The following is a 56,608-nucleotide window of genomic DNA, read 5'->3' as shown; positions in this document are numbered from 1 at the left end:
TGGCGGACGACCTGTCCGGCACACCGTGGGGCATGCCGCCGTCGGGTGCGCTGCTGTCGGACGGCGGTCGTCGGTGCGACGGGGCCGGCCGCTCCGTCGGGGGTGGACCGGCCGGACCCGGAGTCGCAGTCCGCTGGACCACGTCACAGACGAGACCCTTGCAGCCCCCGACGGGTCACGGCACACCCCGACGGGTGCTCTTGCACGCCGCCTGGTCTGCGGGGGACCTCGGGAGGTACCCCGGTGGTCCGGCACCACCGACCGGTGCGCCGGCCGAACAGGACAAGGCCCCGCCGGCGTCTGTCGGGGGGTCGGCCGGCGGGGCCTCTCGGGTGCATTTGTACCCTTCCGGGCCGTCCGCGAACAGTGAGGAACGACATGTGATTCGTCGCGTTCCGTCACAGTCGTCGAGGGCAGTCGGGGAGCGGTACGACGATCGGCGCAAGGCGATCCCGACTGCTCGGTACGGACGGTGACGATCGCCACCGCCGGCGTCGCGACGGCCGGACAGGTCCGTCGGTCAGGTCCGGCGTGGGCCGTCCCGATCGGGACCCTTCCAGTGCTCCCACTCGGGATGCCGGGCGCACGGGGGCCTGACCCATACCGCGTCGCAGATCCAGCAACGCCACAGTCGATGATGGCTGCCGCTGCAGGTGCACGGCGCCGCCGCGACCAGGAGCACGTCGCGGACCAGGAGGTGTCCGTTCGGGCACTGCTCCGGCCGGATCTCCACCACTCCGCGAGGACCGATCGGCCGGAAGTAACGATCGTCGAGGTCGGCGTCGTCGCCATCGGACGACGCTGTCATACCCACCCGCTACGGTCGAACACATGTTCGATCGTAACCCGCTGGTTCGATTCCTCGCCTGGCTGCGGCTGCTACCCGAGCTGGTCCCGACGCCTGGCCAGGTACGCGACCTCGGCGGTGTTGCCGGCCAGTTCGATCGCCGTGCCGTAGGCGGTGCGCGCGTCGCGGTCGCGGCCGAGCCGTCGCAACAGGTCCGCCCTGGTCGCGTGATAGGCGTGGTACCCGGCGAGGATGTCGCGCAGGCGGTCGAGGATCGCCAGGGCCACCTCCGGACCGTCCAGCTCTGCGACGGCCACGGCCCTGTTGAGCACGACCACGGGGGACGGGTCGAGCCGCACCAGCTGGTCGTACAGCGCGACGATCTGCCACCAGTCGGTCGTGTCCGCCCGAGGCGCCGAGGTGTGCACCGCGTTGATCGCCGCCAGGAGCTGGTAGCGGCCCGCCGGACGGCCGGTCGCCAGCCGCTCCCGCACCAGGGCGTGACCCTCCTCGATCAGCGCGCCGTCCCAGGCGGTGCGGTCCTGGTCGCCCAGAGCGACGAGCTCGCCGCCGGCCGAGACGCGGGCCGCCCGGCGCGCCTCGATGAGCAGCATCAGTGCGAGCAACCCGGCCACCTCGCCGTTGTCGGGCAGCAGGCCCCGGAGCAGTCGGGTCAGCCGGATGGCCTCGGCCGTCAGGTCCTGCCGGACCGGGTCCGTGTCGGGACCGGTGGCCAGGTAGCCCTCGTTGAAGACGAGGAAGAGCACGGCCAGCACGCCGGACACGCGGTCCGGGAGTTCCGCCGCCGACGGCACCCGGTACGGGATGCCGGCCGTCGCGATCTTCGTCTTCGCCCGGGTGATCCGCCGCGCCATGGCGCTGTCCTGGACCAGGAACGCCCGGGCGATCTCGGGGACCGTCAGGCCGCCGACCATCCGCAACGTGAGGGCCACCCGGGCCTCCATCGCCAACGCGGGGTGGCAGCAGGCGAAGACGAGCCGCAGGCGGTCGTCCTGGACGGGTCCGTCGACTCCGGGCGCGCTGTCGTCGCGCAACCGCTCCGCCTCCTCGTGCTTGCTGCCGCGTCGGATGTCACGGCGGATCCGGTCGACCGCCTTGCGGGAGGCGGTCGTGGTGAGCCATGCGCCGGGGCGCGCGGGCACGCCGTCGACGGGCCACCGTTCGACGGCCGCGGCGAAGGCCTCGGCTGCGGCGTCCTCGGCGATGTCGAGATCGCCGAACCGCCTGGCCGTCGTGGCGATCACCCGAGCCCACTCCTCCCGGTGGGCACGGGCGATCGCCGCTGCCACCGGGGTGGCGACGTCGTCCGCGTTCACAGGAACGGGCGGACCTCGATCTTGCGGTTGCAGTGCCGTGACGCCTCGGTGGCCAGCCGGAGTGCGACGTCGAGGTCGGGTGCCTCCAGGACCCAGAAGCCGGCGAGGAACTCCTTGGTCTCGACGAACGGTCCGTCGGTGACGACCGGCCGGCCGTCGCGGTTGTCGACGACCGTGGCGGTGTCCGGGAAGCCCAGCCCACCGGCGAAGACCCAGTGGCCGTCGGCCTGCAGTCGCCGGTTGAACGCGCTCACGGCCACGAGTTCCTCCTCGGTGCCGAGATCGGTGCCCTCGTGGATCACGGACAGCAGGTACTGCATGGCGGTCGCTCCTCTGTGTCGGGTGTCCCCGGACGTCCTGCTGGGCGTCCGTCATCGTCCCGACGAACGGGGTCGGCCCGATCGGACAGCTGCGCGGGGCCGGAGACTGCCGTCCAGTGTCGGCGCGCCCGACCGGCCGGAACAGTCCGGCGGCGCTCGCCGGTCCGTCCGCCGCGCCGGACCGACGTCGGGTGGCGCGGCCGCCGGAGGTCCGGGTCCTACCCTGTCCGGATGCCGGCCACGCGGTGGTACCCCGGAGCCGAGGTCGCGGCCGCCATCGACTTCGCGGGCGTCCGTGCCGACCTGGGCGTCCCTGTCGACTTCCCCCCGGAGGTCGTCGCGGAGGCCGGCCGGGTGGCCGCCCGGCCACCGATGCCGGACCTCGACCGCACCGACATCCCCTTGGTCACGATCGACCCGCCCGGCGCGATGGACCTCGACCAGGCCATGCACCTGGAGCGCGTCGGCGACGGCTACCTGGTCCACTACGCCATCGCGGACGTCGCCTCGTTCGTCGCCCCGGGCGGAGCCATCGATGCGGAGTCGCACCGCCGGGGCCAGACGCTGTACAGCCCCGACATGTCGACGCCGCTGCATCCACGCGAGCTGTCGGAAGGCGCGGCGAGCCTGTTGCCGAACCAGGTCCGACCGTCCGTGCTGTGGACGATCCAGCTCGACGCCGCCGGCGAACCGGTCGCGGTGGAGCTGGGTCGGGCTCGGGTCCGTTCGCAGGCCCGGCTCGACTACGACGGCGCCGACGCCGACGCGGCGGCCGGGGCGCTGCACCCGTCGATCGCGCTGCTGCCCGAGATCGGCGCCCTGCGTCGTCGGTCGGCACGGACGCGGCACGCGGTCGACCTGGATCTTCCCGACGCGGAAGTGGTGCGCGACGACGGGCACTGGACGCTGGCGCTGCGCGCGCGCACGCCGATCGGCGACGCCAACGCCGAGATCAGCCTGCTCACCGGCGTCTGCGCCGCCGCCCTCATGCTGCAGGGCGGTGTCGGGCTGCTGCGGACGCTGCCGCCGCCCGGGGAGCGCGAGGTCCGGGAGTTGCGCCGGTCGGCGTCCGCGCTCGGGTTCCGCTGGCCCGACGGGCAGCCGCCCGGCGACTTCCTCGAGTCGGTCGACGCCGGGGACCCCAAGGGTGCCGCCCTGCTGGAGGACGCGGTGCGGCTGCTGCGCGGCGCGGGATACACACCGTTCACCGGCGCCCCGCCGCCGGAACCCGGACACGCCGGTGTGGGGGCTCCGTACGCGCACGTCACCGCACCGCTGCGGCGGCTGGCCGACCGGTACGCGACGGAGATCTGCCTGGCGTTGCACGCGGGGACGACGGTGCCCGACTGGGTCACCGACGGACTGGACGAGCTGCCGTCGATCATGGCGTCCTCCGACCACCGCGCCAACGAGCTGGAACGGGCCTGCGCCTGGGCGGTCACGGCGTTCCTGCTCGACGGCCGCATCGGTGAGCGGTTCTCCGGCACCGTCGTGCAGCTCGAGAACCCGCGCAAGCGGGCCACCGTGCTGCTCGACCACCCGCCGGTCCGGGCCAGGGCCGACGCCGACGGGTTGGTGGAGGGCAGCGAGGTCGTCGTCGAGCTCACGGAGATCGATGGCGAGGCCAAGGCGCTGCGCGTGGCGCTGCCCGGAGGTCCCGACGGTGCGGCCGGATCAGAAGCTGCCGGTGGGATTCCGGCCGGTGCCGGTGCCGGTGCCGGTGCCGGCGCCGGTGCCGCGGCCACGGGTGGGGCGGAGGCCGGCGGCACGGCACGGACGGTCCGCTCCGGACGACCGGAGCAGGGCGACGGCGCCGCGGCTTCCTGAGGCGGCCAAGGCGTGGGCCGGCCGGCACGGGCAGCGCCCGGAGGCGCGCCGTCCCGCCGGTCGGCCGGATGCCGTGCGGTCTGGCGTCGCGACGCTCCGGTGGGTGGGATGGTCGCGCGGTGCCGGACGCTCGGTGGCACCCTGTTGCGCATGCGCGAGGACGTCGGTCGGAACACCCGCTACTACTTCAACATCCGCACCCACCAGGTGGAGGAGGAGGGCCAGAGCAAGGCCAGCGAGCTGCTCGGCCCCTACCCCGATCCCGAGTCGGCGGCTCGTGCGCTGGAGAGCGTCCGTGAGCGCGAGGATCGCAAGTCCGCCGAGGACCGGGAGTGGCGCGACGGCGACGACGGCTGAGCCCCACCGTCCCGGCAATTCCACGGTCGCGCGGCGGGTCGCCGTCGCCACAGAGGTGGCAGGCCATCGCGTGCGAGGGGTGAGCTCCACCAGCAGGTTCCGCCGGTGCGGCGCGGCCCGCGAACAGAGGTCGGTAGCCGGGTGACAGCCCAGATCAGCACGCCCGGCGTCGGCGCCGCCCGGCCGCCGGAGGCGACGGGTCGGACGGCCGCCCCCGGCGGCGGCGCAGCGGACGGACACAGGCCCGCAGCGCCACCGGCCGGCACGGCGGCGGGAATGCGGTCGATGTCGATGTCGATGTCGATGTCGATGTCGATGCCGATGCCGATGCGGGTGCCGGTGGGCGGTCGCGACGGGCGCCTTCCCGCCGTCCCGCGTGGACGCGCACCCCGCGATCGGGAATGGCAGCACGGTGCGGGACGCTGCAGGCCGAGGTGATCTGATGTCCCGGCCGGCCGGGACGTCGTCCCGCCTCCGCCGGTGTCCGCCGGTCGCTGTCGCCCACGGATGCCGCCGTCCACCGCCGATCGTTCGGAGCCACCGATGACCCTTCCCGTACCGCGACCCCTGTCCCGGGCCCGCGACCTGACCTGGGTGGTCGCGCTGGGTGCCGGGCTGTGGGCGACCGACGCGCTGTTCCGCAAGCTGCTCGTCGGGACCGTCGCCGCCCCGACGCTCGTCTTCGCCGAGCACCTGGTGCTGGTGATCGTCACGCTGCCGTTCCTGCCCCGCGCGCTGCGGACACTGCGCCGGTGCAGCCGGAGCGCCAAGGTCGCCGTCGTGGGCATCGGGGTCGGCGCCTCCGCGGTCGCCACGACGCTCTTCACCTACGCCTTCAACATCTCCGCCAAGAGCTACGACTTCGTGACGCCGGTCGTCGTGCAGCACCTGCAGCCGCTGTTCGCGATCACCGGGGCGATGCTGCTGCTGCGCGAGCGGATCCGGGCCCGGTTCCTGTTCTTCGCCGTCCCGGCCCTGGTCGGCGTCTGGTTGCTGGCCTTCCCGCAGCCGTGGCACGTGACCGTGTCGGGCCTGAGCGTCGCGCTGCTGGCCCTGGCCGCCGCTGCGCTGTGGGCGGCCGGCACCGTCCTGGGCCGGATGGTGGCGCCGCAGATCGACCCGGTGCAGCTGACCACGCTGCGCTTCGCCATCGGCATGCCCACCGCGGGCGTCATCGCGGTGCTGTCCGGCGACCCGCTGTGGGTGCCGAACCTGTCCAGCTCCGGCGCGGTCATCGGGCTCGCGCTGGTGCCGAGCCTGCTCGCGCTGGTCGTCTACTACCTCGGCCTGCGCCGGACCGCCGCGGCCCGTGCCACGCTGGCCGAGCTGGCGTACCCGCTGGTCGGCGCGGTGGTCGGCATCCTGCTCGGCACCCACCTGACGGGCAGCCAGTGGGCAGGGGTGGTCGTGGTGGCCGCGGCCGTCACCGGGCTGTCGTGGCACGAGGCGACCGCCCGCACCCAGGCCGTCGTCGCCCGGCACCCGGAGATCACCACCCGCGAGCACGTCCCGAGCTGACGACAGGCCGGCGCCGGAACCGGGACGCGGCCGGCCGTCCCGGACGACCGCGCGGTCCGACCTACGCACGACTGCAAGGGCACGCCTGCCGCCGATCCCGCCGAGCAGCACCGACCCGGCCCCCGCACCGGCCCGGCCGTGCAGCACCGACCCGGCCGTGCAGCACCGACCTGGCCGCTGAGCACCGACCCGACCGCCGAGCACCGACCCGGCCGCAGCGTCGACCGCCGCACCCCCACGACGGTCCCAGCCCCTGCACAGCTCTCTCCCCGGCAAGCCGGCCCGGGGGTCGTCGAGCCGATGCGATGATCGACAGATGTCCCTTCGCTCCCGCCGCGCGCGTCCGATCCGGCTGACCGCCCTGGCCGTCGCGGTGGCCCTGCTGTCGGCGTGCGGTTCCACGGTCGCCGGCACCGCCGTCGCCGTGTCGTCGCGGGCCTCCACCGACGGTTCCGGCTCCGGCAGCGCGAGCGCGTCGGACCCGTCGGGGCAGATCACCGTCCCGAGCAACGGCGCGGGCGGGTCGAGCACACCGGGCACCGACGGACCGGGCACCTCGACCGGCAGCGGATCGTCGGGGACGTCCACCGAGCCGGCCGGTCCCGTGCCGTCGGGCCTGGGGAAGTACTACGACCAGCAGCTGGCCTGGGGCGGCTGCGCCCAGTACGCCACCACGGACTCGGACCAGCAGTACTACGCGTCGCCGCGGCTGCAGTGCGCGCGGCTGACCGTGCCGCTGTCCTACAGCGACCCGTCGGGCAAGACCATCACCGTCGGCGTGCTGCGCCAGCGGTCCACCGGCTCCGCGGACGAGCGGATCGGGTCGGTGCTGATGAATCCCGGCGGGCCCGGCGAGTCGGGCATGTCGTTCGTCGCCCAGCTGGCGCTCGCCGGGGTGGCGTCCACCCTGAACCAGCGGTTCGACCTGGTGGGCTTCGACCCCCGCGGCATCGGCGCCTCCCAGCCCGCGATCGACTGCCAGACCGACGCCGAGCGGGACGCCACCCGGGCCACCGATGCACGGTCGGACACCCCAGCGCAGGTGGCGGCGACCAACCAGATCGCCAAGACCTTCGTCCAGGACTGCCTGGACCGGGTCGGCAAGCAGCAGGGCATCGACGGCAGGACGTTCCTGGCCAACGTCGGCACCCGGGACGTCGCCCGCGACATGGACGTGCTCCGCGCGGCCGTCGGCGACCGGAAGCTCACCTACGTCGGGTACTCCTACGGCACCCGCATCGGCTACGTCTACGCCGAGGAGTTCGCCGGCAACGTCCGCGCCATGATCCTCGACGGCGCCGTGGCGCCGGACCAGGACCCGGCGACCGAGGCCCTCGGCCAGGCCAAGGGCTTCCAGGACGCCTTCGACGCCTACGCCACCTGGTGCGCGCAGAACCAGCCGTGCGTGCTGGGGACCGACCCGGCCAAGGCGACCGCGGTGTTCCAGTCGCTGACCCGGCCGCTGCTGGGCAAGCCGTTGCAGCTGTCCGACGGCCGCAAGCTCTCCTACGCGGACGCGGTGCTCGGCACCATCACCGCGCTGTACAGCGACAGCGCTCGGCCCACGCTGTCCAAGGCGCTGCTCGACCTGTCCAAGGGCGACGGGAACGGCCTGATGGCGCTGGCCGACTCGTACTACAACCGCGACTCCAGCGGGCACTACTCCAACAGCCAGGACGCCTTCCAGGCGGTGCGCTGCGTGGACGAGCCGCGGATGACCGACCCGGCGGAGATCACCAAGCTGAACACCGAGCTCACCGCGGCCGCACCCTTCGAGGACAGCGGCGACAAGCCGGGCGCCACCGCGGACCTGTGTGCCTTCTGGCCGGTGCCGCCGACGTTGCAGCCGCACAAGCTCGACATCCCCGACCTGCCCAAGGTGCTGGTCATCTCCACCAAGGGCGACCCGGCGACGCCCTACCAGTCCGGCGTCGACCTGGCCGAGCAGCTCAAGGCCGGGCTGCTCACCGTCGAGGGCTCCCGGCACACCGCCTACCTCGCGGCCGGCATCGGCTGCGCCGACGAGGTCGGCAACGCCTACCTGATCGACCTGACGCAGCCCGCGGAGGGCAAGGTCTGCTCCTGACGCCGACCGGGTCCGGGTGCTGCGGGCCGAGCTGGCTCAGCGGTCCGGGCCGGGTCCCGGCTGGCACGACGGGCACCACCAGGTGCGCCGCCGTTCGGGGTCGTCGGGCACCTCCTCGACGACGCGGATCGTCGTGCCGCAGCGCCGGCACGGTTGACCGGCGCGGCCGGACACCCAGTGCTGCTCGCCCGGCCGCGTGTTGCCGGTGGTGACCTGCATCGTCCGGGGACCGGACACCGACTGGCGGAGCGCCCGAGCGGCGAGGGCGACGAGACGCGGGACGTCCACCTCGCCGACCGGCGTCCACGGGCTGTGGCCGCGCAGGAAGCACAGCTCGTTGGTCCACAGATTGCCCAGGCCGGCGAGCACCCGCTGGTCCAGCAGCGCCGCCGCGAGCGGGCGACCGGGGTCCGCCAGGAACCGCCGCTCGGCCTCGGCGGCGTCCCAGTCCGGCCGCAGGGGATCCGGGCCGAGGTGGCCGACCAGCTCGGCCTCCCGGCTGGTCGCGACGAGGTCCACCACCGGCATGTCCAAGCCGTAGGCGGTGGCGCCGCTGTCCACCCCGAGCAGCACCCGGACCTGCGGCATCAGCCGGCCGGGCAGGCGGCGTCCCGGCCCGGTGACGGTCCACGAGCCGCTCATCCGCAGGTGGGTGTGCAGCGTCAGGCCGCCCGACAGCCGGGTCAGCAGGTGCTTGCCGTGGGTGTCGATCGCGTCGACGGTCCGGCCGGCCAGGTTCTCGGTGGCGTGCCGCGGGACCCGCAGTTCCGCTCGCACCAGGCGGCGGCCGACGAGCGGCGGCCGGAGGCGCTGGGCCAGCACGTAGACGGTGTCACCTTCGGGCACCCCGCCATTGTCCGGGCAGTCCACAGGGGCGACCCCCGCACGCCCCTCGGGACCGGCCCGACACGGCCCCGGGACCACCCCCGCACCGCCCCGGGACCGGCCCAGCACGACCCCGGGGACCACCCCGCACGACCCCGCGACCGCCCCCGCACCACCCCAGCCGAGCCGGTGTCGCAGCGCCGGTGCCCCTTGAACAGGGGGCGAAGTCCCGCGCTGGTTGTTGGTAGACCTGCCGCGGGGGATCGATGGACCGGCCTGCAGGCCGTCCTGTCCGGCACGCCCGTCGCACGACACAGGAGCCGCAGATGCCTCCCGCCCGTCCCGGCCGCCGCCTCGCCGGCGCCGCCACCGTCGCCGCCCTCGTCGCGGCGTCGATGTCCGTGGCCACCCCGGCTTCCGCTCATGACACCGGCGGCGTCGCGCTGCAGGTCAGCATGTCCGCGGGACGCAGCCCGTCGTCGTCACTGGGCGGGGCCACCGTGTCCGGGACGGTGTACGCCTTCCTCCCGACGGCGCCGGACATCTCGTCGGTCCGCTTCTGGCTGGACAACCCGTCGATGTCCGGCACCCCGCGGCAGACGGAGCGGGAGGCGCCGTACGACCTGGCCGGCGGCACCGCCGCCGCGGCCAACGGGCTGGACACCCGCACCCTCGCCGAGGGCACGCACACCCTGTCCACGGCCGTCACCTACACCGACGGCGACACCGTCTCCGGCGAGACCATGTTCACCGTCGACAACGTGCCCGACGCCCCCGCGCCGACGCCCGGGCCGGTCCTCCGGGTCAACGCCGGCGGCGGCGCCGTCACCACCGGCGGCGTCACCTGGTCCGCCGAGTCCGGGTTCACCGGCGGCAAGAGCTACCGGAACCCGCAGGTCACCCAGATCGCCGGCACCACCGACGACGCCCTCTACCTGGACGAGCACAGCGCCACCACCGACAAGGGCTCGTTCTCCTACTCGGTCGCGGCCCCGGTGGCGGGCTCCTACACGGTCCGACTGCACTTCGCCGAGATCTACCACGGCGCCACCGGCGGCGGCCCCGGTGGCGCCGGCAAGCGGGTGTTCAGCGTCAACCTGGAGGGCGGCGCCGTCGAGCTGCCGAACTTCGACATCTACGCGGCCGTGGGCGCGATGACCGCCACCACCCGCACCTTCACCGTGCCGGTCACCGACGGCCGGCTGGACATGGCGTTCACCGCGACGGTCGACCAGCCGAGCGTCGCCGCCATCGAGGTGCAGACGCCGGCCGGCACCCCGACCTCCACCGGTGACCCGACCCTGTTCGCCTGGGACACCCGGATGCCGTCCCCGATCGGCCGGTCCGAGGGCCAGGGCGCCGCGGTGAACGGCAAGGTCTACGTCTTCGGCGGCTTCTACACCGGCACCATCACCACCGCCCGCAGCGACGTCTACGACCCGGCCTCGGACAGCTGGTCGCGGCTGCCCGACCTCCCCGAGGAGGTCACCCACACGGCGACGGTGGCCGACGGCACCACCATCTGGATCGTCGGCGGCTACGTCGGCGACCACCCCGGACCCGCCACCCGCAGCGTGTGGCGGTTCGACACGGTGACCCGCACCTACAGCCGTGGACCGTCGCTGCCGGCCCCCCGGGGCGCCGGCGCCGCCGCGATCGTCGGGCGGAAGCTGTACTTCTTCGCCGGGACCAACCGGGTCGCCGGTTCCACCGCCGACCCGGACCAGCCCGACCACTGGGTGCTCGACCTCGACGGCGGCACCACCTGGACCGCCCGGGCGCCGCTGCCGAACCCGCGCAACCACCTCACCGCGGCCGCCGTGGACGGCAAGGTCTACGCCATCGGCGGCCAGTACAACGGCAACGAGAACACCGGTCTGCAGTCCGACGTGCACCGGTACGACCCGGCGACCAACACCTGGACCAAGGTGGCCAGCCTGCCCAAGGCGCGCAGCCACCTGGTCGCCGTCGTGCGCGACGGGCAGATCCTCGCGCTCGGTGGCACCAACTCCGGCAACACCGCCAGCAGTGACGTCACCGCCTACGACCCGGCGAGCAACACCTGGTCCCGGCTGCCGTCCCTGCCCGGCGGGCGCAAGACACCCGTCGCCGCTCTCGTCGGCGACACGGTCTACCTGACCGGTGGCAGCCTCGCGACGGCGACCTACGCCGGGCGGTTCGCGGCCCGCTGGGAGACCGGCCCGGCCATGCCCGTCGCCGCCGGTGAGGTCGCCGGCGGGGTGATCAACGGGACGCTGTACCTGGTGGGGGAGAGCACCAACGCCACGCAGGCGCTCGACCTGGGTACCGGGACCTGGCGCAGCAACCTCGCCGTGCGGCCGTACGTCGGCCACCACCACGCCGCCCAGGTGCTCGGCGGCAAGCTCTACCTGTTCGGCGGCCTCGGCGCCGGCGCCGGCAAGGTGCAGATCTACGACCCGGTGGCCAACAGCTGGTCGCTGGGCCCGGACATGCCGTTCGCCGCCGGATCGAGCGCGTCGGCCCTGATCGGCGGATTGGTGTACGTGGCCGGCGGGATCGTCGGCTCGACCACGACCGACCGGGTCGCCCGGTTCGACCCGGTCGCCCGCACCTGGACCTCGCTGCCGCCCATGCCGCAGGGACGCAACCACGCCGCCGGCGGCACGGACGGCACCCGCTTCTGGGTCGCCGGTGGCCGCGGGGCCGGCAGCGGCGACGGCAACACGGTGGCCAACGGCTTCGACACCCTGCAGGTCTACGACCCGGCGACGAACAGCTGGCGGTCCAGCGCCACGGCCGGCTCCGGACTGGCCCCGCTGCCGCAGGCCCGCGGCGGCATTTGCACCGCGGTCTTCGTCCGCGGCGAGCTGTACGTCCTGGGCGGCGAGACCGCCACCGGCGCCGGAGCCACCAGCCGCGGGGTCTACCAGCGGGTGGACGTCTACAACCCGGCGACCAACGCGTGGCGGGCCGGCACGCCGATGCCGACCGCCCGGCACGGCATCTACCCGGTGGTCGTGGGCAACCGGATCACGGTCGCCGGCGGCGGCGTCCAGTCCGGGTTCTCGTCGTCCAGCGTGGTCGAGACGCTGACCGTCCGGTAGCCGACCGCGGCAGGCGGGCCGGCGCCGCAGCGGCCGATCCGCCGGCTGAACCGTCGGCTCGCCGGCCGGTTCCTCGCCCAGGCCCCGCCCGGCTGGCCGTTCCGGCCACCGGTCCGCCGCCCGGTCGGTCCTCCGCCGTCAGGCGGCCGCCTGGTCGGTGACCCAGAGCCCGAGCAGCCCCCGGAAGTGGGCGACGAACCGGTCGTGCTCGTGCGCCGGGTAGGTCGTCCGCACCGTCTCCACCAGCAGGGCGTCGAAGTCGGCGGAGGCCACCCAGTCCCGGACCAGGTCCGGCAGGCTCGCCAGGGCGTGCGAGCAGAACTCGCGGTACTCGTCGGCCTGGAAGTACCGGTCGGCGAGCAGCGCGTACCGGCCGAGCTTGTCCGACCAGGACAGCTCCGGGTCGTCGGCGACGTCGAACCAGTCCCGCGAACTGGTGTCCACGCGGGGCCGGCGGCCGCTCACCGCGCAGAAGATGGACCACGAAACCAGCTGCGTGATCGCCCACGGGAAGTAGTAGTGCAGCGACGTGATGGCGATGTCGGGGCAGGCGTTGGCGTAGTCGATGGGTCGCACCGAGGTGCCGCTGACCAAGGCCTCGCAGGAGTTGAACTCCCACCGGAAGAAGGCGTTGATCGTCCGGGACAGGGTCAGGATCTCCATGCCCGCCTCCGGCGGCAGGAACGCGTGCGCCACCTCGTACCGGTCGTGCATGGGCAGCTCGGGCCGGAACTTCATGATCTTGGTCTCCGGCCCGATGGTGAGCGACCGCGCGAAGGAGTCGAACGGCGTCACCGCGGCCTGCAGGTGCATCAGCATCTGGCCGGACTGGTCGTAGGCGGCGTGCAGGGCGGCCGGGTCGTCGACCCGGGACACGCCGCGCCAGGCGCCGCCGTCGAACGGCTTCATGTACATCGGGTACCCGACGCGCCCGGCCACCTCGTCCAGGTCGAACGGCAGGTTGTAGGTGGCGGCCGTGTACGCCCACTTCTCGTGGTCCACCGGGTTCTTGTACGGCACCAGCACGGTGTCCGGGATGTCGAAGCCCAGCCGGATCATCGCGCAGTAGGCCGAGTGCTTCTCCATGGCCTGGAAGGTGAACGGGTTGTTCAGCAGGTAGGTGTCGTCGACCAGCGCCGCCTTCTTGAGCCACTCCCTGGGGTGGTAGTACCACCAGGCCAGCCGGTCGATCACCACGTCGTAACGGACCGGATCCCGCAGGTCGAACGGCTCGATGGTGATCCGCTCGGTGCGCAGCTCGTGCTCGGCGCCGCGGTGCGTCACCGCCCCGAGCCGCCGCACCAGGGTCTCGAAGGCCCGGGGCCAGTCGTTCTCCGTGCCCAGCAGCAGGCCGATCAGGCGGGTGGTGTCGTCGCGGCGACCGATCGTCATGGCTGCATCCTCACCACTGGAACGGGACGGGGCAACGACAGGCGCGGCCGTGTCGTGCTCCCCGCGTCCCGGCTCACGGGAAGGCGACCACCGTGCTGGGTACGCCCTGCTGCGCCGAGGTCACCGGTGCCCCAATGCCGTCCACGACCGAGTCGATGCCGCCGCTGCCGTCGAGGAACACGGTGAGCAGGCTGCGCAGCTGCACCCCGGGGGTCCGCGGCACGACGAACGCCGTGCTGGCGTGGATGTCCACACCCTGGTCGAAGTTCGAGTAGCTCCCCATGCCCCAGCCCTGGAAGGTCCGCACGGTGGGCGCCAGCGCGAACGCCGGGTAGCCCAGCCGGCCGGGTCCCTGCTGCCAGGCGGCCTGGCTGGGCGGGTCGTAGGGCAGCTCGTTCTGGAACATCACGACGGTGCCGCGCTGCCCGGACCACACCACCTCGGTGCGCTGGTAGTGCTCGACGAACAGGCCGTAGGCGGTGACGTCGTCACCGGTGACCCGCAGGCCGGTCGCGGCGGTGTTGACGGTCCAGCCGACGCCGGTGCCGTGGTCCGCGCGCCACGACCAGATGTCGTCGAGCACGACGTGCGAGGCCGACACCTGCAGGGCGGTGTCCACGCGGCCCGCGGCCGCGCCGCCGACCCGGAGGAACACGTCGCTCAGGACGGCCGGGTCCGCGGCCCGGCCGCGGCCGCCACCGACGTCCACCAGCACCCGGCTGCGGACCGGACCGGCGTCCACGATGACCCCGGCCAGCCGGAGCCCGGTGGCCGCGTGCACGGACACCGCCGCCGTCCCGCGAGTGGGGACCAGGGTCGGGAAGCCGAGCCCGAGGACGACGGTGTCCCGCCGGGTCACGGTGATCGGCGCGGTCAGCCGGTACACGCCGGGGGTGAGCAAGAGGTTGCGGCCGGTGGCCAGCGCGTGGTTCATCACCCGCACCGGCGTCGCCGGTGTGGCGACCAGGAACCGGCACAGCGACAGCACCCGATCCGCGCCGCTGGCCGAGGTCCAGCCCGGTCCGGCGGAATCACGGCGCACGGCGGGCACGTGGACCACCCACTGCCGGTGGGCGTCGGTCGCCAGGAACGGCCGTTCCGCCGACACCGGTGTGGCGGCCAGCGTGGTGTACGGCTGGGCGCCCGGCTGGCCGAACGACGTCGCCGGGGCACCGGTCGTCCCGGCGAAGACCTGGTTCCAGACGCCGTTGCTCCACCCGGTGAGCGCGCTGTTGCGGACCAGGAACTGTTGCTGCGAGCCGTTGGTCACCGGACCGGTGAAGGCGGAGTCGGCGATGAAGCCGCCACTGGCGTACTGCGGGCCGGCCGTGCAGTAGTCCATCAGCGACGTGTTCCCGCGCACCTGGACGCGGCGCATCGGCGCTGCCTGCGACACCGCCCAGAACTCGGTCGCCGTGCGGCAGCCCTCACCGCCGGCCACGGCGATGGTCAGGTTCGACAGCGACCGCCAGAAATTGTCCAGCGCGATGCAGTTGTCCGGAGCGAGGCACCGGTTGTAGACGTTGACCGTGCCGTTGATCGTGACGTCGGACGGGACCGACCCGAGCCCGGCGACCTCGGTGTAGTAGCCCACCGAGAAGCTGAGCGGGTGGTCGGGGGAGCCGTAGGTCCCCGGACGGAACAGCAGCGCGACCCGGCCCTCGCCGAACTGCGCGTCCGTCTGCGCGGCGGCGACCGCGTCGACGGTCTGCTGGATCACCGCCTGCGGCATCGACGGGTCGAAGACGTACACCCCGCGGCCCAGCGCCGGTTCCGCGGCGGTCGTCGGCACGGCCGGTGCGACGGCCGGTGTGGCGGTCGGTGCGGCGGTCGGTGGGGGCGCGGCCGCCGCGGCCGTGCCGGGAGCGACCAGGGTTGCCACCGCGACGACCAGCGCCACGAGGGCGCCGCCCGCCCGGGCGACGGTGCGGCGGGACGGGACGACGGGTGACCGGAGCGACACGGCGGCGGGCCTCTCTGCAGTTCGATCGGGCGAACCGCTCGACCTTCGCCCCGCACACGCAACCGCGCAACCCGGACACGCCCGGTGGACGCCGGTGGACACCCCGGAGCCCTCCGGGCAGGGGAGGAGTCCGGTCCGGCCGGCGAGCGCCGGGGGATCAGCCCAGGGCCGGCAGGTACAGCGCGGCCTGCGCCTGCCAGCTCGGCCAGTCGTGCGGCCACTCCGGTCCCCACACGTACAGCCGGTGCGGGATGCCCTTGCCGGCCAGCACGCCGGCCAGCGCGCGGGTGGAGGCGTGGGCGCCGGTGGTGTCCTCCCAGCGCCCGCTGCCGACCACCAGCGTCAGGTCGACCGTGCGCCGCAGGAAGTCCAGATGGCCACCGTCGGTGCCGGGCAGGAACTCGAACGGGTCGGTGAGGTACGTGTCGAGGTCGGCGTCGCCCCACGCGTGCCAGCGCCAGGGGTCGTATGCCCCGGAGAAGGCGACGGCCTGCCGGAACACGTGCGCGTGCCGCAGCGCGAACAGCACCGAGTGGAAGGCCCCCATCGACGGGCCGGCCACCGCGATGTCGTCCCGGCCGCCGCACCGGTCCCGGATGAAGGGCACGACGTGCCAGATGATCCAGTCCTCGTACCGGCGATGGGCCCTGGCCCGCTCGCCCTGCGGCAGGGCCCGGTTCGACCACGACGCGTGGTCGTAGGAGGGCACGCAGACCACCGTGATCAGCCCGTCGTCGACGGCGCCGCGGACGGCATCGAGCAGGCCGTGCCGCTCGAAGTCCGTGGACTCGCCGCACTCGGTCGGGAACCACAGCACCGGCCTTCCCCAGTGGCCGTGCACCACGACCGGCCCGGTGCTGCCGAGCTGGGGGGCGTCCAGCCAGTGGTACTCGGTGCGGGTCACCGTCCCGACCCCGCCGCCACCAGGAGATCCAGGCCCGGCGACCAGGTGTCCCGCCAGCCGACGACGGTGTGGGCGTCGCGGACGTAGCGGAAGTCGACGCGGTACCCCTGCCGGGCGAGGACGCCCGCCATCCGCACGTTGTTGCCCAGGTTCTCCTCGACGACGCCGCAGGTCATCAGCACCCGCGGGCCGGCAGCCGCGGTGCCGCCGCCGTCGGCGCGATCGGCGACCGTCCGGACGAAGCCGGTCAGCGCGGCGAACACGGGATGGCCGGACTCCTGCGGATCGGTGTCCGCGGTGAAGAACGACCCGGACTGCAGCGCCAGCGCGGTGAGCGCCCCGGCGTGCCGCCGCTGCACCTGCAGCATCGACACGGCGCCCAGGCTGGTGCCCAGACCGACGACGGCGGACACCGGCACCCGGCGGCGCAGCTCCGGGAGCACCACGGTGGCGACGTGGTCGGCGTAGTCCGCGCCGGCGGCGTACCAGGTGTCGCGCCGCCCGTGCGGCGGGTCCAGCAGCGCCACCCGGACCGGGCCGGGCTGCCGGGCAGCCCACTGCAGCAGGCCGCCGCGTTCGGCGAGGTCGGACCCGTCGTGGGCGACGAGCAGCGGCGCCCGGGTGTCGGGGTCGAGCCCGGGCGGCGACCACAGCCGGACCGGGACGGCCTCCTCGAGCGCGCCCGCCGGGGTGTGCACCGCCTCCTCGGTCGCCCCGTCGGGGACCGTCGCGGACGCCGGGCCGCACCAGCCGGGCTCGTAGTAGTCGGGGAAGCGGACCTCGGACTTGTCGCCGAACGGGTTGGCGACCCGGTCCGGGTTGCCGGGGTCGGTGATCCACTGCTCGCCGCCGCCGGACCGGACGACGAACTGGTACTCGAGCCGGTCCACCGGCGGCCGGTCCAGCCGCAGCGACCAGCCGGTGCGGGTCCGGCGGAAGCGGGTCGGGCCGGGCACCGCGAAATCGAGCGCCAGGACCACCTCGTCGGCGTCGCGGTGTCCGCCGAGCCGGAAGCGCACGCCCTCCGGCGACACCACCGGCCCGGACCGGCGGGACGGCCGGCGGGGCCGAGCGGCTGCGGCGGGGCCGCCGCGGGGCGGGGCGGCCGGTGTCGCTCGTTCCCGCGGCATCGGGTCACCGTACGGCACGGCCCACCGACCAGCGGTGACGTTGCCGTGGCTCGGTCACACCGCGGAAATACGGCGTACATAGGGTGGCCGGATGGACCGCCAACAGCAGTTCGTCCTGCGCACCCTGGAGGAGCGCGACATCCGTTTCGTCCGCCTGTGGTTCACCGACGTGCTGGGCTACCTCAAGTCCGTGGCGGTCGCGCCGGCGGAACTCGAGGGGGCCTTCAGCGAGGGCATCGGGTTCGACGGGTCCTCGGTGGAGGGGTACGCGCGCGTCCACGAGTCGGACATGATCGCCCGCCCGGACCCGTCGACGTTCCAGGTGCTGCCCTGGGAGTCCGACGACGGCAAGGTCTACTCGGCGCGGATGTTCTGCGACATCACCATGCCGGACGGCAGCCCGTCCTGGGCGGACCCGCGGCACGTGCTGCGCCGGGTCATGGGCGAGGCGGCGTCCATGGGGTTCACCTGCTACGTGCACCCGGAGATCGAGTTCTTCCTGCTGCGCAGCCTGCCCAACGACGGGTCGCTGCCCGAGCCGGCCGATCAGGGCGGCTTCTTCGACCAGGCCAGCCACGACGCGGCCCCGCACTTCCGCCGCAGGGTGATCGAGACCCTGGAGAGCATGGGCATCTCGGTCGAGTTCTCGCACCACGAGGGCGCGCCGGGTCAGCAGGAGATCGACCTGCGCTACGCGGACGCGCTGACCATGGCCGACAACATCATGTCGTTCCGCTACGTGGTGAAGGAGGTCGCGATCACCCAGGGCGTGCGCGCCTCGTTCATGCCGAAGCCGTTCGCCGACCAGCCGGGATCGGCGATGCACACCCACTTCTCGCTGTTCGAGGGGGAGACCAACGCCTTCCACGACGCCGACGACCCGTACCAGATGTCGGCGACCGGAAAGGCGTTCCTGGCCGGCGTGCTGCGGCACGCGCCGGAGATCACCGCGGTGTCCTGCCAGTGGGTCAACTCCTACAAGCGGCTGGTGATCGGCGACGAGGCGCCCACCGCGGTGTCCTGGGGGCAGGCGAACCGCTCGGCGCTGGTGCGCATCCCGGCGTACTCGCCGGGCAAGTCGTCGAGCCAGCGGCTGGAGTTCCGGCTCCCGGACTCCGGGTGCAACCCGTACCTGATGTTCGCCGTGGTGATCGCGGCCGGCCTGCGCGGCATCCGCGAGGGGTACGAGCTACCGGCCCCGGCCGAGGACGACGTGGTGTCGATGACCGAGACCGAGCGGCGCGCGCTCGGCTACGTCCGGCTCCCGGCGTCGCTGGAATCGGCGCTGGCCCTGATGGAGCGGTCCGAGTTCGTGCCGGAGGCGTTGGGGGAGCACGTGTTCGACTACTTCCTCCGCAACAAGCGTGCGGAGTTCGAGGCGTACCGGCGTCAGGTGACCCCGTTCGAGCTGCGCCGCTACCTCTCGCTCTGACCCGCCGCGTCCGGTCCCGGCGTCGGAAGGTCCAGGGCGCGCCGGGCGAGCAGGTCCAGCGTCGCGGCCAGCTCCGTGTCGTCCAGGGGTGAGTCGAAGGTGCCGACCGCGTTGAGCATCCCGAAGACGCCGTGGACGGCGGTGCGCACCGACTCCGCCGGCCAGTCCGGGTGGATCCGGGCCACCAGCGCCCGCCAGCGGCGCACCAGGGTGCGCTGCCGGGCGACCAGACCGGCGCGCTCGTCGGGCGGCAGGTGGTGCACCTCGCGCACGAACACCGCCATCAGCCGGCGCCGGACGGCGACCGCCCGCGTGTAGCTCGCGACGAGCTGGCCCAGCTCCGACCCGGCCGCTCCCGCCGGGTCGGGAGGCGGGGTGGCGGTGACGGCGTCGAGGATGCCGTCGAACACGGCGACCAGCACCGCGGACTTGCTGCCGAAGTGCCGGTAGATCGCCGGGCCGGTGATGCCGGCGGCGGCGCCGATGTCGTCCATCCCGACGGCGGCGTACCCGCGGTCGGCGAACAGATCGGCGGCAGCGGCGACGATCTGCCGGCGGCGGCGGTCGCGACGGGCCGTCATGCCGCCGGACGGCCCGTCGCCGGCCGCCCGGGCGCTGGCCGCCGCGCCGGGCACCGAGCTGGTCGCCGATCCGACCGCCGTGCCGACCCCTGTGCCGAGCGCGGTGCCGATTGCGGTGTCGGTCACTGTGCCGACCACTGTGCCGACCGCCGGGTCCACCGGCATGTCAGACGTCGACCGATCCGCCGGAGCGCCAGTACCACCCGTCGGCGCGGTCCAGGAAGCCGTGGTCGACCAGCTCGCGGCGGAGCGAGACGTAGTCGTCGAACAGCGCCCGCAACTCGATGTTCACCTCGGGCTCGGTGTAGCGCACGCCCGGCACGAACCGGGCCGAGATGACGTCGAGCACCGCGAGCCGCCGGGACAGCTTGGCGGGCATGACGGTGAGCCGCCCGCCGTCGTCGAAGAACCGCAGCCAGACGCTCTGGTCGGCGACCGGCTCGGTGGGCCGCGCCACCCGGGCGGGCCGCCGGACCGCGTCCGGCGCGACGGACGTGCCTGTCCCGGACGCGTCCTGCGGGGTCGCGGCCGCCGCGACCGGAGCGTCCACGGCGGGGGTGTCGACGGCAGCCGCCTGCGCCGCGTCGTCCCGGGTCGCCGGATCCGTGGGCGGCGCGGACCCGGCCGGGCCCGCCGTCACCCGGTCCGCCGTCCCGGGGCCTGCGGGCGCCGGGTCCGCCGCGTCGCCGGGCGGCCGTGCTGCGCTCGTCATCGACTCAGGACACGGCCTCGCTGCGGCCGACGCGCGGCCGCGGCACCCGCCAGCGACGGGGCAGGCACGCGCGGTTGAAGGCGTAGAAACCCAGCGCCCGGCCGCGGGTGGACAGCCCCGAGCCGTCGCCCTTGGGGAAGCGCTCAGCCACCTTCCGGCTCAGCTGCCGCGCGAACACCATGGTGTCCAGCACCGCGGCGAGGATGGCGATGAGCAGCACCAGCGGGCCGTAGGCCTGCAGCAGCGGTGACGGGATCAGCAGCACGATGAAGGACAGCAGCGCGATCGGCAGCAGCAGGCCGGCGATGTTCCGTCGCGCGTCGACGAGGTCGCGGACGTAGGCCCGGACGGGACCGCGGTCCCGCGGCAGCAGGTAGGCGTCGTCGCCGCGCATCATCCGCTGGCGGCGCTCGGTGGCCATCGCCCGGCGCTCGTCCTTGGTCAGTGCCTTGCCGGCGGAGCGCGACCGCTGGACCGCCTCGCGCTGCGTCTTCGGCGGTGGCGCCACCGGTCCGCGCCGGCGCTCGGCCTCCCGGCGCTTGGGCGTCGGCCGGCCCTTGCCGACCGTGGGGGCCTCCACCACGGCCGGCGCCACCGGCGGGGCCTCCGGGGCGCTCTTGCGACGGAGAATGCTCACCCTCGCAGCCTAACGAGTCGGGACCGTCCCAGGACCCGCCCGCGCGGGCGCCGGTCGCGGTCGGGGCAGCGGACCCGGCGGGGGTGTCGGACGGTGCCGTCCCGAGGTGCGGACGGGACCCGGGCGGACGGCGGGAATAGCGGCGCCGGCTGCCCGGGTTGGCCTGGGTGGTGGCGCCGTCCCTGCCGGTCGGCGGCCGCGCCGACATCCCGGCCCGCCGGGTGCGGCGTGGCATCATCGACGGGGGCCGCCCGTACGCCGCCACACGGGAGCACCGACGGTCCGGTCCGGACCATCGATCGAGGGAGCAGAGCCTATGACCACCGCAGACGTCCAGCAGGAGACCGTCGCGCCCGCCGCGGCGCACGGAGTGCTGCTCACCGAACCCGCCGCCGCCAAGGCCAAGGCGCTGCTCGACCGGGACGGCACGCCCGGCATGGTCCTGCGGATCGCCGTGCAGCCCGGTGGCTGCTCGGGCCTGCGCTACGAACTGTTCTTCGACGACCGCTCGCTGGACGGCGACGCCCTCGTCGAGTTCGGCGGTGTCGGGCTGGCCGTCGACCGGATGTCCAAGCCGTACCTGGACGGTGCGGTGATCGACTTCGTCGACACCATCGAGAAGCAGGGCTTCACCATCGACAACCCCAACGCGCAGAACTCCTGCGCGTGCGGCGACTCGTTCCACTGAGCGCAGCGGCGCCGGCCCGGCCGGCCCGCAGGTGACGGGCCCCGGCCCGCACCGCCCGACACCGGCCGCCGGTCCACCAGGACCGGCGGCCGTCGTCGTTCCCGGGGCATCCCAGCCCGACACCGCCGGCCGTCCTCGGGTCCGTGCGCTCGGCCGTCGTCGTGCCGGTGGTGGCGCGCGCCGCGCCGGCCCGCGGGTCGCCGGTTCACCCGCCGGTCACCGGACGGCCACACGGTAGGGTCGGGCCGTCCGAGTGCCCACCAGTGCCGATCAGCGCGGTCCAGCACCGCTGGCCTCCGGCCGGGCCCGTCCACGCCCAGCGTCCCCCTGAGCCCGGAACAGGCAGGCAACTCACCGTGTCGATCGTCGTCACCGGCTCCATCGCCACCGACCACCTGATGCACTTCCCGGGCCGGTTCATCGACTCGCTGCTGCCCGACCAGCTGCACCGGGTGTCGCTGTCCTTCCTGGTCGACGACCTGGTGGTGCGGCGCGGCGGGGTGGCCGCCAACATCAGCTTCGGTCTCGGTCTGCTCGGCGTCCGCCCGGTGCTGCTGGACGCGGTCGGCGCCGACTTCGCCGAGTACGCGGGCTGGCTGGAGCGGCACGGCGTCGACTGCTCGCACGTCCGGACGTTCCCGGACGTGCAGACCGCCCGCTTCGTCTGCACGACCGACGAGGACATGAACCAGATCGGCTCCTTCTACGCCGGCGCCATGGCGCGGGCCCGGGAGATCGAGCTGCTGCCCGCGGTGACCGCGATCGGTGGGGCCTCGCTGGTGATGATCAGCGCGGGCGACCCCGACGGCATGCTCCGGCACGCCGACGAGTGCCGGACCCGCGCCTACGACTTCGCCGCGGACCCGTCCCAGCAACTGGCCCGGATGGACGGCGTCGACATCGCCCGGCTGGTCGGCGGGGCGCGGCTGCTGTTTTCCAACGACTACGAGCTCGGGCTGATGCAGTCCAAGACCGGCTGGACCGCCGAGCAGGTGCTGCGCCAGGTCGGCGTCCGGATCACCACCCACGGTTCGCGCGGCGTCGAGATCGTCGCCGCCGACGGCAGCCGCCTCGAGGTGCCGGTCGTCCCGGAGAAGGAGAAGGTCGACCCCACCGGCGTCGGCGACGCCTTCCGCGCCGGGTTCCTGGCCGGCCGGTACCGCTCGCTCGGCATGGAGCGGTCCGCGCAGCTGGGGTCGCTGATGGCCACCCTGGTGCTGGAGACGCACGGTCCGCAGGAGTACCGGCTGGACACCGCCGACGCGCAGCAGCGTCTGGCCGGCAGCTACGGCCCGGACGCAGCCCAGGAGATCGCCGCGGCACTGGGCTGGTGATCCCTGCGGGTTGCCGGACCACGGCGACGCCCCGCGGGCGTCCCCGGACGACGGCGCCGCCCGGGGCCGGCGCGGGTCAGAGGCGGACCGGATAGACCGGCTCGGGCACCTTGGGCGCCAGCGCCCCGGTGACGAAGATGGCGTGCCACAGCTGGAACACCAGCACGGTCCAGATCGGGCGCGACCAGTCGCCGTCGCCGGCGCGGTGGGCGTCCAGCAGCGCCAGCACCGCGTCCCGGTCCAGGTACTCGTCGGTCTGCGCCGAGGTGATGATGTCCCGGGCCCACTCGTACGAGCCCTCGGCCAGGTAGTGCCGGATCGGCACCGGGAAGCCCAGCTTGCGCCGGTGCAGTACGTGCGGCGGCACGATGCCGGCGACCGCCCGGCGCAGCACGACCTTGGTCGCCTGGCCGGATACCTTCTCCCCGGGCGGCACCGTCGAGGCCACCTCGAACACCCTGGGATCCAGGAACGGCACCCGCAGCTCGAGCGAGTTGGCCATGGTCATCTTGTCGGCCTTGACCAGGATGTCGCCGCGCAGCCAGGTGAACAGGTCGACGTGCTGCATCCGCGAGATCGGGTCCGAGCCCAGGGAGCGCGCGTAGACCGGGTCGGTCACGTCGCGGAAGGACCGCTCCGGGTCGTAGGTCCGCAGCACGCCGGCGAGCTGGTCCTCGCGGAAGATCCGGGCGTTGCCGTAGTACCGCGCCTCGAGGTCCAGCGCGCCGCGGCGCAGCAGGTCCTTGCCGCGGAACCCGCGGGGGAGCCGGCGACCGAGGGTGGCCAGCCCGCGGCGGAGCGGGTCGGGGAGCGCGATCAGCGGCGCCAGCGACCTCGGCTCCCGGTAGATGTTGTAGCCGCCGAACAGCTCGTCGGCGCCCTCGCCGGACAGCACCACCTTGACGTGCTTGCGGGCCTCGTTGGCCACGAAGTAGAGCGGCACCAGCGCCGGGTCGGCGACCGGGTCGTCCAGGTACCAGACGATCAACGGCAGCGTGGACGTCAGCTCCTCCTCGGACACCGTCCGGACGACGTGCCGCACCCCGATCGCCTCGGCGGACTCGACGGCCACGTCGACCTCGCTGTAGCCCTGACGCTCGAAACCCGTCGTGAAGGTCATCAGGTCCGGGTTGTAGCGCTTGGCCAGTGCCGCGATCGCGGTCGAGTCGACGCCGCCGGACAGGAAGGAGCCGACCGTGACGTCGGCCCGCATGTGCGCGCGCACCGAGTCGTCCAGCACCTCGGTGATCTCCGCGGTGAGCCGGTCGCGGTCGGCCGCGGAGCGGAGCGGGCGCGGCAGGAACCGCGGGTGGAAGTAGCGCCGGTGCAACGGCGCCTCGCCCGGGCGGACCGTGACGTGCGTGCCGGACTCGACGCGGCGGATGGCGGCGTCCATGGTCGCCGGCTCCGGCACGTACTGCAGCACCAGGTAGTGCTGCAGCGCGACGGTGTCCACAGCGGCCGGCGCCCCGGTCAGCTCGCGCAGGCCCTTGGCCTCCGACGCGAACGCCACACCGTCCGGCAGTTCCGCGGTGAACAGCGGCTTGATCCCGAACGGGTCGCGCGCGACGAACAGCACCCGCTCCTGGGTGTCCCAGATCAGGAACGCGAACATCCCCCGCAGCCGGGAGGCGGCGTCCGGACCCCAGAAGTGGTACGCCGCGACGATCGCCTCGCCGTCGCCCTCGGTCCGGAACTCGGCGCCGTGGTCGGCGGCCAGCTCCGCACGCAGTTCCAGGTAGTTGTAGATCTCGCCGTTGAAGACGAGCGCGTAGCGCTCCGGCGACTCCGCCGGGCCCCAGCGCAGCGGCTGGTGCGAGTGGTCGATGTCGATGATCGACAGCCGGTTGAAGCCGAAGGCCACCTCGGCGTCCTGCCAGGTGCCCGCCTCGTCCGGTCCGCGGTGCCGGGCGCAGCGCATGCCGGCCGCGAGGGCCTCCACCCGGTCACCGGCACCACCGGTCGAGGAGAGGAACCCCATCAGTCCGCACACACGCGCCACCCGTCCGTCGTCACCACCCGGTCCGCGGCCTGCGCCCCGGGTCGCGGACCAGTATCCCGCCGGGCCCGGCCGCCCCGCGGCGACCGCGGCGGCGGGTCGCGGGGCCGGCCGGTCGCCGGCGGACCGACCAGGGTGCATCATGGGTCTTCGACAAGTCGTAGAGAAGTGCGGGGAACAGGGACGGGTCCGGACGAGCGGGCCGGCGTGGGGCCGGCCCTCGGCGGGTACCGCGGTGGCAGGGTCGAGTAGCCTCAGCTCTGATCACCGGCCGGGCCGGCCAGGTGTCACCGGTCCCCGGACCGGGCCCGTGGCTGGCCGGCGCGTCGTGGCGGTGTTTCGGTGCTTCTGGAGGGAGCGGGCGTGGCGGGGTCTCGCACGGTTCGACGGTGGTCGCTGGCGGGGACCCTGGTCGCTGCCGGCGTGCTCGCCAGTGGCTGCTCGGCCACCGACCTGCCCCGGTTCGGCTGGCCGGAGGGCGTCACCGACCAGGCCAAGAGGATGCAGGGCTTCTGGTCCGGCTCGGTCATCGCCGCGCTGGTCGTCGGCGTCATCGTGTGGGGCCTGATGTTCTGGTCCTTCATCGCCTACCGGAAGCGGAAGAACTCGCCGCTGTACCCGAAGCAGACCAAGGAGAACCTGCCGCTCGAGCTGGTCTACACGGCGGCGCCGTTCGTGCTGATCGCGGTGCTGTTCTACTTCACGGTCACCACCGAGAACTTCGTGCTCAAGACCGTCCCGAACCCGGACGTCAACGTCAACGTCACCGCCTTCAAGTGGGGCTGGGACTTCTCCTACGACGGCACCGACATGCCGGCACAGAACACCACCGCGCAGCAGGTGGAGACCGACAACAAGGTCCACACGGTCAGCGAGCCGACCGAGGTGCCGATCCTGGTGCTGCCGGTCAACAAGGTCATCCAGTACACACTGTCCAGCCGGGACGTCATCCACTCGTTCTGGGTGCCGGACTTCCTGTTCAAGCGCGACGTGTTCCCGTACCCGCAGCAGAACAACTCGGTCAACGTCTTCCAGAACACCATCCAGACGACGGGCGCCTTCGTCGGGCGGTGCGCCGAGCTCTGCGGCACCTACCACTCCGCGATGAACTTCGAGGTCCGCTCGGTCCCCGACGACGTCTACCAGGCGTACCTGAAGTACCGGCAGCAGATCGACCCGGCGACGCAGCAGCCGTACACGTTCGGGGCGGCGTTGGCGCAGGTCGGCAAGGACATCCCGAGCTGCGGCCAGCTGTGCTCGCCGCGGTCCTACACGACCTACCCGATCGACCCGAACCGGGCAGCGAAGCAGGCCAGTCAACCGCAGGCAGGTGGCAAGTGACCGTCGACGAGCGACACGACGCGGGTGGTGCCTCCGTCACCTCGCCGTCCCGGGGCATGCGCGTGGAGGCCCTGGTCTTCCTCTGCCTGACCGGCTTCTTCGTGCTGGCGGCCATCATCTACGGCATCTTCGCCGGCAACGAGGAGCCGGTGGGCGTCGTCGCGCTGACCCTCACCGCCGGCCTGTCGCTGATCATCGGCACGTTCCTGCAGTTCGCGTCGCGCCGGCTGGAGAGCGCCCGGCCGGAGGACGACGACGACGCGGACATCGCCGACGGTGCGGGTGAGCTGGGCTTCTTCTCGCCCGGGTCGCTGTGGCCGTTCGGCATGGCGTTCGCCGCGGCGGCCACCGCGGTGGCGATCGCGTTCTTCCTGGTCTGGCTGATGATCATCACCATCACGTTCCTGCTGATGACGATCGTCGGGCTGCTGTTCGAGTACCACCGCCGTCCCGCGACGCACTGACCCTGCCGGACCGGCTCAGCCCGCGCAGCACGGCCAGTGCCGCGTCGCGGTCCCCGACCGGTACCAGCAGGTGGTCGTGGTGGTACCCGGCCACGGTGTTGCAGCTGATCCCGGCGTCGGCCAGCGCCCCGGCGAACGCCGCGGTCAGCCCCACCGCCGCCAGCGACGAGTGGACCTGCAGGGTGATCCAGGCGGCCACGAAGTCGTACGGCAGTCCTCGCGCGTCGGCCACCTCGCGCCGCAGCACCAGGGTCAGGCCTTCGTCCTCGCGGACGAGCGCCTCCGCCGGCAATCCCGGCCCTCCGGGTCCGGCCGGGTCGGGCCCGTCGGAGGCCGGAGGGTCGAGGTGCACCACGAACACGTACTCGCCGTCCCGCAGCACGGGCTCCATGTCCCGCAGCAGGGTGTCCAGGTCGGTCGCGCCGGCCACGGCGCCTCCTCGGGTGGGTCCACGGCCCGGTGTCGGGCGCCCGGCATCCAGTATCCAGTGGGCGGCGTCTCCGGGCGTCGCCGCCGGTCGAGCCGGCCGGACGGGAGCGGCCCGGGCGTCGCGGCCGGTTCGGTGGCGATGACGACGACGGGCGGGGGACAGCGGTGAGCGCGGAGGTGCCCGAGCACCTGGACGTGCTGGTGGTGGGCGCGGGCGTGTCCGGCGTCGGCGCCGCCTGCATGCTGCGGCGGCGCTGCCCCGAGCTGTCGTTCGCCGTGCTGGAGGCTCGCGAGGCGATCGGGGGCACCTGGGACCTGTTCCGTTACCCCGGCGTGCGGTCCGACTCGGACATGTTCACCCTCGGCTACTCGTTCCGGCCGTGGTCCGGCGACCGGGCCATCGCCGACGGCGCGGCCATCCGGGACTACGTGCGCCGCACGGCAGCGGAGTACGGGGTGGACCGGGCCGTGCGGTTCGGGCACCGGGCGGTCGCCGCGGACTGGGACGGCGATCGGGCGCGGTGGACCGTGACCGTGGAGCGCGCCGGGAGCGGTGAGCGTGTGGAGCTGACCTGCCGGTGGCTGTCGGTCTGCACCGGCTACTACCGCTACGACGGGGGCCACCGCCCGGTTCTGCCCGGCGAGGACCGGTTCCGCGGCCGGTGGGTGCACCCGCAGCAGTGGCCGCAGGATCTGGACTGGTCCGGACGGCGCGTGGTGATCGTCGGCAGCGGCGCCACGGCGGTGACGCTGGTCCCGGCGCTCGCCGAGCGTGCCGCCCACGTCACGATGCTCCAGCGGACGCCCACGTACGTCGTCGCGCTGCCGTCGGTCGACCGGGTGGCCGGCCTCCTGGGTCGCGCCCTGCCGGGCCGGGCGGCGCAGGCCGCCGTGCGCTGGAAGAACATCCTGCTGGGCGTCGCGTCGTACCAGTTCGCCCGGCGCCGTCCCCGGGCCATGAAGTGGTTCGTCCGCCGCGGCGTCCTGCGGGCACTGCCGCGCGGATACGACGTGGACACCCACTTCCGCCCGCCGTACGAGCCGTGGGACCAGCGGCTGTGCGTCGCGCCGGACGGCGACCTGTTCCGGGCCGTGGCGTCCGGCGCCGCCGAGGTGGTCACCGACCGGATCGAGACGTTCACCGCGGACGGGATCCGGCTCGCGTCGGGGCGCCACCTGCCGGCCGACATCGTGGTGACCGCCACCGGGTTGCAGGTGCTGCCCGCCGGTGGGATGACGCTCCGCGTCGACGGCCGGCCGGTCGACCTGCCGGCGACCGTGGCCTACAAGGGGATGATGCTGTCCGGTGTCCCCAACTTCAACCTGGTGATCGGGTACACCAACGCGTCGTGGACGCTCAAGGCCGACCTGGTGAACCGCTACGTGACCCGCCTGCTGCGGTACCTGCGCCGGCACGGGTACGACCGCGCCACTCCGCTCGCACCGCGCACCGAGCCGGCCGACCAGCCGTTCCTGGACTTCCAGGCCGGGTACGTGCGACGCAGCATCGACCAGTTGCCGCGTCAGGGTCGCCGTGCCCCGTGGCGGCTGCACCAGAACTACCTGCGGGACGTGGTGCTGATGCGCTGGGGACGGCTCGCCGACGAGGGCATGGCGTTCGGCCGGCCCGCAGCTGGCTCCTGATCCGCCCGTAGCGGTTCGACGGCGGGATGACCCTGGGGGACCGGGGCCGCCGGCAACGTCGTCCCGAGTCGGCGGGCGTCGGCCGGTGCTGACCGGCACCGCCGCCGGTGTGGCGCGCCCTGCCGACGTCGGCGGGTCCGCAGGGGTCGGAGCACCAGCCGACACCCGGCAGTACCGCCGCCACGGGACCCCAGCGGGACCCGGAACGCCCGAGGGCGGCTCCCCGGTGGGGAGCCGCCCCCGTGGTCGGTGCGGCGGTGCCGTCGAGCTCAGTGCCGGCTGGGACCGCTGCCGACCTCGGCGATGGGATCGGTGGCCCCCAGCTCGCTGTGGTGCAGCTGCCCGGAGTCGTCGATCGGCCGGACGAATCCCGGGATCGGGCTGCCGGCGGTGCCCAGCTGGTTCATCCGCTTGGGCACCGGGGCCCCCTGATAGGCCAAGGGCAGTGGGTGGCCGTGGGCGTCGACCGGGCCCAACGGCTGGTGCACCTCGATGAACTCGCCGGACGGCAGCCGCTTGATGATGCCCGTCTCGATGCCGTGCTCGAGCACGTCCCGGTCGGAGTGCTGCAACGCCAGGCAGATCTTGTAGGTGATGACGTAGACGACGATCGGCGCGACGATCACGCCGATGCGACCGATCCAGGTCATGACGTTCAGCGAGATGTCCAGCTTCAACGCGAACAGGTCGTTGGCACCGTTGATCAGGTTGATGATGTAGAAGGACAGGAACGCCGCGCCCAGCGACGTCCGGACCGGGACGTCCCGGGGACGCTGCAGCAGGTTGTGCATGGCTTTGTCCTTGGTGAACTTGGCCTCGATCCACGGGTACGCCGCGATCAGCATCATCAGGACCGTCGCGGACAGGATCGACGGCACGAACACGGCCGGAACCATGTAATGGCCGAACAGGTCGCGGATCTCCCACGCGGGCCAGATGCGCACCAGACCGTCGAGGAAGCCCATGTAGAAGTCGGGCTGGACCCCGGCCGAGACCTGTCCCGGCGTGTACGGCCCGAGGGTCCAGATCGGGTTGATCTGGAAGATGCCCGCGAGCAGCGCAATGATGCCGGTGACGACGGCGAAGAAGCCGCCGCCCTTGGCCGCGAAGGTGGGCAGCACCCGGACGCCCACCACGTTGTTCTCCGTCGCCCGCGGGCCGGGGAACTGGGTGTGCTTCTGGAACCACACCAGCGCGACGTGCACGCCGATCAGGGCCAGCAGCAGGCCCGGGATCAGCAGGATGTGCAGCGAGTAGAACCTCGGGATGATGATGTCGCCGGGGAAGTCGCCGCCGAACACCGCCCAGTGCATCCAGGTCCCGATGACCGGGATCGACAGGATGAACGCCGAGACCGCCCGTAGACCGGTGCCGGACAACAGGTCGTCCGGGAGCGAGTAGCCGAGGAAGCCCTCGGCCATGCTCAGCACCAGCAACAGCACGCCGATGATCCAGTTGGCCTCGCGCGGCTTGCGGAACGCACCCGTGAAGAAGATGCGCATCATGTGCAGCATCATCGACCAGAGGAAGATCAACGCCGCCCAGTGGTGGATCTGCCGGACGAGCAGGCCGCCGCGGACCTCCATCGAGAGGTTGACGGTGCTCTCGTAGGCCATCGACATCCGGATGCCGCGGAGCTTGTCGTAGACGCCGTTGTAGACCGTCTCGGCCATCGACGGGTCGTAGAACAGGGTCAGGTAGACACCCGACAGCAGCAGCACCAGGAACGAGTACAGCGACGCCTCGCCCAGCATGAAGGACCAGTGGGTCGGGAAGACCTTGTTCAGCTGGGTCCGGAGCGGCCGGGCGTTGTGGTACCGCAGGTCGGCCCCGTCGAGGGCGACCTGCGCGAGCCCACCGGCCTTCTTGGTGACCCGCGTGGTGAGGCGGCTCATGTGCTGCTCCCCTTCAGATGCGAACCCCACGGGCGACTACCCTGGTCGGATTCCCAGAAACCGGGTCCCACAGGCTCGATGAAATCACGCTCGGCGACGAAGTAACCCTCGTCGTCCAGCCCGATCGGCAGCTGCGGCAGCGGCCGCGCGGCCGGGCCGAACACCGGCCGGGCGCCGTCGAAGATGTCGAACTGCGACTGGTGGCACGGGCACAGCACCCGGCCGGTCTGCTGCTCGTACAGCGACACCGGGCAGCCGACGTGCGTGCAGATCTTCGAGTAGGCGTAGAAGTCGCCGTACTCGAAGCCGTCCTGGCCGTCCCGGATGCGGACCGGGGTGTTCGGGCGGAGCCGGAACAGCATGACCGGTGCGTCACCGGCCATCACCGAGTCCGGCACCGCTGGGTAGACGGTGACCAGCGCACCGGCGGCGATGTCCTCGGGCCGGACCGGGGTGCCGTCCAGTTGCACGAGCCGGACCTTGTTGCCGTTGACCGGCGCCCACGGCGTGACCCACAGCTCCGACTGCGGACCCGCCGCCCACGGGTTCTTGATGAACCCGCCCAGCAGCGGCACGGCCACCGCGACGCCGAGACCGCCGCCGGCCAGGGCCAGCGACGCCTTGATCATGCCGCGGCGCTTGATCAGCCCCATCTTCTGGCCGGTGTCGGTGATCTCGCCGCCGAGGGTCTGCCGGTCGATCTCGTCGGACATGCCGATGTGCCGTTCCTGGATGGCGAGCTCGTGCGGGGCGATCTTCTTCGCCAGCGCGATGACCCCGATGCCGAAGGCCAGGATGCAGCCGCCGAACGTGATCCCCAGGATCGGTGTGTACAAGGCGTACAGCACCTGCTTGGAGCCGGCGTACGCCGTCTGGTACTGCTGCGGCCACCAGATGAACGCGACGGCCGCCAGCAGTCCCAGCAGACCCGAGAGCAGGAACCAGCGCACCACCTGGCGCTCGGCACGCTTGTCCGCGGGGGAGCCCGGGACGTAGCGTTCGCCGTACTCGACCAGATCCACGCCGTCCAGGGCGGCGCCGAGCCGGGCCTTCTCCTCGCGCGTCATGCGCGCGACTTCCTCCGCAGGGGGGATCCGCATCCCGTGCAGCGGGTGGCTCATGCCTTCGACCCCATCCACAGCGTCAGCGCCACGATGGCGCCCATTCCGACGATGAACGCGGCCAGGCCTTCCGGAGCCGGACCGAAACCGCCCAGGTTGTACCCGCCCGGGTCGATCGTCTGCTTGGTGTTCTGGATGTACGCGATGATCGACTTCTTCTCGTCCGGGGTGAGCTGGCCGTCGCTGAACTTCGGCATCTGCTCGGGGCCGGAGAGCATCGCCGAATAGATCACCTGGTCGGTGGCCTGGTCCAGCGGCGGCGCGTACTTGCCCTGCGAGAGCGCGCCGCCCTGGCCGGTGTAGTTGTGGCAGGACGCGCAGTTCAGCCGGTAGAGGTCGCTGCCCCGGGCCAGGTTCTCCCGGTTCTGCAGGTCACCGGCAGGAACCGCGGGACCGCCGCCGACCGACTCGATGTAGGCCGACAGCTGGTCGACCTCGGTCTCGTCGAAGTACAGGTCCTTGCGCGGCATCTGCGCGCCGTTCTCCACGGCGGGCATGCGGCCGGTCATCACCTGGAAGTAGACGGCCGCCTGGCCGACGCCGATCAGCGACGGTCCGCGGGTCAGCACGCCCTGCAGGTTGGCGCCGTGGCAGGTGATGCACGAGGTGGTGTACAGGCTCTTCCCGGCGGTGATCTTCGCCGGGTCGATGTCGGCGGCCTGGGCGGTCTGCGGAGCCGGGGAGAAGGCCGAGTAGGCCAGGCCCATGGCCACCAGGGCGAACAGCAGGGCCAGTCCGCCGCTGATCCGGCGGGCCAGCTTCGATCGGCGCGCGATCCGGCGGCCGCGCGGCGGACGCGCCGCGGCCTCGGCCCCGGCCGCCCGGTGCTTGCTCTTCATCGCCTGCCCTGCCCGTCGTCGGTGTGCGCGTCCGTGGAGTGGTACCGGTGCGGACGCGTCATCGGATGATGTAGATGGTGGCGAACAGGCCGATCCAGACGACGTCGACGAAGTGCCAGTAGTACGACACCACGATGGCGCTGGTGGCCTGGGCCGGGGTGAACTTGGAGACCTTGGTGCGGCCGATCAGGAGCACGAAGGCGAGCAGGCCGCCGATGACGTGCAGGCCGTGGAAACCGGTCGTCAGGAAGAAGACCGTGCCGTAGGCCGACGACGCGAGCGTCGTGTCGTGGTTCATGACCAGGTTCCGGTACTCGTTCGCCTGGCCGAGCACGAAGATCAGGCCCATCACCAGGGTCAGCAGGTACCAGCGGCGCAGCCCGAACACGTCGCCGCGCTCGGCCGCGAACACTCCGAACTGGCAGGTGAAGGACGAGGCCACCAGGATGATGGTGAACGTCAGGGCGTAGGGGACGTCCAGCTCGGTGGGCGGCGGCGGCCACGGCTTGGCACCGTTGGTCGCGCGGGCCGTGAAGTAGACGCCGAACAGTCCGGCGAAGAACATCAGCTCGCTGGCGAGCCACACGATCGTGCCGACGCTGACCATGTTGGGGCGGTTCAGCGTGTGGATCCGCGCGCTGATCGCGGAGGTGCCGGAGCGCCCGGTCGCAGTCGTCACACGGCGATTATGACCCGGACCCCCGTCAACTGTCGGGGTGGGAGGGGGCTGTGAGCCGTGTCGGAGCCTCCTGGGAGACGTCTGCGCAGGTCAGCGGCGTGAAAAAATCTTCGACAAGCTGTCGAAGTTGACCCCTCCGGCGCGTCCGGTCCGGTGCTCGGGCGACCGCCGGCGCGGTGCCCCTACGATCAGGTCCACGGCTGCCGACACGTCCCGGTCGGACGGCCCCGTGGGGACCGGCGACGGTCCCCACCGGAACCGGGACGCGCACCGGCGGAGGCTGCCCCGCGGCAGGGTTCCGGCGGTGCGACGGCCAGAGCGGCGCCGGTGCGACAACGGAGGTCATCCGAGTCCATGAGCAACCCTGTCGTGCTGGTCTACAGCCACCGCAGCGAGGTCCGTGACGCGATCATCACCGCCGTCGGGCGGCGACCGGCGCCCGACGTCGGACGGGTCGATTTCCTCGAGGCCTCCGGCGTGGCCGACGTCCTCGCCGCGGTCGACGACCGGGCGGCCGACGTCCTGATCCTGGACGGCGAGGCACAGCCGACCGGCGGCATCGGGATCTGCCGGCAGGTCCACCTGGAGGCGGCCGTGGTGCCGCCGGTGATCGTCACCGTCCGGCGCGCCGCGGACCGGTGGCTGGCCACCTGGGCGCGCGCCGACGAGATCCTGGTGCACCCGCTGGACCCGGTCACCACGGCCGAGACCGTGGCGTCCGTGCTGCGCCGGCGGGCGGCCACCCTGCCGGCGGCGACCGCCAGGTGACCTCCGCGGGACCGGGTGACGGCACCGCGGCCACCGGCGTGCCGACCTGGCCGGACCTGCTCGGCAGGCTGGTCGCGGGGGAGGACCTGACCGCGGAGCAGACGGGCTGGGTGATGGACCAGCTGATGAGCGGTGTGGCGACGCCCGCGCAGCTCGCCGGCTTCGCGGTGGCCCTGCGCGCCAAGGGCGAGACCGCGCAGGAGGTGGCCGGGCTTGCCTCGTCCATGCTGGGACACGCGGTCCGGGTGACCGTCCCGGTGCGGGCCGTGGACATCGTCGGGACCGGCGGCGACCGGGCGAACACCGTCAACATCTCGACCATGGCGGCCGTCGTGGCGGCCGCAGCGGGCGCCCCGGTCGTCAAGCACGGCAACCGAGCGGCGTCGAGCCGCTGCGGCGCGGCCGACCTGGTGGAGGCGCTCGGCGTGCCGCTGACCCTGGGCCCGGAGGCCGTCGCCGCCACCGTCCGGACCGCCGGGATCGGCTTCTGCTTCGCCCCGGTGTTCCACCCGTCCTACCGCCATGCCGGCCCGACCCGGCGGGAGCTGGGCATCCCCACCGTCTTCAACTTCCTCGGGCCGCTGACCAACCCGGCGCAGCCCGCGGCCGCCGCCGTCGGGTGCGGGGACGCCCGGATGGCCGGCGTCATGGCCGAGGTGTTCGCCGGTCGCGACGCCGACGTGCTGCTCTTCCGCGGCGACGACGGGCTCGACGAGCTGACCACCACGACGACGTCCACGGTGTGGCAGGTGCGGGGCGGGCAGGTGGACCGGGTGACCGTCGATCCGGCCGCGCTGGGCATCCCGGCGGCCGCGCCCCGGGACCTGCGCGGCGGCGACGTCCAGCGAAACGTCGAGGTGGCCCGGGACCTCTTCGCCGGGCGGACCGGCCCGGTCGCCGACGCCGTGGCCCTCAACGCCGGCGCGGCGCTGGCCGCGCACGCCGGGCTCACCGGAGACCTGGTCGCCGACCTGTCGGCCGGGCTCGCTCGCGCCCGGGCCGCGCTCGCCGACGGCTCCGCCGCGACGCTCGTCGACCGGTGGGTCGCCGCCGCAACCTGAGCCCTGAGCCCTGAGCCCTGAGCCGGGCCGGGCCGCGACGTCGGGCGCACGCGGCGCGCGCCCGGGCCGGGCGGCCCGTGTGGCCGGGCGCCTCACATCCCGATCGAGAAGGCGTCCTCGGTGTCCCGCCGGGAGTAGCTGCGGAACGCGATGTGGGTGACCGTGCGCTGCACGCCGGGCACCTTCGAGATGTGGTTGGGCACCAGGTCGGCGATCGCCTCGTGGTCCGCGACGGTGGTGACGGCCACCAGGTCGACGTCACCCGCGCAGGAGTAGACCTGGTCCACCCCGGGCAGGTCGGCGATGGTCTGCGCCGCCTGCGTGATCAGGTCCGGGTCCACATCGATCAGCACGATCGCCGTCACCATTCCGGATCCGCCCTTCCGTCGTGGCCGCGCGGGGGCGGCGGCCCGCTGGCGATGCTAGACGGGGCCGGTCACCGCCACCCGTGCGCCGCCAGGTCGCCCCTGGCCAGGCCCGCCGCCGTCATGAACGGGCGCCACCGGCCCGCGGCCCGCGCCGGCGTGCTCCACGGCGCGGTGACCGACACCAGGCGGGTGCCGGCCCGCTCGACCCAGGTGAGCAACGTCGACGTCTCCTCGGCGGACGAGCCCGGCAGCGGTCCCGGTGCGGGCGTCACCGTCTCGGCCGACCGCACCAGCAGCTCGACGACCGGCATCGGGTCGACACCGCGCCGGGCGCGCCCGGCGGCGGCCAGCCGGCCGAACCGGATCACGCTGAGCTCCCATCCGCCGGTGCCGTCCGGGCGGGCGGCGACCATCTGCTCGATGCCGGCGAAGCCGCCCAGCCGCTGCCGGCGGTCCACCGCGGCGGCGAGCGCGGCGAGCCGGTCCCGGACCACCGCGGCCTGGTCGAAGCGGCCCTGGGCGGCGAGCCGGTCGAGCTCGGCACGCAACCGCGCGAGCACCTCGTCCGAACCGCCCCGGACCAGCGTGGCGATCTCCTCCACGTGCGCGGCGTAGTCCGCCACGCTCTCCCGGCCGGCGCAGGGCGCACCGCACCGGCCGAGCTCGGCCAGCGCGCACGGAGCCACCTGGGACGCGCGGGCCAGCCGCGCGGTGCACCGCCGGACCCGCACCACCTCGTGCAACGCGTCGATCGCGAGCTGCGCGTCGGCCCGGTGCCGGAACGGGCCCAGGCAGGCCTCGGTGCCGGCGGGAGGGGTGGCCACGATGCTCAACCGCGGGAAGGCCTCCCTGGTCAGCACCACCCACGACAGCTTGCGCGGTGACCGGGACCGCCGGTTGTAGGCCGGTTGGTGGGCGTCGATGAGCCGGAGCTCCCGGACGTGCGCCTCGAGCGGGTGGGCGCACTCGACGTGGTCCACGCGCTGGGCGAGGGTGACCATCTGCCGGATCCGCCCGCGGGTCTCGCCGGCGCCGAAGTACGACCGCACGCGCTGCCGCAGGTTGGACGAGGTCCCGACGTACAGCACCTCGTCCCCGGGGCCGCGGAACAGGTAGACGCCCGGTGCCGCCGGCAGCGGCTCGGCCAGGTGCCGCTTCCGCCGGACGCCCGGCTCCACCCGGCGGGTCAGCTGCTGCAGCTCCGTCAGGCTCTGCACGCCCAGCGGACCGAGTCGCTCGAAGAGTGCGTGCAGCACGTCGACGGTGGCGCGCGCATCGTGCAGGGCGCGGTGGTCCGGCGTCGTGGCTGCGCCGAACAGGGCGGCGAGCGCGCCGAGCCGCACGGTCGGCGCCTCCTCCCGGCTCAGCACCCGGCGCGCCACCTGGACGGTGTCGACGACGGCGAACCCTGGCCAGGGCAGGCCGTGGCGGGCGCACGCCGCCTTCAGGAAACCGACGTCGAACCGGGCGTTGTGGGCGACCAGGACGCAGCCGCGGGCGAACTCGAGGAAGGCGGGCAGTACCGCGTCGATCCGGGGGGCGTTGCGGACCAGCGCGTCGGTGATGCCGGTGAGCACGGTGATCTGCACCGGGATGGACCGGCCCGGGTCGACCAGCGTGGCGAACTCGCCCAGGACCTGACCGCCGCGCACCTTGACCGCGCCGATCTCGGTGATCTCCTCGGTGGCCGCCGAGCCGCCGGTCGTCTCGAGGTCGACGACGACGAAAGTCGTGTCGCGCAACGGGTCCTCGAGCTCGTCGAAGCTCGGCTGGACGGCCGGCGGGACGGGCCGGGCCGGCCGGTCGAGCACCGTCGAGGGGGTCATGGATCCGAACGCTAGTTCGGATGTCCGACAGTGCTCGGCCGGCGCACCGCGGCGACGCCCGGTCCCACTGGTCCCAGGCGTCCCGACGGTCGTGGTCCGGACCGCTGTCGTCGCGCCGGACGCCGTGGTCGCCCGCCGTGCCGCCCGGACCGGCACTGGTTCAATCGGGGGATGCTCGAGCCGCAGCCGCGTCCGGAACCGGCGTCCGGCGTCGCTCCGGCCGGGCCGACCGGCACGGACGGGCCGGCCGACGCCCCGCCGGGGATCCCGGGCGACGAGGCGGAGACGGAGCCCTCGGCCGGTGCCGCCGGCCCAGGACCGACCACCGCGTCGCTCCCCGGCCCCGTCCGGGCCAGGGTGCTGGAGTGGGCGGCCGCGTGGCTGTCCGCCCGTCCGGTGACGGAGATCCCTGCCGGGCTCGCCAGGGTCGCCCGGTTCACCCCGGCCAAGCGGGCCCGGCTCGGCGCGGTCGCGCTCGCGTCGGCGCTGGACGGCGACCCCGCCTTCCGGGCGGCGGTGGCCCAGTCCGCGGCCGGGTCGACCGACACCGACGCGGCTGCGGCGGCCGCGCTGGCCCACCTGCTGCGCCTCCCGGAAGCGGAGGAGCTGGTCGCCGCGTTCCGCCCGGCGTCGCCCGCCGGGCAGGCCGTGGTCGCCTCGCGGGTCGCCGAGCGCCGGATCGCCCGGCTCGAGCGTCAGGTCACCGAGCTGCGTGACGAGCGCGACGCGTTGCGCCGCGCGCTGGCCGACGGGGGTGAGACGGAGGCGCAGCGGCTGCGGCAACGGCTGCGCGAGCAGGGCGTCCGGCTGCGTGCGGCCGAGGACGCCGCCGCGCGGGCGGGCGCGGACGCCCACGAGCGGATGGCCGCGCTCACCCAGGAGCTTGAAGCCGTACGCCGGGAACGGGCGGACTGGGAACGGCGGGCGCAGGCCGCGGGAGAGCGCGCGGACCGCGCCCAGCAGAGCCTGACGGAGGCCCGGCAGGCCGCCGGATGGAGTCGCGGCGCCGCGGACCGGCGCCTGGACCTGTTGTTGCAGACGGTCGAGGGTGCGGCCATGGGACTGCGCCGGGAGCTGGCCCTGCAGGGGGGCGGACCGGATCCGGCCGACGTCCGGGCGGCCCGGTCCGCGCCACCGAGGGGTGAGGCCACCGGCGACCCGGCCGTGCTGCAGAGCTGGCTGGTGCTGCCCGGCGCCCACCTGCTGGTCGACGGCTACAACGTCACCAAGACCGGCTACCCGGAGCTGTCCCTGGCGCAACAGCGGGACCGGCTGGTGCGGACCCTGGCCGCGTCGTCGGCCCGCACCGGGGCGGACGTCACGGTGGTGTTCGACGGCGCCGCCGTGGTGGTCCCGCAACCGCCCGGTCGCGGCATCCGGGTGCTGTTCTCGCCGCCCGGCGTGCTGGCGGACGACGTGGTGCGCGACCTGGTGGCCGCGGAGCCACCCGGACGGGTCGTCGTGGTCGTGTCGTCGGACGGCCAGGTCGAGCGGGGTGCCCGTGCCCGTGGTGCCCGCACGGCGCCGTCCCGGGCCCTGCTCGCCCTGCTCGGCGGCTGACCGACGTCTGCTCCGCGGCCGCCGCGGCCCACGTCCGGTCCGGGGCGTGGCGGCGGCAGGGTCGGCCCCGGCGGCGACGTCCTGGGGGACTGGGCCGAGCCTCGCGGCGATCGCCATCCGCGCACGTCGGAGGCCGTCGACGTCGACTCGCGGCCCGGCCGCAGGGAACTCCGGACAGGCGCCGGACAGGCACCGGACAAGCACCGGAGGGCCACTGTCGGTGGTCCGTCCTACCGTCCCCAGCAGTCGGTACGGGATGCGTGCCGGTCCGTGAGACGAGGGAGCGAGTGCCATGCACATCGACTGCGATCGGTGCCAGGTTCGGGGGGCTGCCTGCTCGGGCTGCGTCGTCACGGCGCTGCTCGGCGCCCCGCCGGACGGCGTGCGGTGGGACGAGGAGGAGCGTCGCGCGCTCGGCGTCCTCGCCGACGGCGGGCTGCTGCCGCCACTGCGACTGGTGACCGTCGTGGACGGGCCGCGCCGGCACGTCGGCTGATCCATGGACCCGGGGCGCCTTCCGGCGTGTTCGGGCGCACCGGACACCGGGCGAGGGCCGGCGGCGGTCCGTCCCGGCGCGAGTCTCCCGTGGAGCGTGCCTCTCTGATGCCGGATTCCTGGCTGGGATCGGCCCGCACCCGTGGCCCCCGTCCCGTGGCCGCCCGCTGCGGGGACAGCCGTGCGAGACGCCGGTGCGCAGCGGTTACGGTGGCGTCGGCAGGGACGGCGGGACGGTGGCGCGGACGGACGCGACCGCGGGGCCGTCCGGATGCCGCCGTCCACGGCAAGCCGGACGTCCGGTCTGACCGATTGGTCACGGAATGGTCACGGCGCTCCGGACTCGTCCGAATGCCCTGCGCAGTCATGATCTCCGCAGGTCACAACGGTGTCGCCGCCGACATGAGCAGATTCACAGGTAGAAACGTGAATGTTCACACGTACCACTGGACTCGAACCGAGTCCGTCTCGTAATCTCGCCGAGACCTTCCGTCGCGGTCGCCCGTCGGGCGCCCCGGAGGGTCACCGCCGAGTCGACGTCCGCGTCGAGCCGGGGAACCAGGTTCTCGTGGGGTGAATCCCCGGGCCGGTCGACGCAGGAAGTGCCGCGTCGGCCGCCGGGGTAGGGCTGCTTCCGGCCCGAATCCGTCAGCTAACCCGGTAGGCGGCGAGGAGAGAGGTTCCGCCTGCGTGGCGCTGCACGGCCGTTCCGGTTCTGCCCGGACATCAGCACGAACCGGAACGCTGATCGCCACGCTGGCGCTCGCGCTCGGTGTGTCCCTCATCGGTGTCTCGCCGGCGCAGGCCGACCCGGGTTCCGATCCCACCAGCTCCAAGGACGCCAAGCAGGCGTGGCAGGACAGCTCGCACCAGGCCGAGATTGCTGCTGAAGCGCTCAACGGCGCCCGGGTGGACCAGCGTCGCGCCGAGCAGCGGGCGGCCGCCGCGGAGGCCGCCGTCGTCACCGCCAAGGCGCAGGTCCGCACGGCGCAGGGCGCCGCGGCCAGCAGCGCGGCGACCGTCGCCCGGTACCAGGCGGAGCTCGACCGGTTCGCGAACGCCAGCTTCCGCGGTGCCCAGCTGAACGACATGTCCGCGCTGCTCACCGCGGACAGCGCCGACGACTTCCTGGACCAGGCCACGGCCATCGACCGGGTCGCTGACGACACCCAGCGCACGCTCGAGGCCGCCCGCACCGCGCAGGCCGCCGCTGCCACCGCGCGGGACGCCGCCACCGCGGCCGAGGCCAGGGCGGAGCAGGCCAGGACCGCCGCCGACACCGCGGCCGCCGACGCCCGCGGTGCCACCACCGCGGCCACCCAGAAGAAGTCCCAGCTCGACGGCGCGGTCGCCAAGTACAAGAAGCTGTACGCCGAGCTGTCGGAGAAGGAGCGGCTCGCCGCCATCGCCGCCGCGGAGAAGGCCCGCCGCGAGTCCGAGGAGGCGGCGGCCCGGGCCGCCGCCCTGGCCCAGCAGCAGGCGGCCGAGCGGGCGGCGCGGCAGGCCGCCGAGGCTCCCGCCGCGCCGGCCGCCGGCACCGGCGACCAGGACGGCACCGACCAGGACGGCACCGACCAGGACGGCACCGACCAGAACGGCACCGACGCCCAGGACGGCACCGACGGCCAGGCGGACGCGCAGGACGGCGCCACGGCCGGGGACCAGGGCGACGGCGGCCAGTCGGCCGACGGAGGCACCGCGGAGAGCTCCACGGCGGCGAAGAACGCCGTCGGTGCCGCACCGGCCGCGGTCAGCGGCGGGGACAAGCTCGGTCAGATCGCCGCCCAGGCCGCGATGACGAAGATCGGTGGCGGGTACTGCTACGCCTGCGACGGGCCGGACTCGTTCGACTGCTCCGGGCTCACCACCTGGGCGTGGGGCCAGGCGGGCATCAGCATCCCGCGCGTCAGCTACGAGCAGGCCAACTTCCCCGAGGTGCCGCTGGACCAGCTGCAGCCGGGCGACCTGGTCACCTACTACTCGCCGGTCAGCCACGTGGCGATCTACGTCGGCAACGGCATGGTCGTCAGTGCCGCCGACGAGTCCCTCGGCATCATCTACGTGCCGGTCGACCGGGGCGGCCCGAACCCCACCGGCCACCGCGTGCCGCGGGGCTGACGGCCGGCGACCGACCTGACGGGCGTCGCGGTGGACATCCACCGCGGCGCCCGTTCGTCGTTCCGCGGGGCCAGCCGATCGTCGGGACGGGGCCCGTACTCGCCGGATCGGCCGCGTCGGGTGCATCGGGTCGGGTGCATCGGAGGGTCACCGAGCTCGACGGCGGCCCGTCTCCCGGCACCGACGCGACAGCGAGCGCTGGTCACGACGCGTGGGCTCCACCGTGGGCGGCCAGCGGAACTCCGTCGTCCAGGCGCGAAGGCCCCGACCGGCCTGCTCGTCCCGCGGCCTCCGGAACCGCACAGGGCGCGGCGTTACCGCCGCCGACGGCCCTACCGCCAACGGCGCGCCGAGCCGGGCGCCGGACTACGAACCGGACGGCGCCCCGACCTGTGCTCAAGTGGGCAACCCGGACGGCGGCCCGCACCGGCGGCCCGGGTCAGGCCGGCGTCGGGTCCTGACGGTCCGCCGTCGCCGGCGGCAGGGTCGGTGCCTCGGTGGGGTACAGGCCGGCCGCGAAGCCGTACACCTGGTCACCGGACCGTGGGATCTGCGCGAACCGCCGGGCGAGCTCCTGGACCTCCGTCCAGAACGCCCGCACCTGGTCGACGGGGATCCGGGCGTGCACCAGCGTGCAGCGCAGGTCGTCGGCCGCATGGGCCGCCTCGGCCTCCGCGGCCGCCTGGGCGAGCCCGTTGATGCCCGCCACCAGCTGCCGGTCCTCGCTGCGGTGCAGCGCCCCGATGTAGATCGTCCGCGCCACGCGGCCGTAGTACCGCTCCTCGATGGCGCGGACCCGCCGGGTCCGCACGATCCGGAACAGGCCCGTCTCGACGAGCAGGTGCACGTGGTACGCGACCGTGCTCTTCGGCCGTCCCACGGCGTCCGCCAGCTCGGTGATCGTCGCGGCGCGTTCGAGCACCAGCTCGAGCAGGGACCCGCGCAACGGGTCGGCCAGCGCCCGTAACTGGGCAGGCGCCGTCACCACGACCATGTCGTCCAGGTCGTAGTCCGGGATCCGATCGTTGACCGACATACCTCGATCGTTCTATGTTTCTGGTTCATTCGACCAATACGGTTCGTCGACAGGAGTCTAGGCATGGCCGAGGTGCTGCTGTTCCATCACATCCAGGGACTGACCGAGGGTGTGCGCGCCTTCGCCGACGAGCTGCGGGACGCGGGCCACACGGTGCACACGCCGGACCTGTTCGACGGACGGACGTTCGGGTCGATCGAGGACGGTTTCGCATACGCCGGGGAGCTGGGCGACGACGCCGTCGCCGAACGCGTCGGCAAGGCCGTCCGCGACCTTCCGGACACCCTGGTTTATGCGGGTTTTTCGTGGGGGGTCGGTCCGGCGCAGCGGTTGGCACAGACCCGGCCGGGCGCCCGCGGCGCGCTGCTGTACCAGGCCTGCTACCCGATCACCGGCGACTGGGCGTTCGGCCCGTGGCCCGACGGCGTCCCGGTGCAGATCCACGGTGAGGACGACGACCCGTTCTTCGCCCACGAGGGCGATCTCGACGCCGCCCGGCAGATCGTCCAGACAGTCGGCCCCGAGCTCGCCGAGCTGTTCCTCTACCCCGGCGACCGGCACCTGTTCGCCGATCGCTCCCTGCCGTCGTACGACCCGGCAGCGGCCGAGCTGCTGACCCGGCGCAGCCTGGAGCTGCTCGCCCGGGTGTAGCGGCCGCACCCCGGATCCAGGCGGGTATCGCGACGGACCACCTCGGACGCACGCCGCCCGGTCGTCGCCACGCGGCTCCGCCCGGTCGTCGCCACGCGGCCCCGCCCGGTCGTCGCCACGCGGCTCCGCCCGGTCGTCGCCACGCGGCCCCGCCCGGTCGTCGCCACGGCCGGCCGTCCGGCCGTCCCCCCGGCCGTCCGGTCGTCCCGCCGCGGACGACACCTGGCCCGCTCCTGCGGACCGACGTCGGCGGGCCGGGACCCGCGGGTCGCGGCCGGCACCGCGGCCGCCGACCGCGAAGATGCGGTGTGCGCCGGACCCTGCTACTGACCAACGACTTCCCGCCGCGCACCGGCGGCATCCAGTCCTACCTGTACGAACTGGCCGTGCGGCTGCCGGCCGCGGACCTGGTGGTCTACGCGCCGGACTGGCCGGGGGCCGCGGAGTTCGACGCCGCGCTGCCCTTCCCGGTGGTCCGGCACCCGACGTCGCTGATGCTGCCGGTGCCGGCGGTCACCGACCGTGCGCGCCACCTGGTCGACCGGCACGGGATCGAGGCGGTCTGGTTCGGCGCCGCTGCGCCCCTGGCGCTGCTGGCGCCGGTGCTGCGCCGCGCGGGCGTCCGTCGGGTGCTGGCCAGCACCCACGGCCACGAGGTGGGCTGGTCCATGCTGCCGGTGGCCCGGCAGGCACTCCGGTCCATCGGCCGCGGCTGTGACGTGGTGACCTTCGTCAGCCGCTACGCCCGGCACCGCACCGCCGCCGCGCTCGGGCCCGGGGCGGCACTGGAGTACCTGCCGCCCGGGGTCGACGCCGAGGTGTTCCGCCCCGACCCGGCGGCCCGCGCCGCGCTCCGCGACCGGTACGGGCTCGGCTCCGCGCCGGTCGTGGTGTGCGTGTCGCGGATGGTGCGCCGCAAGGGCCAGGACGCCCTGGTGCGGGCGTGGCCGCAGGTGCGTCGCGGGGTGCCGGGGGCCGTGCTCGTCCTCGTCGGCGACGGCCCGGACCGGCCGCGGGTGCAGCGGCTGGCCGCGGACGGCCTGGCGGACGGATCCATCCGGATGACCGGCTCCGTGCCGCAGGACGAGCTCGCTGCCCACTACGCCCTGGGTGATCTCTTTGCCATGCCGTGCCGGACCCGCGGCGGCGGGCTGGACGTGGAGGGTCTGGGCATCGTCTTCCTCGAGGCGTCGGCCACCGGCCTGCCGGTCGTCGCCGGCGACTCCGGCGGCGCCCCGGAGGCGGTGCAGGACGGGCGCACCGGCACGGTCGTCGACGGCCGGGACACCGGCGCGGTCGCCGAGGCAGTGCTGCGACTGCTCGCCGACCCGGCCGGGGCGGCGGCGGCCGGCGCCACCGGTCGTCGCTGGGTCGCCGAGCAGTGGACCTGGGACCGCTCGGCCCGGCGCCTGTCCGAGCTGCTGTCCCGCTGACCGCGCCGCCCCGACCGGCTGTCCGCGCCGCCACCACCGGCTGTCCCCGCCGCCGCGACCCGCTGACCGCCCTGCACGGCGCGGCTGTCCGCCGTGCGCGGGGCCGGGAGCGGCCGTCGTCCGGCACCGGGCGGCCCGGCCCGGGCCGGTGCCCCGTAGCGTGACGGCCGTGCGGGTGAGCTTCGTGTCCGACATCCACGGCAACGTCGAGGGCCTGGCGCGGGTCGCCGCGACGGCGGAACAGCTGGTGGTCCTGGGCGACCTGCTGGACTACGTCGACTACCACGAGCACGGCCGCGGCATCCTCGGCACGGTGTTCGGCGCCGACCGGGTCGCGCCGTTCGCCCGGCTGCGGTCGGCCGGGGACTTCGTCGCGCTGCGCGAGTACAACCGCGCCCTCTGGGACACCGTGCGTGACCCGGTCGGATTGCTCACCGAGGTGGTCAGCCGCCGGTACAGCGAGATCGTCGACGTGCTGCCGCCGGGCACCCTGCTGACGCTGGGCAACGTCGACGTGGCGGCGGTCTGGCAGGACGTCGCGGGGGAGCGGATGCCGTTCCTGGACGGCGCCGTCCGGACCGTGGCGGGGCGGCGGTTCGGGTTCGTGGCCGGCGGCTCCAGCCGGCCCGGGGTGCCGATGCGCCCGCCGGAGACCGTGTGGCAGCCGCTGGTCCGGCCGGCGGAGACCTACCGTGCCGTCGTCGACGCCCTGGAACCGGTCGACGTGCTCTGCGCCCACCTGCCGCCGGACCTGCCGCTGCTGCGGTACGACGTGGTGCCGGCCCGACTCGAGATGTACGGACCCGGCCTGCTCGAGTACATCGACCGCCACCGCCCGGCGATGGCCCTGTTCGGGCACGTCCACCAGCCGCTGTCCCGCCGTGCCCGGCGCGGCCGCACCGAGTGCCTGAACGTCGGGCACTTCCAGCGCTTCCCGACGGCGTTCGACGTCACGCTGGACTGACCCGGTCCGCGCCCCCGGGGCGGCGGATGCCCCCGCTCAGGGCGGATAACCTCTCTATCCATGGCCGACTCCTCCACCCAGTCGCTGACCATGCAGGCGGCGCCGGCGGCCATCATGGACGTCATCGCCGACTTCCCGGCCTACCCGCAGTGGACGGGCGCGGTGAAGCAGGTGCAGGTGACGGACGGGGGCGACGGGGCACGTGCCCGCCGGGTCCGGTTCGGTCTGGACGCCGGAGCCATCAAGGACACCTACGAGCTGGAGTACGACTGGGCGCCTGACGGGCTCGGTGTCAGCTGGCGACTCGTCTCCGGGGTGCTGCAGAAGGGCCAGCAGGGTTCGTACCGGCTGCGCCCGGCGGCGGGTGGCGGCACGGAGGTCACCTACAGCCTGACCGTGCAGCTGGCCATCCCGCTGATCGGGCCGCTGCGCCGCAAGGCCGAGCGCACGATCATGGACACCGCCCTCAAGGAGCTGCGCAAGCGGGTCGAGGGCAGCGCATGAGGATCGCCCTGCACACGGGCAAGGGCGGGGTCGGCACCAGCACCGTGGCGGCGGCGACCGCCGTCGCGGCGGCGGACGCCGGGCACCGGACCCTGCTGCTGTCCCTGGCGCCTGCCGCTGCCCTCGAGGACGTGCTGGGCGTGGCGGTCGGGCCGGACCCCGCGGCGATTTCCGAGGTACCGGGGCTCGATGCCGCGGGACTGGACGTCCGGCTGCGCTTCGAGCAGGCGTGGAGCGGCGTGCGCGCGCAGTTGGCCGGGCTGCTCACCGCCGCCGGGGTGCCCGAGGCGGAGCCGGCCGAACTGACGGTGCCGCCGGGCGTCGACGACGTCCTCGCCCTGCTGGAGCTGCACCGGGTCGCGTCCGCCGGGCGGTGGGATGCCGTCGTGGTCGACGGCGGCGCCGCCGACGTGGTGGTCCGGATGCTGGGTGTCCCGGAGACGCTGTCCCTCTACCTGGACCGGCTGTCCGGGGCCCGGCTGCGGATGCTGCGCGGCATCGCCGGGCTGCTCCCGGGCCGCGGTGCGCGCGGGGCCACGCCGCAGGCCGGTACCGGCGACACGATCGGCTCCCTGCTGGACCGGCTGTCGGCCGCCCGGTCCCTGCTGACCGACGGCGCCTGCACCGGTACCCGGATCGTGCTGACGCCGGACGCCGCCGCCCTCGCCGCCGCCCGGCGGCTGCGGACAGCGCTGGCCGTGCACGGCTGCCCGGTCGACGACGTCGTGGTCACCCGGGTGCTGCCCGAGGCCGCCGGTCCGTTCTTCGGGCCGACGGTCGCGGCGCAGCGCCGCCAGGTCGCGGAGACGGAGCGGACGTTCGACGTCCCGATGCGGACGCTGCCGCTGACGCCGGAGGAGCCGGTCGGCGTCGACCGGCTGCGGGCCCTCGCCGCCACGCTCCCGGGCACGGCCGGCCTCGACGGTCCGGTCACCGGGTCGGGCCGGCGCCCGGCCGGGCCGAGCACCGAGGTGACCGACGGCGGCTACCTGCTGCGGATCCCCGTGCCGCTCGCGGCGCCCGGCGAGGTCGACCTGTCCCGGGTCGGCGACGACCTCGTCCTCACCGTCGGGGCGGTGCGGCGGCGGCTCGCCCTCCCTTCGCTGCTCCGGCGCTGCCTGACCACCGGTGCCCGGTTGGACGCCGGGAACCTGGTCGTGGAGTTCGTCCCGGACCCGTCCCGATGGCCCGCCGGTTTGCGCGGCCCGGCCGGTCCGGTCGACGCCGCCGACCGGTCGGCGGAGCCCGGGCCGCGCGAAGGGTCGGTGCCGGATCCGGCGTCCGATCGAGGGGCGGATCGGGGGTCGGATCCGGCGGCGGACGGCGCGACCCGGACCGTCGGCGTTCGGGCCGGGTCCCGGTGACCCGATCGGATCCGCGCGGGCCGCACCACCACCCGGTGGGCCCGCTGGCGGAGGAGGCGGCCCTGCTCGTCGACGTGCTGGGTCAGCGGGTGGAGTCGGCGCGGGCCGGGCTGCGGCTGCTGGTGTCGACGCCGGAGCCGGGCAACGACTCGCCCGCGGACCCGCCCGCATCCGGGGCGGTCGGCGGTGCCGCCGACCGGGGAGCCGAGGTCCCGCCGAGGTGGGCCGAGGACCCGCACCCCTCCGGGTCGGTGCCGTGCACGTCGTGCCCGTGGTGCCGGGTGCGCGCTGCTGTCCGCGACCAGGGACCGGAACTGTCCCTCGGGCTGCTGGATGCGGCAGGGACGCTGCTGGACACGGTGCGGCGCCTGCTGCCGGCCGCCGGCGGCAGCGGGCGGACCGCGCAGCCGGATGGCGCGGACGGACCCGAGGGAGCCGACGGCCCGGACGGAGCCGAGGGCGCCGACGGCCCGGGCCGGGAGGTGCCGGGTCCGACGGCCGGGGTATCGCCGGGGTCGGCGGCAGCGGACCGGGCGGCAGCGAGGACGTCGGCCAGGACGTCCGGCGCGGACGCCGGCGCGGACGCGCGACCACGCGTACAGCGGATCGAGGTCCGGTGAGCGGCACGGCCGGCACGGTGGTGGGCATCGACATCGGCGGGACCTCGGTGCGGGCGGGCGTCCTGGACCCGTCCGATCCGGACTGCCGGATCCTCGAGATCGTGGCGGCACCGACGCCGCACACGGTCCCGGAGACCGAGGACACCCTCGCCGGGCTCGTCGACGTGCTGCGCGAGCGGCACTCCGTCCGGGCGGTCGGCCTGGCCGTGGCCGGTTTCGTCAGCACCGACCGCGCGCGGGTCATGTTCGCGCCGCACCTGGCCTGGCGGCACGACCCGGTGCCGGAGCAGTTGTCGGCGCGGATCGGCCTGCCGGTCGTCATGGACCACGACGTCAACTCCGCCGCCTGGGCCGAGTACCGGCACGGGGCCGCCGCCGGCTCGCCGGTCGCGCTCCTGGTCGCGCTCGGCACGGGCATCGGTGCTGGGCTGGTGGTGCACGGCGACATCTACCGCGGCGCGCACGGGGTCGCGCCTGAACTCGGGCACGTCGTCGTGGTGCCGGGAGGCCGGCCGTGCCCGTGCGGCAAGCGCGGCTGCTGGGAGCGCTACTGCTCGGGGACGGCACTCGCCGACACCGCGCGGGAGCTGGCCGCGGACCCGGCCTTCGCCGGCCAGCCGGCCATGGGTGGCGACACCGGTGCGCCGATCACCGGCGCCATGGTGGCGGCGGCGGCCGAGGCGGGCCACCCCGTCGCGCTGGCCGCGTTCGCCGATCTGGGCCGCTGGTTGTCCGTGGGCCTGGCCATGGCCACCGACGTGCTCGACCCCGAGGTCATCGTGATCGGCGGCGGGGTGGTCGGGGCGGCGCGGCACTTCCTGCCCGATGCCGTCGCCGGCATGCTCGCGGGCATCACCGGGCACGGCCACCGGCCGGCGCCGCGGGTCGAGGTGGCCCGGTTCGGCGGGCTGGCCGGCATCATCGGCGGGGCGCTGCTGGCGGCGGACGCCGTCGCCTGACGCGGTCGGGGTGACGCGGTCGGCGCTCGACCCGTCGGCGCCGGCCCGGCCCTGGGCAGCGCTCCGCCGGGTCCGGTCGGCACGGATGCCGGTCCGCACGGATACCGGTCAGCCGGCGGCGAGGTCCCCGGCGTGCCCGGTGTGCAGGTGCACGTGCGGCGGGTGGGTCAGGATGTCGACCACCCGGATGCCGTCCTCGATCACGATGGTGCGGTGGTCCCGCGGCGTGGTGCCGATCGTCGCGACGGCTCCCGCCACCGCCGCCAGCGCGGCCAGCCCGAGCACCGCGACCAGGATCCGGCCGGCCACCGTCGTCGTCATCGTGCACTCCCTCGTCCCCGGTCGGGGTCCCGCTGCCCCGGCTGGTCCCACGGTGCCGGTCCGGCAGCCGCGCCGGCGTCCGCCGTCGGGAGGTCGGGAGGGACGACACCGCCGTCCGGTGATCGGTGGACGGGTGCCGTCGCGCCGGCAGCGGGAGGACCCGGCGGCGCCGGGTCCATCCGCTGCGGACCGGGACCTCGGCGTGATCGGACGGGACGCCGGTCGCAGCCCCGCCGGTCGCAGCCCCGCCGGTACCCGCCCCGACTCCACCGGACGTGACGGGAGGGTCAGACGCGGGCGCCGTCGTCCCAGCCGGTGCCGTCGCCGGGATCGGCGGAGTGCGCCCGCAGTCCCAGGACCAGCAGGACGACGCCGCAGACCACGGTGACCAGGCCGAGCACCAGTACGGCGTCCGGGGCGATGGCGAACCACCCGGGCCGGGCGAGCAGCACGATGCCGGCCGTCATCAGCAGCAGGGCGGCGACGGTGCGCCGCCGCGGCCGCGGGAGCGGCGGCGGATCCGGCGGGACGTAGTGCTCCTCGTCCGCGGCGTAGGCGGCGGCGCGGGCCGCCCGCTCGGCCTCGAACTCGGCGATCTCCGCCGCGCGGATCGCCTTGCGCAGCTCCCGTCGCCGCCGGCGCTCGGCCGCGCGCTCGTCCTGCTCCGGTGACGCACCGGCGCCGGCCCGGTCCGCCGCACCGCCGGGCCGGTCGCCGGGCGCGGGTGGGAGGCCAGGAGCGGCGGTGGGCGGGGCGGACAGGGCGGCGCCGGCCGGAGCGGCGGCGGCGCCGGCCGGCGGCCCGGCGGAGAACTGCGCGACGATCGCCTCGAACCGCAGGCGGACGTCCTCGTCGCTCGCGCCGTCCAGGGGGTCGCGGCCGGCACCGGCGGCCGTCACCGGCGCAGTCCTGCCGGGCGCGGGGCAGAGGTCATCGGAGCTGCTTCTCCACGAGGGACGGGAGGCGGGTTCGGGTGGCGGAGCTGGGCGGTGTCGGTGGGTCCGGGGGAGCGGTGGGCGGGACGGAACCGGGCGGGTGCCGCGGTGCTCCGACGCGTCGGCGTCCATGGTGACATGCCGCGGCGCGCGGGCAGCCTGATGACCGGGACCGACCCCCGGCGGTACGGTTGACCCCACTTCCTCACCGATCGCTCACCGCCGAGCAGGGCTGCCCGCGCGGTGGGAAGGGGCGCGCCGCGGTGCTGTACAACCTGTGCAAGTACGTGCTGTTGGGACCGCTGCTGCGGCTCTCCTTCCCGGCCACCGTCATCGGTGCGGAGAACGTCCCGGACAAGGGCGGCGTGCTGCTGGTGGGCAACCACCTGTCCGTGGCCGACTCGTTCCTCGCGCCCCTCTACATCAAGCGCAAGGTGACGTTCCTGGCCAAGAGCGAGTACTTCACCGAGAAGGGCCTCAAGGGTCGCTTCAAGAAGTGGTTCTTCAGCGGTGTCGGGCAGGTCCCGATCGACCGGGGCGGTGCGTCGGCCGCGCACGACGCCCTGATGACCGGCGTCCGGCTGCTGCGCGAGGGCAAGGCGCTGGGCATCTACCCCGAGGGCACCCGGTCGCCCGACGGTCGGCTCTACAAGGGCAAGACCGGGGTGGCCCGGATGGCGCTGGAGGCCCGCGTCCCGGTCGTCCCGATGGTCACCATCGGCACCGACAAGGTGAACCCGATCGGCTCGAAGATGTGGCGCCCGCACCGCATCCAGGTCACCTTCGGCCGGCCGTTGGACTTCTCCCGGTACGAGGGCATGGCGGGGGACCGGTTCGTCGAGCGGTCGATGACCGACGAGATCATGTACCGGATCATGGAGCTGTCCCACCAGGAGTACGTCGACGTCTATGCCGCCAAGGTCAAGGCCGACCTGGCCGCCGGTCGCGGTGGCCAGGTCACCCCGCTGGTGGAGGGACGCGGCCCCGGCACGGTGACCCGGATGCCGGGTCGCAAGGCCGGCTGACGCGCCGGTGGTGCCACAGCCGCCGACCGGACCGGTGGCGCGGTACTTCTACGACTGCGAGTTCATCGAGGACGGACGCACCATCGAGCTGGTCTCGATCGGCGTCGCCGCCGAGGACGGCCGTGAGTACTACGCCGTCTCGACGGAGTTCGACCCGGGTCGGGCGGGCACGTGGGTGCGCCGCAACGTCATCGACAAGCTGCCGGGCCCGGCCGACCGGGCCTGGCGCTCGCGGGCGACGATCCGCGACGAGCTGCTCGACTTCTTCACCGCGCCCGGCCTGCCCGTCGAGCTGTGGGCCTGGTACGCCGCCTACGACCACGTGGTGCTGGCCCAGCTGTGGGGTGCCATGCCGGCGCTGCCGCGCGAGATCCCGAAGCTGACCCGGGAGATCCGCCAGCACTGGGAGGCCGCAGGCTGCCCGCCCATTCCGGAGGCCGGCCGGGACCGGCACGACGCGCTCGCCGACGCCCGGCTGGGCCGGGCGCGCTGGCTGGCCGCCGAGCGGGCGCGTACCCGGCCTCGCTGACTCACCGCAGCGCGGCGGATGTGGAGGATGCCGCCCGGTCCCGCCCGGTCCCGCCCGGTGCCGCAGGGTGCCTCCCGGTGGCGCGGGGTGCGCGCCGTCACGGTGGCGCCCGCCGGTCCGCGGAGCAAATACCCTGGACCGGTGAACTGGACCGTCGACGTCCCGGCCGAGGAATGGCCGGACCTGCCACCCCTGCCCCCGGCGTTGCGCAGCCGCCTCGACCGGGCCCTGTCGCTGCCGGCGGCCCAGCAGCCGCGGTGGCCGGACCAGGGCGCCGTCGCCTCCGTGCGCAAGGTCCTGGAGGCCGTGCCGCCGGTGACGGTGCCCCGCGAGGTCGACCGGCTGCACGACCAGCTGGCCGACGTGGCCAAGGGGCGCGCATTCCTGCTGCAGGGCGGCGACTGCGCCGAGACGTTCGCGGCGAACACCGAGCCGCACATCCGCGGCAACATCCGCACGCTGCTGCAGATGGCCGTCGTGCTCACCTACGGCTCCTCGATGCCGGTGGTGAAGGTGGCCCGGATCGCCGGCCAGTACGCCAAGCCGCGCTCGTCCGAGCTGGACGCCCTGGGCCTGCCCTCCTACCGGGGCGACATCATCAACTCCCTCGACACCCGCCCCGAGGCCCGGGTGCCGGACCCGTCGCGGATGGTCCGGGCCTACGCGAACGCCTCCGCCGCCATGAACCTGGTGCGCGCGGTGACCGGCGCCGGGATGGGCGACCTGGCCAGCGTCCACCAGTGGAACCAGGAGTTCGTCCGGACGTCCCGCGCCGGCGAGCGGTACGAGCGGGTTGCCGCCGAGATCGACCGGGCCATGCGGTTCATGGCGGCCTGCGGCGTCGACTCGCACAGCCTGCACTCGGTGGAGATCTTCGCCAGCCACGAGGCGCTGCTGCTGGACTACGAGCGCGCCATGCTGCGACTGGACCTGGAGGACCGGAACCCGGGCGGCGCCGAGAAGCTGTACGACCTGTCCGGCCACTTCCTGTGGATCGGCGAGCGCACCCGCCAGCTGGACGGCGCGCATATCGCGTTCGCCGAGATCCTGGCCAACCCGATCGGGCTGAAGATCGGCCCCGGCACGACGCCGGAGCAGGCGGTCGAGTATGTCGAGCGGCTGGACCCGCACCACCAGCCGGGCCGGCTGACCCTGGTGTCCCGGATGGGCAACGGCAAGGTCCGCGACGTGCTGCCGCCGATCATCGAGAAGGTCGAGGCGTCCGGCCACCGGGTGATCTGGCAGTGCGACCCCATGCACGGCAACACCCACGAGGCGTCGACCGGCTACAAGACGCGGCACTTCGACCGGATCGTCGACGAGGTGCAGGGCTTCTTCGAGGTGCACCGCGACCTGGGCACCCATCCCGGCGGGCTGCACGTCGAGCTGACCGGCGAGGACGTCACCGAGTGCCTCGGCGGTGCGCAGGAGATCAGCGACGAGGACCTGGCCGGCCGCTACGAGACCGCCTGCGACCCGCGGCTGAACACGCAGCAGTCGCTGGAGCTGGCGTTCCTGGTCGCCGAGATGCTGCGCTCGTGACGGTGGTCCGGACCCTGCCGAGGGCGGCGGCCGCGAGCCCGAGGGTGGCGACGTGCGGCTGCGGCTGACCGCCACCGGCCGGGCGACCCCGGACGTCGCGTGGGAGCGGTACGCCCGGCCGGCACTGTGGCCGACCTGGTCGCCGCAGATCGTGTCCGTCGACTACCCGGCGGCGCGGCTGGTGGCCGGCACGTCGGGCACGGTGCACGGCTGGTTCGGGCTGCGCCTGTCGTTCACCGTCGACGAGGTCGACGTGGCGGCCAGGACGTGGGCGTGGACCGTCCGCGCCCCCCTGGGCATCACGCTCCGCCTGCACCACGGCGTGAGCGCCCGGCCGGCACCGTCCCGGTCGGGCGGGACGGGAGCGGGCGCACCCGGCAGCCGCACGGAGCTCGAGTCGGACGGCTTCGCGCCGGTCGTCCTGGCGTACGCGCCGCTGGCGCAGATCGCGTTGCAGCGGCTCGTCACACCCTGATCGCACGGCCCGTCAGGCCGGCGTCGCGTAGACGACGATGTTGTCCTGGTAGCTGCGCTGCGCCGCGTCGAACGGCCCGCCGCAGCTGATGAGCACCAGCCGCGGCCGGCCCTGCTGGTCCCACAGGTCCGCCGGCAGTCCCTGGCTCTTGACGTAGACGTGCCGTGCCTGGACGACGTAGGCGACCTCGGCGCCATTGGCGGTCGTGACCGTGATCCGGTCGCCCGGGCCGAGCTCGCCGAGCCGGTACAGCGCGCCCGGCCCCTGCACCGCGGAGTCGATGTGACCGGCGAGCACCGTCGAGCCGCGGGCCGCGCCGGGGACGGCGCTGTAGAGCCACCACCCGACCGTCCCGACGTTCTCCGGGATCTGCAGCACGCCGTCCTTGCTGACGATCGGGGCGACGTCGGCGGTGACGCCCAGGCGGGGCAGTTGCAACGTGGCCGGCGGACCCGACGGAACCGCCGGAGCAGCCGGAGTCGTGCCACGGGCCCCCGTGGTCGGCACCGCGGTCGAGCGGTGGGCTGCTCCGGTGGCCGTGGATCCGGCGGCGGGGGGCGCCACGGCGGCGCCGGTCGCCGCCGCGGGACCGGCGCCGACCGGTGTCGGTGTCGCGGTCGATGTCGATGCCGGGCCGGGACCCACGACGGACGGGACGCCGGCGTCGCCTGCCGTGGCGCCGGTCCCGGCGGGGTCCGCTGCGGCGGCGCTGCTGGCACCGGTGGCCGGCGAACCCGCCAGCGGCACCACCCCGGCGTCGGTCACCGCGGGCCGGTTCCGCGCCACCAGGATGAAGGTGGCCCCCAGCAGCAGCGCGCCGATGACGATCAGGACCAGCGGCAGCTGCGACGGGCCGGGCGGCGCCGGTCGGCGACGGCGCACGGCCGGACGGCGGCCGGCGCGGGCGCCGCGGGCGGAGTGGCCGGCATGGCCGGCGTGGCCGGCATGGCCGGCATGGCCGGCAGGCTGGAGCGGACGGGCGCTGCGCCGTGCGGTCCAGGACGGCGCCGGATCCGGATCCGGAACCGGATCCCGAAGGGACCGTCCGGTCCCGTTGCGGGTGCGGTTCAGCCTGCTGGCGGGCGGGAGGTCAGGCCCGGCGGCCAGGACGTCCCAGCCGGACGCGGGGGCGCCCGGCGGGAGGACGGCGCCGCGATCGGGCCGCGCCGGACCGGTCCACGACCGCGGCGACCTGGCCGACGGGGCCGACGGGCGCCCGGCCCGGGACGGCCCCGGAGCCGCGGACGGCGGGACGGCGGCGGGCTGCCGGGACGGTGCCACACCTCGTGAGCGCACGGCGCCGGTGTCGGAGACCCGGGTCGCGGCACGACCGGCCGGCACCCGCCCGGTCGCCGGCGACGGCGTCCCCGTGCGCAGGGACGCCCGCGCGGCCGGGCCGGGGGCAGTGCCCCGACCCGGTCGCAGCTGGGTCCGCGGATCCGGACGCACGTCCGGCCGTCAGTGCTGCCGCTGCCGCCGGCGCAACCCGACGGCGCCCGCTCCGACCAGCACGACACCGGCGGCGCCGGCGGCGATCTCGAGGGCGACGGTGCTGTCGGAGGTCGGTGCGCCCTCGCCGCCGGAACCGGCCGGGACGGCGGTGGGCGTGTCCACCGTGGACGACGTCGTCGGGGCCACCGTCGACGACGAGGTCGACGTCGGCGCGGCCGCGTACTCGATCGCCGCTGCGCCGGCGTAGGTCAACGTCGTCGCCGGGTCCTGCGACTCCGCGGCGATGGCGATCTTGCCGGCGCCACCCGCCGGCACGGCCGGCACGGTGATGGTGACGCTGAACGCTCCGGACGCGTCCGTCTTCGTGGTTGCCAGCACCTGCGAGACCTTGGCCGCGGTGACCACGCCGACCTTGACCTCCAGCACCGGCGTCGGCTTCGCCGGGTTGCCCTGCGCCGCGCAGCCGGAGAAGTTCTGCCCGGAGACGGTGACCTGGCCGCCGGCCGCGGCCGACGACGGGCTCACCGCCAGCACCGGGACCTTGCAGTCCGGCGACGGCTGCGCCGGTGCCGCGGCGTTCGCAGCGCCGCCTCCCCACAGCAGCACCGCCGCGACGGATCCCGCCAACGCTGCCCCTCGGACGACCGTGAACCGGCCCATGACCACACCCCTCGAGAGTCCCCTCCGGCGTGATCGCCGGGCAGGCGGAACATAGCCGCCCGATCCGCTCAACACTCGACCTCAGGTTGAGACACGCCGACGGACGTCGATCCGGCCCCGTTCCGACCCCGTGTCGGGCGATCGGCTCCACGGCAACCCCCGCCGACGGTGCCGCGCCGTCAGGCCGGCTGGCGGGAACGGGTGGCGGCCCGGCGGGCCTCTCGATGGGCGGCGGCGTAGTGCGCGCGGACGTGGTCGGGGATCCGGCCCCGGCTGGCGATCCGGAAGCCGTTGTCCGTGGCCCAGATGCGGATGGCGACGAGGTCCGCTGCCGAGGCCGGTGGGGCCGGTGCGCGAACCACGGGGGTCACCCGCGACATCGGCCGACCGCGGTGGTCGCGGCCGGTGTCGTCCCGCCGGCGAGCATGCAGGACGAACTCGGCGAGCGCACCGCGCAGGGCCTCGGCGTTCCGCGGGCTCAGGTCGATCTCGAAGGAGCTGCCGTCCAGCTGGAACCGGACCGTCTCGGCAGCCGGCGTGCCGTCGATGTCGTCGCTCTTCGTGGTCGTCGTCCTCACCACCATGACGTCACCCCACCGTTCTCCCGCCGCCGCC

At 74.3% G+C, this 56,608-nt stretch carries 51 protein-coding genes and 1 riboswitch; of the genes, 27 read left to right on the top strand and 24 right to left on the bottom strand.

The annotated features are described in order from the left end of the window. Positions 1–879: 879 nt before the first annotated feature. Positions 880–2,124 carry an RNA polymerase sigma factor gene (locus IEY37_RS17725; RefSeq protein WP_229674595.1) on the bottom strand — a complete coding sequence of 415 codons (1,245 nt, stop codon included), beginning with the start codon at positions 2,122–2,124 and terminating at the stop codon, positions 880–882. Continuing rightward, the gene (locus tag IEY37_RS17720; protein WP_188943959.1) at positions 2,121–2,444 is read right to left on the bottom strand and encodes a YciI family protein; all 324 of its coding nucleotides are present in this window, start codon (positions 2,442–2,444) and stop codon (positions 2,121–2,123) included. Before IEY37_RS17720 ends, IEY37_RS17725 begins: the two co-directional genes overlap by 4 nt. A gap of 231 nt (positions 2,445–2,675) precedes the next feature. On the opposite strand from IEY37_RS17720, the gene IEY37_RS17715 reads away from it, so the two are divergent. From IEY37_RS17715 to IEY37_RS17700, 4 genes are all read left to right on the top strand, one after another. Further along, positions 2,676–4,271, top strand: coding sequence for an RNB domain-containing ribonuclease (locus tag IEY37_RS17715; protein WP_188943957.1), 1,596 nt, complete (start codon positions 2,676–2,678; stop codon positions 4,269–4,271). A 150-nt stretch (positions 4,272–4,421) separates the two neighbouring features. Next, complete coding sequence (locus tag IEY37_RS17710) at positions 4,422–4,628, top strand: hypothetical protein (RefSeq protein WP_188943955.1); 207 nt, start codon at positions 4,422–4,424, stop codon at positions 4,626–4,628. Between the two features lie 543 nt (positions 4,629–5,171). Next, complete coding sequence (locus IEY37_RS17705) at positions 5,172–6,146, top strand: DMT family transporter (protein ID WP_188943953.1); 975 nt, start codon at positions 5,172–5,174, stop codon at positions 6,144–6,146. A 316-nt stretch (positions 6,147–6,462) separates the two neighbouring features. Further along, positions 6,463–8,232 (top strand): alpha/beta hydrolase, encoded by a 1,770-nt coding sequence (locus IEY37_RS17700; RefSeq protein ID WP_188943951.1) that lies wholly within the window; start codon positions 6,463–6,465, stop codon positions 8,230–8,232. 36 nt (positions 8,233–8,268) lie between these two features. Here IEY37_RS17700 and IEY37_RS17695 read toward each other — a convergent pair whose 3' ends face one another. After that, entirely contained in the window at positions 8,269–9,078 is an 810-nt protein-coding gene (locus IEY37_RS17695) for an Fpg/Nei family DNA glycosylase (protein WP_188943949.1), read from the bottom strand. A gap of 305 nt (positions 9,079–9,383) precedes the next feature. On the opposite strand from IEY37_RS17695, the gene IEY37_RS17690 reads away from it, so the two are divergent. Next, the gene (locus tag IEY37_RS17690) at positions 9,384–12,143 is read left to right on the top strand and encodes a Kelch repeat-containing protein (protein ID WP_188943947.1); all 2,760 of its coding nucleotides are present in this window, start codon (positions 9,384–9,386) and stop codon (positions 12,141–12,143) included. Positions 12,144–12,281: 138 nt separating this feature from the next. On the opposite strand, the gene IEY37_RS17685 is transcribed toward IEY37_RS17690, so the two are convergent. The 4 genes from IEY37_RS17685 to IEY37_RS17670 form a co-directional block, all read right to left on the bottom strand. Further along, positions 12,282–13,535 (bottom strand): ATP-grasp domain-containing protein, encoded by a 1,254-nt coding sequence (locus tag IEY37_RS17685; RefSeq protein WP_188943945.1) that lies wholly within the window; start codon positions 13,533–13,535, stop codon positions 12,282–12,284. A gap of 73 nt (positions 13,536–13,608) precedes the next feature. Then, positions 13,609–15,498, bottom strand: coding sequence for a pectate lyase-like domain-containing protein (locus IEY37_RS17680; protein ID WP_188943943.1), 1,890 nt, complete (start codon positions 15,496–15,498; stop codon positions 13,609–13,611). Between the two features lie 157 nt (positions 15,499–15,655). Beyond that, positions 15,656–16,402 carry an esterase family protein gene (locus IEY37_RS17675; protein ID WP_188943941.1) on the bottom strand — a complete coding sequence of 249 codons (747 nt, stop codon included), beginning with the start codon at positions 16,400–16,402 and terminating at the stop codon, positions 15,656–15,658. Further along, a complete protein-coding gene (locus IEY37_RS17670; protein WP_188943939.1) occupies positions 16,399–17,532 on the bottom strand; it encodes an alpha/beta hydrolase in 1,134 nt (377 codons plus the stop codon). The genes IEY37_RS17675 and IEY37_RS17670 overlap by 4 nt, the downstream gene beginning before the upstream one ends. 91 nt (positions 17,533–17,623) lie before the next feature. Here IEY37_RS17670 and glnA point away from each other — a divergent pair, with 91 nt between their 5' ends. Next, positions 17,624–18,964 (top strand): type I glutamate--ammonia ligase, encoded by a 1,341-nt coding sequence (glnA, locus tag IEY37_RS17665; RefSeq protein ID WP_188943937.1) that lies wholly within the window; start codon positions 17,624–17,626, stop codon positions 18,962–18,964. Here glnA and IEY37_RS22695 read toward each other — a convergent pair. Genes IEY37_RS22695 through IEY37_RS17650 form a run of 3 tightly spaced genes read right to left on the bottom strand, consistent with a single transcriptional unit; the run spans position 18,949 to position 20,894 of the window. Continuing rightward, complete coding sequence (locus IEY37_RS22695) at positions 18,949–19,671, bottom strand: TetR/AcrR family transcriptional regulator (protein ID WP_188943935.1); 723 nt, start codon at positions 19,669–19,671, stop codon at positions 18,949–18,951. The genes glnA and IEY37_RS22695 overlap by 16 nt on opposite strands. 40 nt (positions 19,672–19,711) lie before the next feature. Beyond that, positions 19,712–20,257: a DUF2087 domain-containing protein gene (locus tag IEY37_RS22310; RefSeq protein ID WP_229674594.1), complete on the bottom strand. Its 546-nt coding sequence runs from the start codon at positions 20,255–20,257 to the stop codon at positions 19,712–19,714. Between the two features lie 4 nt (positions 20,258–20,261). Continuing rightward, on the bottom strand, positions 20,262–20,894 hold the full coding sequence (locus tag IEY37_RS17650) for a DUF3043 domain-containing protein (RefSeq protein ID WP_188943933.1): 633 nt from the start codon (positions 20,892–20,894) through the stop codon (positions 20,262–20,264). A gap of 316 nt (positions 20,895–21,210) precedes the next feature. Between IEY37_RS17650 and IEY37_RS17645 the strand changes: the two genes are divergently transcribed. Further along, entirely contained in the window at positions 21,211–21,582 is a 372-nt protein-coding gene (locus IEY37_RS17645) for a HesB/IscA family protein (protein WP_188943931.1), read from the top strand. Between the two features lie 398 nt (positions 21,583–21,980). After that, positions 21,981–22,916, top strand: coding sequence for a carbohydrate kinase family protein (locus tag IEY37_RS17640; RefSeq protein ID WP_188943992.1), 936 nt, complete (start codon positions 21,981–21,983; stop codon positions 22,914–22,916). A 76-nt stretch (positions 22,917–22,992) separates the two neighbouring features. Here IEY37_RS17640 and asnB read toward each other — a convergent pair whose 3' ends face one another. Then, on the bottom strand, positions 22,993–24,909 hold the full coding sequence (gene asnB / locus IEY37_RS17635; protein WP_188943990.1) for an asparagine synthase (glutamine-hydrolyzing): 1,917 nt from the start codon (positions 24,907–24,909) through the stop codon (positions 22,993–22,995). A gap of 369 nt (positions 24,910–25,278) precedes the next feature. Between asnB and ctaC the strand changes: the two genes are divergently transcribed. Then, complete coding sequence (gene ctaC / locus IEY37_RS17630; RefSeq protein ID WP_229674591.1) at positions 25,279–26,256, top strand: aa3-type cytochrome oxidase subunit II; 978 nt, start codon at positions 25,279–25,281, stop codon at positions 26,254–26,256. A 56-nt stretch (positions 26,257–26,312) separates the two neighbouring features. Next, positions 26,313–26,720: an aa3-type cytochrome oxidase subunit IV gene (gene ctaF, locus IEY37_RS17625; protein WP_188943986.1), complete on the top strand. Its 408-nt coding sequence runs from the start codon at positions 26,313–26,315 to the stop codon at positions 26,718–26,720. Here ctaF and IEY37_RS17620 read toward each other — a convergent pair. Further along, complete coding sequence (locus IEY37_RS17620; RefSeq protein WP_188943929.1) at positions 26,653–27,150, bottom strand: ACT domain-containing protein; 498 nt, start codon at positions 27,148–27,150, stop codon at positions 26,653–26,655. The genes ctaF and IEY37_RS17620 overlap by 68 nt on opposite strands. 164 nt (positions 27,151–27,314) lie before the next feature. Between IEY37_RS17620 and IEY37_RS17615 the strand changes: the two genes are divergently transcribed. Next, positions 27,315–28,793 carry a flavin-containing monooxygenase gene (locus IEY37_RS17615; protein ID WP_308426401.1) on the top strand — a complete coding sequence of 493 codons (1,479 nt, stop codon included), beginning with the start codon at positions 27,315–27,317 and terminating at the stop codon, positions 28,791–28,793. 269 nt (positions 28,794–29,062) lie between these two features. Here the strand turns inward: IEY37_RS17615 and qcrB are convergent, their stop codons facing one another. Genes qcrB through ctaE form a run of 4 tightly spaced genes read right to left on the bottom strand, consistent with a single transcriptional unit; the run spans position 29,063 to position 33,327 of the window. Further along, positions 29,063–30,688: a cytochrome bc1 complex cytochrome b subunit gene (gene qcrB / locus IEY37_RS17610; protein ID WP_188943927.1), complete on the bottom strand. Its 1,626-nt coding sequence runs from the start codon at positions 30,686–30,688 to the stop codon at positions 29,063–29,065. Beyond that, positions 30,685–31,788 (bottom strand): cytochrome bc1 complex Rieske iron-sulfur subunit, encoded by a 1,104-nt coding sequence (qcrA, locus tag IEY37_RS17605; protein ID WP_188943982.1) that lies wholly within the window; start codon positions 31,786–31,788, stop codon positions 30,685–30,687. Before qcrA ends, qcrB begins: the two co-directional genes overlap by 4 nt. A gap of 17 nt (positions 31,789–31,805) precedes the next feature. Next, the gene (gene qcrC, locus IEY37_RS17600) at positions 31,806–32,648 is read right to left on the bottom strand and encodes a cytochrome bc1 complex diheme cytochrome c subunit (RefSeq protein ID WP_188943925.1); all 843 of its coding nucleotides are present in this window, start codon (positions 32,646–32,648) and stop codon (positions 31,806–31,808) included. A 58-nt stretch (positions 32,649–32,706) separates the two neighbouring features. Beyond that, the gene (ctaE, locus tag IEY37_RS17595; protein ID WP_188943923.1) at positions 32,707–33,327 is read right to left on the bottom strand and encodes an aa3-type cytochrome oxidase subunit III; all 621 of its coding nucleotides are present in this window, start codon (positions 33,325–33,327) and stop codon (positions 32,707–32,709) included. A gap of 354 nt (positions 33,328–33,681) precedes the next feature. Here ctaE and IEY37_RS17590 point away from each other — a divergent pair, with 354 nt between their 5' ends. Both IEY37_RS17590 and trpD read left to right on the top strand, forming a co-directional pair. After that, complete coding sequence (locus tag IEY37_RS17590) at positions 33,682–34,095, top strand: hypothetical protein (RefSeq protein WP_188943921.1); 414 nt, start codon at positions 33,682–33,684, stop codon at positions 34,093–34,095. Continuing rightward, on the top strand, positions 34,092–35,156 hold the full coding sequence (gene trpD / locus IEY37_RS17585; protein ID WP_229674588.1) for an anthranilate phosphoribosyltransferase: 1,065 nt from the start codon (positions 34,092–34,094) through the stop codon (positions 35,154–35,156). Before IEY37_RS17590 ends, trpD begins: the two co-directional genes overlap by 4 nt. Before the next feature lie 92 nt (positions 35,157–35,248). Here trpD and IEY37_RS17580 read toward each other — a convergent pair whose 3' ends face one another. Beyond that, the gene (locus IEY37_RS17580; RefSeq protein WP_188943919.1) at positions 35,249–35,524 is read right to left on the bottom strand and encodes an Lrp/AsnC family transcriptional regulator; all 276 of its coding nucleotides are present in this window, start codon (positions 35,522–35,524) and stop codon (positions 35,249–35,251) included. 68 nt (positions 35,525–35,592) lie between these two features. Beyond that, positions 35,593–37,350, bottom strand: coding sequence for a DEDD exonuclease domain-containing protein (locus IEY37_RS17575; protein ID WP_188943917.1), 1,758 nt, complete (start codon positions 37,348–37,350; stop codon positions 35,593–35,595). Positions 37,351–37,521: 171 nt separating this feature from the next. Here IEY37_RS17575 and IEY37_RS17570 point away from each other — a divergent pair, with 171 nt between their 5' ends. The 3 genes from IEY37_RS17570 (at position 37,522) to IEY37_RS17560 (ending at position 41,523) form a co-directional block, all read left to right on the top strand. Continuing rightward, entirely contained in the window at positions 37,522–38,910 is a 1,389-nt protein-coding gene (locus tag IEY37_RS17570) for an NYN domain-containing protein (RefSeq protein WP_188943915.1), read from the top strand. 292 nt (positions 38,911–39,202) lie between these two features. Then, positions 39,203–39,406, top strand: coding sequence for a hypothetical protein (locus IEY37_RS17565; protein WP_188943913.1), 204 nt, complete (start codon positions 39,203–39,205; stop codon positions 39,404–39,406). Between the two features lie 515 nt (positions 39,407–39,921). Then, a riboswitch (cyclic di-AMP (ydaO/yuaA leader) is annotated at positions 39,922–40,087 on the top strand. Between the two features lie 8 nt (positions 40,088–40,095). After that, on the top strand, positions 40,096–41,523 hold the full coding sequence (locus IEY37_RS17560) for a C40 family peptidase (protein ID WP_188943912.1): 1,428 nt from the start codon (positions 40,096–40,098) through the stop codon (positions 41,521–41,523). Positions 41,524–41,962: 439 nt separating this feature from the next. On the opposite strand, the gene IEY37_RS17555 is transcribed toward IEY37_RS17560, so the two are convergent. Further along, positions 41,963–42,559 carry an ArsR/SmtB family transcription factor gene (locus IEY37_RS17555; protein ID WP_188943910.1) on the bottom strand — a complete coding sequence of 199 codons (597 nt, stop codon included), beginning with the start codon at positions 42,557–42,559 and terminating at the stop codon, positions 41,963–41,965. 63 nt (positions 42,560–42,622) lie between these two features. On the opposite strand from IEY37_RS17555, the gene IEY37_RS17550 reads away from it, so the two are divergent. From IEY37_RS17550 to IEY37_RS17520, 7 genes are all read left to right on the top strand, one after another. Beyond that, positions 42,623–43,210, top strand: a complete 588-nt coding sequence (locus IEY37_RS17550) for a dienelactone hydrolase family protein (RefSeq protein ID WP_188943908.1) — start codon at positions 42,623–42,625, stop codon at positions 43,208–43,210. Between the two features lie 308 nt (positions 43,211–43,518). Beyond that, positions 43,519–44,643: a glycosyltransferase family 4 protein gene (locus IEY37_RS17545; protein WP_188943906.1), complete on the top strand. Its 1,125-nt coding sequence runs from the start codon at positions 43,519–43,521 to the stop codon at positions 44,641–44,643. A gap of 175 nt (positions 44,644–44,818) precedes the next feature. After that, positions 44,819–45,607 carry a metallophosphoesterase family protein gene (locus IEY37_RS17540; RefSeq protein ID WP_229674587.1) on the top strand — a complete coding sequence of 263 codons (789 nt, stop codon included), beginning with the start codon at positions 44,819–44,821 and terminating at the stop codon, positions 45,605–45,607. A 60-nt stretch (positions 45,608–45,667) separates the two neighbouring features. Continuing rightward, complete coding sequence (locus tag IEY37_RS17535) at positions 45,668–46,111, top strand: SRPBCC family protein (protein ID WP_188943902.1); 444 nt, start codon at positions 45,668–45,670, stop codon at positions 46,109–46,111. Then, entirely contained in the window at positions 46,108–47,475 is a 1,368-nt protein-coding gene (locus IEY37_RS17530) for an ArsA family ATPase (protein WP_188943901.1), read from the top strand. The genes IEY37_RS17535 and IEY37_RS17530 overlap by 4 nt, the downstream gene beginning before the upstream one ends. A gap of 35 nt (positions 47,476–47,510) precedes the next feature. Then, on the top strand, positions 47,511–48,095 hold the full coding sequence (locus IEY37_RS17525; protein ID WP_188943899.1) for a hypothetical protein: 585 nt from the start codon (positions 47,511–47,513) through the stop codon (positions 48,093–48,095). Further along, positions 48,092–49,054 (top strand): ROK family protein, encoded by a 963-nt coding sequence (locus IEY37_RS17520; protein WP_229674586.1) that lies wholly within the window; start codon positions 48,092–48,094, stop codon positions 49,052–49,054. The genes IEY37_RS17525 and IEY37_RS17520 overlap by 4 nt, the downstream gene beginning before the upstream one ends. Positions 49,055–49,162: 108 nt before the next feature. On the opposite strand, the gene IEY37_RS17515 is transcribed toward IEY37_RS17520, so the two are convergent. Continuing rightward, positions 49,163–49,375, bottom strand: a complete 213-nt coding sequence (locus IEY37_RS17515; RefSeq protein WP_188943897.1) for a hypothetical protein — start codon at positions 49,373–49,375, stop codon at positions 49,163–49,165. 287 nt (positions 49,376–49,662) lie between these two features. Next, entirely contained in the window at positions 49,663–50,274 is a 612-nt protein-coding gene (locus tag IEY37_RS17510; RefSeq protein WP_188943895.1) for a hypothetical protein, read from the bottom strand. Between the two features lie 299 nt (positions 50,275–50,573). Between IEY37_RS17510 and IEY37_RS17505 the strand changes: the two genes are divergently transcribed. From IEY37_RS17505 to IEY37_RS17490, 4 genes are all read left to right on the top strand, one after another. Further along, on the top strand, positions 50,574–51,335 hold the full coding sequence (locus IEY37_RS17505) for a lysophospholipid acyltransferase family protein (RefSeq protein ID WP_188943893.1): 762 nt from the start codon (positions 50,574–50,576) through the stop codon (positions 51,333–51,335). A 10-nt stretch (positions 51,336–51,345) separates the two neighbouring features. Beyond that, positions 51,346–51,864 (top strand): polyadenylate-specific 3'-exoribonuclease AS, encoded by a 519-nt coding sequence (locus IEY37_RS17500; protein WP_229674585.1) that lies wholly within the window; start codon positions 51,346–51,348, stop codon positions 51,862–51,864. Positions 51,865–52,005: 141 nt separating this feature from the next. Further along, entirely contained in the window at positions 52,006–53,406 is a 1,401-nt protein-coding gene (locus IEY37_RS17495) for a class II 3-deoxy-7-phosphoheptulonate synthase (RefSeq protein WP_188943890.1), read from the top strand. Between the two features lie 52 nt (positions 53,407–53,458). Further along, positions 53,459–53,881 (top strand): SRPBCC family protein, encoded by a 423-nt coding sequence (locus IEY37_RS17490; protein ID WP_188943889.1) that lies wholly within the window; start codon positions 53,459–53,461, stop codon positions 53,879–53,881. Between the two features lie 12 nt (positions 53,882–53,893). On the opposite strand, the gene IEY37_RS17485 is transcribed toward IEY37_RS17490, so the two are convergent. From IEY37_RS17485 to IEY37_RS17475, 3 genes are all read right to left on the bottom strand, one after another. Next, entirely contained in the window at positions 53,894–54,763 is an 870-nt protein-coding gene (locus IEY37_RS17485) for a class F sortase (protein WP_188943887.1), read from the bottom strand. A gap of 576 nt (positions 54,764–55,339) precedes the next feature. Further along, positions 55,340–55,993, bottom strand: a complete 654-nt coding sequence (locus IEY37_RS17480) for a hypothetical protein (RefSeq protein ID WP_188943885.1) — start codon at positions 55,991–55,993, stop codon at positions 55,340–55,342. 179 nt (positions 55,994–56,172) lie between these two features. Further along, on the bottom strand, positions 56,173–56,577 hold the full coding sequence (locus IEY37_RS17475; RefSeq protein ID WP_188943883.1) for a histone-like nucleoid-structuring protein Lsr2: 405 nt from the start codon (positions 56,575–56,577) through the stop codon (positions 56,173–56,175). Positions 56,578–56,608: the final 31 nt, after the last annotated feature.

This window comes from Nakamurella endophytica, assembly GCF_014646215.1.
Taxonomy (GTDB): Bacteria; Actinomycetota; Actinomycetes; order Mycobacteriales; family Nakamurellaceae; genus Nakamurella; species Nakamurella endophytica.
The sequence above is the reverse complement of the archived record's forward strand: the minus strand, read 5'-3'. Positions and strand labels throughout refer to the sequence as shown.

Bases quoted from the DNA above. Each gene is read 5' to 3' on its own strand.
- IEY37_RS17720 (WP_188943959.1), bottom strand. From the start codon at position 2,444: ATGCAGTACCTGCTGTCCGTGATCCACGAGGGCACCGATCTCGGCACC.
- IEY37_RS17715 (WP_188943957.1), top strand. From the start codon at position 2,676: ATGCCGGCCACGCGGTGGTACCCCGGAGCCGAGGTCGCGGCCGCCATC.
- IEY37_RS17710 (WP_188943955.1), top strand. From the start codon at position 4,422: ATGCGCGAGGACGTCGGTCGGAACACCCGCTACTACTTCAACATCCGC.
- IEY37_RS17705 (WP_188943953.1), top strand. From the start codon at position 5,172: ATGACCCTTCCCGTACCGCGACCCCTGTCCCGGGCCCGCGACCTGACC.
- IEY37_RS17700 (WP_188943951.1), top strand. From the start codon at position 6,463: ATGTCCCTTCGCTCCCGCCGCGCGCGTCCGATCCGGCTGACCGCCCTG.
- IEY37_RS17690 (WP_188943947.1), top strand. From the start codon at position 9,384: ATGCCTCCCGCCCGTCCCGGCCGCCGCCTCGCCGGCGCCGCCACCGTC.
- IEY37_RS17685 (WP_188943945.1), bottom strand. From the start codon at position 13,535: ATGACGATCGGTCGCCGCGACGACACCACCCGCCTGATCGGCCTGCTG.
- IEY37_RS17670 (WP_188943939.1), bottom strand. From the start codon at position 17,532: ATGCCGCGGGAACGAGCGACACCGGCCGCCCCGCCCCGCGGCGGCCCC.
- glnA (WP_188943937.1), top strand. From the start codon at position 17,624: ATGGACCGCCAACAGCAGTTCGTCCTGCGCACCCTGGAGGAGCGCGAC.
- IEY37_RS22310 (WP_229674594.1), bottom strand. From the start codon at position 20,257: ATGACGAGCGCAGCACGGCCGCCCGGCGACGCGGCGGACCCGGCGCCC.
- IEY37_RS17645 (WP_188943931.1), top strand. From the start codon at position 21,211: ATGACCACCGCAGACGTCCAGCAGGAGACCGTCGCGCCCGCCGCGGCG.
- IEY37_RS17640 (WP_188943992.1), top strand. From the start codon at position 21,981: ATGCACTTCCCGGGCCGGTTCATCGACTCGCTGCTGCCCGACCAGCTG.
- ctaF (WP_188943986.1), top strand. From the start codon at position 26,313: ATGCGCGTGGAGGCCCTGGTCTTCCTCTGCCTGACCGGCTTCTTCGTG.
- qcrB (WP_188943927.1), bottom strand. From the start codon at position 30,688: ATGAGCCGCCTCACCACGCGGGTCACCAAGAAGGCCGGTGGGCTCGCG.
- qcrA (WP_188943982.1), bottom strand. From the start codon at position 31,788: ATGCGGATCCCCCCTGCGGAGGAAGTCGCGCGCATGACGCGCGAGGAG.
- qcrC (WP_188943925.1), bottom strand. From the start codon at position 32,648: ATGAAGAGCAAGCACCGGGCGGCCGGGGCCGAGGCCGCGGCGCGTCCG.
- IEY37_RS17590 (WP_188943921.1), top strand. From the start codon at position 33,682: ATGAGCAACCCTGTCGTGCTGGTCTACAGCCACCGCAGCGAGGTCCGT.
- IEY37_RS17580 (WP_188943919.1), bottom strand. From the start codon at position 35,524: ATGGTGACGGCGATCGTGCTGATCGATGTGGACCCGGACCTGATCACG.
- IEY37_RS17575 (WP_188943917.1), bottom strand. From the start codon at position 37,350: ATGACCCCCTCGACGGTGCTCGACCGGCCGGCCCGGCCCGTCCCGCCG.
- IEY37_RS17570 (WP_188943915.1), top strand. From the start codon at position 37,522: ATGCTCGAGCCGCAGCCGCGTCCGGAACCGGCGTCCGGCGTCGCTCCG.
- IEY37_RS17565 (WP_188943913.1), top strand. From the start codon at position 39,203: ATGCACATCGACTGCGATCGGTGCCAGGTTCGGGGGGCTGCCTGCTCG.
- IEY37_RS17555 (WP_188943910.1), bottom strand. From the start codon at position 42,559: ATGTCGGTCAACGATCGGATCCCGGACTACGACCTGGACGACATGGTC.
- IEY37_RS17550 (WP_188943908.1), top strand. From the start codon at position 42,623: ATGGCCGAGGTGCTGCTGTTCCATCACATCCAGGGACTGACCGAGGGT.
- IEY37_RS17535 (WP_188943902.1), top strand. From the start codon at position 45,668: ATGGCCGACTCCTCCACCCAGTCGCTGACCATGCAGGCGGCGCCGGCG.
- IEY37_RS17530 (WP_188943901.1), top strand. From the start codon at position 46,108: ATGAGGATCGCCCTGCACACGGGCAAGGGCGGGGTCGGCACCAGCACC.
- IEY37_RS17515 (WP_188943897.1), bottom strand. From the start codon at position 49,375: ATGACGACGACGGTGGCCGGCCGGATCCTGGTCGCGGTGCTCGGGCTG.
- IEY37_RS17480 (WP_188943885.1), bottom strand. From the start codon at position 55,993: ATGGGCCGGTTCACGGTCGTCCGAGGGGCAGCGTTGGCGGGATCCGTC.
- IEY37_RS17475 (WP_188943883.1), bottom strand. From the start codon at position 56,577: ATGGTGGTGAGGACGACGACCACGAAGAGCGACGACATCGACGGCACG.